This is a genomic window from Acinetobacter sp. Swhac1 (genome assembly GCF_013390985.1).
GTDB classification, from domain to species: Bacteria; Pseudomonadota; Gammaproteobacteria; order Pseudomonadales; family Moraxellaceae; genus Acinetobacter; species Acinetobacter towneri.
The window spans coordinates 1-57671 of record NZ_JACASN010000019.1; the positions used below are offsets into that span (position 1 = coordinate 1).

The window sequence follows — 57671 nt, forward strand, 5'->3', positions numbered from 1 at the left end:
GCCAGTTGGACAACACTAAGAACCATGCTCAAGTATAAATGCGAGAACGCAGGGGTATGTTATGAAGAAGTCAATGAAGCCTATACCACCCAAATTTGTTCGTGCTGTGGCTCACGCTCCAGTAGTCTGAAAGGTAGAGCAGGACTTGGAATAAGAGAATGGCAGTGTGTGGAGTGCGGTACGCTCCATGATCGGGATGTAAATTCCGCACTGAATATTCTTGCGCTCGGGCATGAGCGTCTAGCAGTAGGAATCTCCGTCCTTTAGGTCGGGGAGGATGTCAACACAAAGTTGCACTATAAGACATGCTAAATTTGTGATTTTATAATCAAAAGAACAGAGGTAAATAATAAAGCGTATGAATTATCAAGATTTTTTAGATTTTTGGTTTTCTCCTGCTGCAGAACCGAACTGGTTTGTCAAAAGCGCAGAATTTGATGCCCTGCTCGCAGAAAAATTTACCGATGTACTGCAACAAGCGGCACAAGGAGAATTATGGACATGGCGCGAAACACCTGCAGGTCGTTTGGCTGAAATCATTGTTTTAGATCAATTATCACGTAATTTATACCGTAATGACCCGCGTGCCTTTGCCCAAGATGGAATGGCCTTGGTGTTGGCACAAGAAATGATTCACTTAAAATTGGATCAGGACTTAAACCCAACCGAACGTCGTTTTCTATATATGCCGTTTATGCACAGTGAATCCAAACGTATTCACGAAGTCGCATTAACGTTGTTTGAAAGTTTGAATGACCCCACCGTGTTGGGCTATGAACTGAAACATAAAGTCATTATTGACCGTTTTGGACGTTATCCACATCGGAATCAGGTGTTGGGACGTCCTTCGAGTGCAGAAGAACTTGAGTTTTTAACCCAACCCAATAGCAGTTTTTAACTGGCAAGTTTGTCTTGGCTGGTTGATGTGTACAGGAGCTTTCACATGAAATATTCCCTACTCGGTCTTGCCCTTGCCAGCAGTTTGCTGTTTACAGGCTGTGCCACGACACCCTCTAAACCACTCAGCTTTGAACAGTTGGGGCAATTCAGCACCACACCACTGAATGTGCAGACCTATCGAATTAGTTTTTTAGCGGGTCATAACATGAGTTTTGGCACTGCAGAAGAAATTACTTTGGTGAAAGCAGCACAAACCACACTGCAACACGGTTTTCGCTTGTTTAAAGTTTTAGATGATCCGAGTAACCGTAGCCAGAAACCACCTAGACAGGCCGTGGTCTATCCTGCACCAAGTTATTATCCTTATTATCCGTATGGCTATTATCATCGTCGTGCACCCTTCTGGCCTGACCCATTCTATGAAATGCCGCAAGTGGTCACCCTCGACCCAACTCAAGTGTCTTACACCATTCAGTGTTTTAAAGATCAAAAATATGCACCTGAAGATGCCTTTGATGCGAGCCTGATTTTACAATCACTGGGGGCAAAATATGGTTTAAGTCCAACAGGACAACCATTACCCCCACCAACCTCTGCCCCTACCGCGCCCTAATGAGATAAGGATGCCTGCATGAATACAGCGTCTGACCACACTTTAGCGAGCAGCTCGCAGCGTACTTCTCCGAGTCTGCAACGCAGTAAACGCTTTGCCACCATTGCTTTAGTGATTGCCGTGGTGGCATGGCTGGCATTAATGCTGACTGCAAAATTACTGCCTGAATACACGTGGTTAATTCACATACTCATGCTGTCTGCCGAAGCAGGTGTGGTCGGTGGTTTGGCAGACTGGTATGCGATTACGGTACTGTTTCGCAATCCTTTTGGCAAAATGCCAATTCCTAAATTCTTACGTGATCACACCGAAATTATTCCACGCAACAAAGACCGTATTGCCGAGTCGATGGGGCGTTTTGTGCAGGAAAACTTTTTATCGCCACAAGTGGTACAAAAAAGCCTGCACAGCACTGACTTATCTTTAGCCGTGGGCAAATGGCTGGCGAATCAGCAAAATAATGCGCAAGTGACCCAAGTCATTCAGCAGACTGTACCGAAAATTTTTGAATTTGTCGGGCAAGAACAAATTGGGCGCTTTATTCAAAGCAACAGTGTGCAATGGGTTCGCAACACGCAGGTCAACTACTTGGCCAGTGAAATGCTGCGTGCGGTTTTGGAAAATGACTTTCATCAGGATGTGCTGCAACGCGGTTTAGACCTTGCCCATGACTGGATGCTGAAACATCCTGAAAAAAGCCGTGAATTGACCCGTCAATTGTTTAAAGAGCTTGGCGTGTGGAAACTGGCCAAAGGTGCGAGCTGGATTGGAATTGATGTGCAGCAACGCACCATAGATTCTTTACTGCAACGGGTCGAATCTATGTTGGCAGACCCTGAACACCCTTGGCGACAAAAAATTGAAGAGGCTGGGCAACAACTGATGTTACAACTGGCAGATAACAACAGCAGTGCCAGTCTACGTCTAAATGACACTAAAAATGCCCTATTAGACAGTCCACAAGTCTTGAATTTTATCAGTGGTGCAGTGGTGATTCTCTGCAATGCGATTAAGGAAGATTTACAAAAACCTGATTCGGGAATTGCACAAAACCTGCGTGTTGCTATTCAGCAAGTCGGTGAAAATATCATTGCCAATACCGCAGTACGTCAATTACTGAATGAAAAAATGAGTACGATTGCGGTGAACTTGTCAGATCAATATAGTGAAAAAGTGATTCGCTTTATTAGTGAGCGCATTCATGAATGGGACTCGCGCGAAATGATTGGCAAAATTGAAAACGAAGTCGGTGGTGATTTACACATGATTCGGGTCAATGGTGTAGTGGTAGGTGCATTTATTGGTCTGGGATTGGGGATTATTCGGGCATTGGTGGAGTTGATTTGAGATGAAATTTTTTTGATAAGTCGATCTTGAGGTGTTCAATCAAAAATAACGCCTCGAACGATCTATTCAAGCCACATCATCACCCTTTACCCCATTTGCATTCCCCCCTGAAAACGCTACGATGTAAAACAAGCTGCTGCCACAACCAGAACCCCACTATGCTCGATATTCACGCGAAACTGCCTGCTCAAGGTCTGAGTATTTTTAGTACCATGTCTAACTTGGCACAACAACTGAATGCCTTAAATTTATCGCAGGGTTTTCCCGACTTTCCCCCACCTGCAGCATTACTGGATGCTTTAAGCCAAGCCACACACGCAGGCTTCAATCAATATCCTTCGGGCGATGGTTACTTGCCACTACGCGAACAACTGGCACAGCAATTTTTACAGCGTGATCAGCTAATGCTTGACCCGATCAGTGAAATTACCATCACCCCAGGGGCAACACTGGCTATTTTTAGCATCATGCAAACCGTGCTGCAGGCAGGCGATGAAGTCATTATTTTTGATCCAAGTTATGACAGTTATGCACCCTGTGTAAAATTGTTGGGTGCAAAAGCCGTTCATATTCCGCTGCAGGCTCCACATTTTCAGGTGGACTGGAATAGGGTCAAAGATGCGATTCATGCCAAAACCCGCATGATCATCATCAACACACCACATAACCCCACAGGCACAGTATGGTCAGCGCAAGATTGGCAGTATTTAATTGATGTTATTCAGGAACATAATATTGTGGTGCTGTCCGATGAAGTCTATGAACATTTGGTGTTTGATACGCATCAACATCGCTCTGTGTTGTCTTTTCCTGAACTGAGGGAACGCAGTTTTGTCGTAGGTTCTTTTGGTAAAACTTTTCATGTCACAGGCTGGAAAACTGGTTACTGTGCAGCGGCACCTGCCTTAATGCAGCTCTTTCGCCAAGCCTATCAATTTATTAATTTCTGCGGGGTTAGCCCTGTGCAAGTGGCACTGGCAAATTATATGCAGCAACACCCTGAACATATTGCAGAATTGGCAAAGTTTTATCAGAACAAACGTGATTTGTTTAATCAAGGCATTGCCAATTCACGCTTTCAATTCAGCCCTGCACAAGGCACTTATTTTCAAAATTTAGATTACAGCAATATCCGTCCCGGCTTAAATGCTGTCGATATGTGCCATTTTCTAGCCGAGCAGCACGGCATTGTCGGTATTCCTGTGTCTGCATTTTATCAAACCCCACCCGATGATTTACGTTTAATCCGTTTCTGCTTTGCTAAAAAAACCGAAACCCTGTTGCGTGCAGGTGAAATTTTATCGGCAATTTAAGCGATGAAGCTCCACTGAAATGTCACTGAGTTACTGAAAAGCTAAGGCTTTTTATGACCAAATCATGCTAGGGTGAAATTTCAAACAACCGCATATTGAAGCGCAGGATTTGGCATGGCAAGACCTCAGGCACTGGTCGATCACCCTCAGCTTTGGAAAACCTTTTTGGTGTTTCTATTGCCACTGATTGCCACCAATATTTTGCAAAATCTTTCGGGCACCATTAACACGATTTTTGTCGGGCAAATGCTCGGTGTGGAAGCCATTGCTGCGGTGTCGGTATTTTTTCCCATTATTTTTTGCCTGATGGCCTTTGTGATTGGGCTTTCGGCAGGATCGACCGTGTTGGTCGGGCAAGCGTGGGGCGCACAAAATGTCGAAAAAGTGCGTTGTATTGTCGGTTCGACTTTATTTATGACCCTAATTGGCGGCAGTTTCATTGCCTGTTTGGGGGTGATTTTTGCCGAACAAATTTTAATATTATTAGGCACAGACCCTAAAGTGATGCATCTATCCCTGCCGTATGTGCAATGGATGTTGGCAGGCAGCCTACTGCTGTTTGTTTATATTATTTATACCTCTATTTTACGTGGAGTGGGCGATAGCCTTACGCCACTCATTGCCCTGAGTTTGACTAGTTTAATGGGATTGGTGATTACCCCCATCCTGATTGCAGGTTATTTTGGCTTTCCTCGCTTGGGCATTATTGCCCCTGCAATTGCCACCATTCTGGGCTATCTGGCTGTTTTAATTTTTTTGGTGATTTACCTGAATAAAAAGAATCATCCCTTAAAAATGGATGTGCATCTACTACGTCAAATTCGGCATCAACCCAATTTAAGCAAGGTGATTTTACGCTTAGGGATTCCCACAGGCTTACAAATGGTCACTACCTCTATGGCAGGTTTGGTGATTGTCGGTTTGGTCAATCGGCATGGTGCTGAGGCCACTGCCGCCTATGGCGCAGTTAATCAGGTGTTGAACTATATTCAATTTCCTGCGCTATCTATTGCAATTGCCGCTTCAATTTTTGCTGCACAAGCCATTGGTGCAGGCAAAGCCGAATTACTGGCTAAAGTGACCCGTACAGCCTTAGGCATGAATTTGCTGATTACAGGTATTTTAGTCACCTTGGGTTATTTATTTTCTAAATATCTGATGGCGTTGTTTATTACCGATCCTGCGGTGGTGGTACTGGGTCAGCAGCTCTTATTTATTGTGTTATGGGCCATTTTATTTTTTGGTGCCAGTGCAATTTTTGCCTCCATTATGCGCGCCAGTGGCACGGTCAATGTTCCAATGATCATCAATATTTTAGCGATTGTTTTAATTGAAGTACCGTGTGCTTATTTCTTCAGTCAGTGGTGGGGTTTGCAAGGAATTTGGTATGCCTATGCCTTGGCATTTGTGAGTCTGTGCATCGGTCAGGGTGCGTATTATCAATTTGTCTGGAAGAAAAAAACCATTCAGGTTTTGGTCTGAATGGTCTGTTATATTTGTAAGTTAGATTAACCGCGTTTCTTGCCCAACTTAGTCGCCCATGCGGTAACTTTCTGATAACCCGTTGGAACAATACGCTGGATTAAATCCAAAGTTTTGGCATCATTACCAATCAATAAACGGCGCTTGTCTTTTTGTACCGCTTCTAAAATTTGGCGCGCCGCTTCTTCAGGCGGGCAACGCAATAATTTATTAAAAGCACGTGCCGATTTTTCAGGATTCATGCCCAAAGTGCGCATGCTGTCGTTCATTTTAGCATTGTTGGCAATATTGGTACGAATCCCGCCTGGATGCACGCTCAACGCACTCACACCACAATTTTCCAAATCCAATTCCTGACGCAAAGACTCGGTAAAACCGCGCACCGCAAATTTGGTTGCGTTATAAGCCGACTGAGTTGGCTGTGCAGTTAAACCAAATAAACTGGAAATGTTAATGATATGACCATCTCCCGTTTGTTTGATTAAAGGCAAAAATTCTTTGGTGCCATAGACCACACCCCAGAAATTAATACCAACAATCCACTCCAACTCTTCGTAAATTGCACCTTCTACGGTAGAACCCAACGCCACGCCTGCATTATTAAAAATCATATTGACCGAGCCGTGATCTTGCACAGTTTCAGCTGCCCATTCGCGCATTTGTTCTAATTGAGAAACATCCACTTTTTTAATGGTCACGCGCACATTACTGTCTTTGAGTAAATCTACTGTTTGCGCCAAACCTTGTTCATTCACATCACTGAGCGATAAATGACAGCCTTGCTTCGCCAATAAAACAGCCAATTGCTGCCCAATACCCGAGCCTGCGCCTGTAATTGCGGCAACTTTATTTTTAAAATTTTTCATGTGATTTCCTTGAGTATATGGCGTGCACAGTTCAGCCCTGCTTATTGTTTTGTAGGGCTGTATAATGCGCTGTGGTTTAAATATAATTTTGACAATAAGTATTGTCAATATAAGCCAATACGAATATCACAAATGAATTTGAAAACATAGGTTTAACAGATAATTATTGCTAATATAAAGCCTGATTACGGTTCTTATTTGGCCTAACTGAACATGACAGAACAACTGCCCATGACTGCAGAAACAGAAAAAACTACCCAGAAACCACAAAAAGAACGTCAGTTTAAAGGCTTGTCTTTAACTGAGCGCAAACAGGCACGTCGTGAAAAACTGATTGAGGCCGGTATTCAAGCCTATGGCACGCATGGCTTTTTTGCCGTGACCGTAAAAGATATTTGTACCGAAGCTAAACTGACCGAGCGCTATTTCTACGAATCTTTTAAAAAAAGCGAAGAACTGTTTCAGACCATTTTTTTAAAACTGATTGATGAGTTACAGCAAAATGTCATGCAAGCCATTATGCAAGCTTCGGCTGATCCCAAAAAAATGATTGATGCAGGACTAACGGCTTTACTGACCACGCTAAAAAACAACCCACAAATGGCGCGTATTATTTATATTGATGCCATGCTGGTGCAAGAACTACATAACCAAGCCACTATTCACGAAACTATGTCACGTTTTGACCGCATGATTCAGGCCTTTGTCATGCTGATGATGCCGCATTTAGACCGCCCCAACCGTGAGATTTCATTGGTGGCAACTGGTTTAAATGGTTATGTCACCCAAATTGCGATTCGCTGGGTGATGAGCGATTTCAAACAATCCATGGAAGATGTGCTGTCTTCTTGCCGTATTGTATTTTTGTCATTATTACAGACCTTTTCGGAAAAAGAGCAAGCTTTTATGAAAGATTCTTCGACCTTGTCATAAAACTGATAAATAGTCATAATATTTTTCAAATTCATTATTTTACTTTTACTGAATCTATTCAGATTTTTCATCAAATCGACACTAATTTGTCACAAATTATTGCAAAAATAGCTCATTTAACCCTTCCTGCAATGATACTGTCATAATTAATCTTTGTAATAAGCCTGTCATAAATAAAACGGCCCACCGTTAACATCTATAGGATATTGCGTTGTGAAAGATGACTACATTTTAATCGTCGATGACGAACTTCCAATTCGGGAGATGATCCATACCTCTTTAGATATGGCAGGCTTTCAGTGCTTACAAGCAGAAGATGCAAAACAAGCTCATCAGATGATTGTCGATCAACGTCCAGCGCTTATCTTGCTTGATTGGATGATGCCAGGCGGTGTCAGCGGTGTAGACTTGTGCCGTCGCCTAAAACGCGATGACAACCTTGCCGAAATTCCTGTGATTATGCTCACTGCACGTGGCGAAGAAGATCACAAAGTTCAAGGTTTAGATGCAGGCGCGGACGACTACATGACCAAGCCATTCTCAACTCGTGAACTGGTGTCGCGAATTAAAGCCGTCTTGCGTCGTGCCAATGCTCTAAGCGGTGAAAAAACCATTGATGCCAACGGTTTAATTTTGGACCCAGTTAGCCAGCGTGTCAGTTTTGGCGACAATATTTTAGAAATGGGGCCAACCGAATATCGTTTATTGGCGTTCTTTATGACGCACCCAGAGCGCGCTTACACCCGAGCGCAATTGCTTGACCAAGTCTGGGGCGGCAATGTATATATTGAAGACCGAACTATTGATGTGCATATTCGTCGTTTACGTAAAGTTTTAGAACCGTATGGCGTAGACCGTTTTGTACAAACGGTACGTGGTACAGGCTATCGCTTCTCGACACGTGCGGATGTTGCTTTAGGCTAAAATTATTTTATGTACGAACCTTACCCAGTCCCTGAACTCGCCCGTGACCTCAAACAAGTTCGTTACAGCAGTTTATGGACTTTTGCCAAACAAGATTTTCGTTTATTGGCCTTTTTCCTAATTATTGCAAGCTTGATTGGTTTTGGGATTGGGTATTTTTGGATTTGTATTAGCCTCGCCTTTTTGCTGTTTTTTCTTCAGCAAATGCGCTCCCTCTATTTAGTTAATGATTGGATTTCCAATCGTCCTTATGATGTGCCGCCAAATCTGCATGGTATTTGGGGTGCATTACTGTTCAATGTTTATCGCTCACAACGTCAGGAACGTATCGTTCAGGCCGAAATGGTCGGGTTGATTGATCGCGCCCAGTCTTCATTGGTGGCGTTGGATGAAGCCGTGATGCTGATTGATGAAAATCATCAAATTGAATGGTGGAACCCTGCTGCAGAAAAACTATTAGGTATTCAGCCTTTAGACCATGGACGCAACATCCTGACTATTTTGCGCCAACCTAGTTTTATTGAATATTTTAATCATATTGACCAAGCACCCGACGGTTTAAAAATGAAATCGAGTGTGCATGAAGGGCAATATGTACACGTCAAAATGACTCAGTTTGGTGGCGATAGCCGTTTGTTATTTGCTTACGACATGACGCGTATGCATAACCTAGAACAAATGCGTAAAGACTTTGTCGATAACATTTCACACGAATTACGCACCCCGCTAACCGTGCTGAGTGGTTATATCGAAACATTTACAGATCAGGAAGATATTAACCCGCGTTGGAAACGTGCTTTTGAGCAAATGCAGTCACAAACCCGACGCATGAATGCTTTGGTGAATGACCTGCTGCTGTTGTCACGTCTGGAAAATGAAAAAACCATCGCCAAAAATCAAATCATTGAAATGCCAAGTTTAATGAATCAATTATTTGACGATGCACATGCCTATAACGTCGATTATGGGCATACACTCAATCTAAATATTGACAGTCATTATGATCTGATTGGTTCAGATGTAGAACTGGCTAGCGCCTTTAGCAACCTAATCACCAATGCAATTAAATACACCCCAAAAGGCGGGACAGTTACCATTGGCTGGCATGATGATGGCAACCAAGGCTATTTTACTGTGGAAGATACAGGCATCGGGATTGATCCGAAACACTTACCACGCTTAACCGAACGCTTTTATCGTGTAGACAGCGCGCGTAGCCGACAAACAGGCGGCACAGGTTTAGGTTTAGCAATTGTGAAGCACGTTTTGATGCAGCACAATGCACACTTAGAAGTCGAATCTAAAGAAAATCAAGGCTCTATATTTAAAGTCGTGTTCCCGAAAGAGCGTTTGTATTACGAGATTTAATAGGAAAACTCTCCCCTCTTATAATAGAAGGGAGAGTCTATTTAAGTTAAATATCACGTTGTTGTAATTGCAGTGTTGGTTGTGTATAAAGCGTAGTCCATTCTTCAAAGCTCATCCACTGTTCTGTCCCGACTTCTGATAAACGGACTTGTTCAACCCAATTTGGATCTTCAGCCAACATAATAATTTCTTCTATTTTTACAGGACCTTTTGGTGTCGAATCAGATAATAAATAGAAGAATTTAGTTGTACTTGGCTTCCCCATATAAACATTTGCTTTATCTACAATTCCTTGTACTTGTTCACTAGACGCAATTTTTTTGCTTGTATCTGCTGCTTTATCCAATACAACTTTAGAGGTTGAGGCTAAGGCTTTAGAACCATCTACAATATTATCTTTTGCTGATTTAAATAAAGCATTCAAACGCTCTCCATCATCCATTTTAAAATCTTTTAAAATAGTTTGTTCTGCATTTTCTATTGTTAAATCAAGATATGGTGCTTCAGAAAAACCCATCCCGTTAGCAACAAAAATCGTAGGGATAGATGAACGATGTGAGTTATAAGCTTTCACGCGAGCATTATATTCATTGCGCCATTGAGAAATTTCATGCTCACATTGCTCAATATTTGTAATTAAGCGATGGTATTGTTGGTCTGCCTTTAAATCAGGGTATCTCTCAGCCATACCCTGTAAGTTCGTTAACATCATATTACTATCTTGATAACTAGAATAGATAGCATTCATTCCTGTTTCTTTAACTACTGTTAAATGTGTCAATTGCTCACTTTCTTGATAACCTCGAACAACATCCATAAGCTGATTAATTAAATTAACTTTTTTACTAATTGAGACAGAAATATTGGATAAAGACTCTTTAATATCATGCGCCTTACGCTGCAGCGAATTATAAGAAGTAAGAACCAAATAAATAATCGCTGCAATTAAGGCAAGTAAAATCCATAACCACATAAATAAAACCCTCACTTTATAATGCATCTGCCTACAAAATAGGCAGATATTTAATATTGAGGGATAATTGTAACGTTATAAATTGAAAATTAAAGTAAAAAGCCTAACTTTTTCCCCATTTCCACCACAGAGTTGGCTTTGAATTCGGCATCCCACTGCATTTTATTTTCTTCAAACAAAACAATCGCGGTTGAACCCAAATAAAAACGTCCTAATTCTGCACCTTTTTCAAGGAATAATTGGTGCTGATTCAGCTCCAAACGCCCCGATGGTTTGACCTTGCCTGTCGCCACGGTTTCAATGCCCGCTACAATCATGGCACCCACTAAAACAACTGCCATACGCCCCAGTTCGGTATCAAACAAACACACCATGCGCTCATTGCGGGCAAATAAACCCGGAATATTTTCGGCTGTGGTTTGATTGACAGAAAACAACTCACCTGGCACATATAAAGTTTCGGTGAGTGTGCCTGCAAAAGGCATGTGTACACGGTGATAATCGCGCGGAGATAAATACACGGTTGCAAATTGACCATTTTTAAATGGTTCAGCCAATTGCGGGTCGGCAATTAAGTTTTCAACAGTAAATTGCTGACCTTTGGCCTGAAAAATTGCCCCATCTTCAATTTTACCCAACTGTGAAATCGCCCCATCTGCAGGCGATACAATGCTGTTCGGATTGCTGTCAATTTCCCGCACACCCTGCTTTAAAGAACGGGTAAAAAATTCATTAAAAGATTTATATTTCAAGGCATTGCTTTGTTCTGCCAAAGACATATCAATGCCGTATTGCGCCTTGAATGCAGTGATCACCGCATTTTTGAGCACAGGATGCTCACTGGCTGCAAGTTTACCCACAACACGTGATAATTGATGTTGTGGCACAACGCGTTGTGCCTGAATGAAAATTTGTTTTTTTAAACGTGATGTGAGGCTCAAGACGGCAACTCTCCAGTAATAACAGGACTGTCAGGGCGGTTGCCCCATTCACTCCACGCACCATCATAGGCCTGAATTTTCCAACCCAATAAACGCCCTAAAATGTAGGCCAAACCTGAACGGTGATGTGACTGACAATACACCACTACAGGTTCGTTTAAATTGAATCCGAGTTGTTCCAGACGCTGTCGTGTGCGTTCTAAGGGATGCAATTTTAAATGATTTTCACGATTAAGGGCAGTACTCCATTCAAAATGCAATGCCCCAGGAATGTGACCGCCGCGTCGTGCAGCCAAACGCAGCCCTGTATATTCATCTATGGTGCGGCAATCCCAAAGTTGCACCGACTGGTTTTGGCACTTTTCTAATAGCTCATCATATTGAATTCGATACTGATTTTGCTCGGCAACAGGAACAAGCATGCTGACGGGTGTTAGCGGTTCAACCTCAGAAGTAGTTGGAAAACCTGCTGCCAACCATGCGTGAATGCCGCCATTCAGCAAACTGGTATTTTCAAAGCCTAAACAGTGTAAATTCCAAATCAGACGCCCTGCCCATGCGCCACCTTCATCGTCATAGGCGACCACATGATGCTCAGGGGAAATACTCAAATACTGAATCAAGTCTTGTAAAGCCTCGGGTTCAGGCAATAAACCCGATGTATCTTCATCCTGATGTAGCAACATGCTCGGTTTGACCTGTAAAGCATGCGGAAGATGCAATTGCTCGTACACCGAATTGCGGCTCAAATCGACAATGCGCAATTTTTCATGCCCTAAAAAGGGAACTAAATCTTCTGCTTCAATCAGCAGTCCAAAATTGAATGGAGAAGTGCTCATTTTTATGCGGTTCAGTCTGTTTGGCAATCAACTTTAACTTAGTATAGGTCATTTTTGATAGCATGCTGTTTTTTTCATAACTTTCGCAGAATTTTAACAATCACATGCTTTAATCTAGAAAAAAACCGAAGATTTTCTTCGGTTTTTTCAATGTGCTCAGGTTTTAAACAGGCGTTTGTATTTCAAAAACTTGGCGTAAATATGCCAAGAAGGTGTCATTATCGGTCATGGTTTTACCCGGACTATCGGACAATTTCGCCACCGACTGACCATTACATTCCACCAATTTCAACACAATATTTAGCGCAGTTTGCCCCATATCATTGGTTAAGTTGGTACCAATCCCAAAACTAACCTGAAAACGGTCTTTAAAATACTGATGCAAGGCCCATGCTTTTTCGACATTTAAGCCATCACTGAAGGTCAGCATTTTAGTTTTACTGTCAATTTTTAGCTTTTTATAATGTGCATAAGCTTTATCGCCCCACACATACGGGTCGCCACTGTCATGTCGCAAGCCATCAAATAACTTGGCAAAATACAAATCAAAGTCACGCAGGAAAGCATCCATCCCGACCACATCAGTCAAGGCAATGCCTAAATCACCCCGATATTCTTGCACCCAAGTTTCTAGTGCGGCTTTTTGGAAGTCACGTAAACGTACATCTAGCGCCTGAAATGCCTGTAAAAACTCATGTGCCATTGTCCCAATTGGGGTAATGCCTAATTCTTTAGCCAACAGTACATTACTAGTACCACGAAACACTTCAGGTACAGCTTGATGAAAAGCCGCAATCACGTGCTTTTGCCATGCAAAACTATAACGGCGGCGCGTACCAAAATCTGAAACCAAAAATGGTGGATCTTCAGGCAGTTGCTGCTGTTGGTAACTTTGAATCAGGGCAATTTTTTGCTGTAAACGGCGCTCACCTTCTGCCCAAACCTCATCATTACGGATGCGCTGAAAATACAGTTCATTGACAATTGCCAGGACAAAAATCTCGAACATCATGGCCTGTACCATCGGGCCTTCTACCCGAATATCCAAACGACCTTGCGCATCAATACTGGCGTGAATAAAACGACGCTTGAGCTGAAATAATTCTAAATAATCGACAAAGTCACTTTTAATAAAGCGTAAATTACGCAAATACTGCAATTCATCTTCTTTAAATTTCAACTGACACAAATGATCAAGCTGCGCATTCAACTCAGCTAAAATATCGCTCAGTGGATACGCGGTATCTTCAAGATTACGGCAGCGGAATTGATACACACTGTGCGTTTGCGGAAATTTATGCAGCACCACCTGTAACATGGTGAATTTATATAAATCAGTATCGAGCAGAGATTGAATAATGGGGGTCATAAGGATCATCATTTCGCGGTACTTCTTGCATTAAAGCATACTTTATTCAGCAAAAAAGGGCTTTTATCGACAATCTTGTTACAACTTTGCTGAAGTGTAGCCTTCCCAAGATATTTTACCTCTCTGCGGGCAGCTACCGTTCTGATGCTTTCGTGATTGATGTTAATGCACGCCAAAGTGCCTATGTTTGCTACAATCTGCAGCCATCCCCCACACTGAGAAAATTAGTCCCCCATGCGCGCATTATTACAACGAGTTCTTGAAGCCAAAGTCGTGGTCGATGGTGAAATCACTGGCGAGATTCAACAGGGTATTTTGGTATTTTTGGGCTTAGGCAAAGACGATAATTTTGAGAAAGGCAAAAAGCTGATTGATAAAATTTTAAAATATCGTTTTTTTGATGATGAACAAGGCAAAATGGGTTGGAATGTCAGTCAGGCCAATGGCAGTGTGTTATTGGTTTCACAATTTACCCTCATGGCACAGACTCAAAAAGGTTTACGTCCTGATTTTGGCCCTGCGATGCCCCCAAACGATGCCAAAGCGCTGTATGAACAATTGGTGGACTATGCCAAAAGTCAGTTTGACAGGGTGGAAACAGGTATTTTCTCTGCCGATATGAAAGTGCATTTGGTAAATGACGGGCCTGTGACTTTTTGTTTGGAAGTCGAGTAAATCACATATAAAAAAACCTCTGTCAAAAATTGATCAGAGGTTTTTGTTTGGGTCTGAGCAGCTTATTTACCCGTTTTTTGTTTAATAAACTGGCGTGCCATTTTAATTTTTTCTTTTACAGGTTTTGGTAGTTTAGGTGGAATCAATTTCGCTGCTTGGTTAAACCACACCAATAAGCCAAAATCACCTTCCATTTTAATGCTGCCATTTTGCATGCCTGTCATAAATGCAGTTGGATCACCTTTCATTAAGGTTTTTACGCCTTGCTCGCTGTCTGCAAACTGCAAAATAAAATCGGCTTTTTCTGCATCGCCTGCCACAGTGTCAATATGTCCATTGTTGACAATAATTTGACGCGCCATACCCAAGTCTGTGCCAATTTGAATACGGAACTGGCGTTCATGCACCAACTCAATAAATTTTGGACTGGTACGTGCCAGTTGTTTCATACGCAATGCCAAACCTGCCACGAGAAGGTCAAGTGGATCGGTGCTGACATCAACCAAAGGAAGTTTGACCACAGGAATTGCAGAAAGTTTCATGACAGTGAAGCCTATTGTAATTGTTGGATAATGAACAGACTCATCCTATCACAACTCCCGCTTTTTGCTGCAAGGCTTTGTATAACAATCTTTAGGAGGGTGTTAAAATTTTGTCGCTGTTTGGATGGCGCAAACTGCCGTACAGATAAAGCAAAAAAGATGCAAACCAGTTGCATCTTTTTAAAGTTTTTGAATTTAGTCTGTACGATTTAGCGGCTTGAGCACTGCTGCTGATCGTCTTCATAGACTGGGGTATGTTCGATATAGCGACGTTTTGCCAAAGCACGCTCTGCCCGACGGTCTTCTCGTAATAATAATAAAGTCACCAAAGTCATCGCCAAGAAAATTGCCGACAAGTAACTGTAGGTAATTGGCAGTTCAAATACGCTTTGCACACTGTAGCGCACCACTTCCAATAAACCCCAAAACACCATACCTGCCAACATAAAGTTTAACCAGCGACGATAAGGCGAAAAGAAAACAGCAATCAACGCAGCTGCGACGAGGCTTAAGCCTACAATGGTCGCTAAATTCGCTGTTAGCATAAAAACCTCCGTCTAAAGATGCAGCCTCTTTTTGAATTGGTCTGCGACTTCAAATACCGTTTAAATAAATAATGGATGTCGATTTAAATTCTATGTCTGCATTATGCTGCGTTTTCTAGATAAAAAAAGACTTGTATTTTTATAAAGCGACACACCTTGTCGCAATATTATATTGTCATTACATTTTTTAAATTTTGTAGTTTTCGGGAAGCTAAGCTAGCTCTTTATTCGCGTGTCATTACAAAAAAACACCTTATTTTTTTGCCTTAAAAAATATTTTTTTCATTCAATGCTGTTGCGGTTTTTATCGACAGTTTTTGTTTACCGTTCATCGTTATCTGCTGATTATACAAACAAAAAACGCAGCATGACTGCTGCGTTTTTTTCATTGAATTGTCATATTAGGCACGGTTCAAGTCTTTGTCATGCACGCCCAATAAGTACAGCACACCATCTAAGCCCACGCTTGAAATGGCTTGATTGGCGTTTTGACGTACCAACGGTTTAGCACGGAACGCCACACCTAAACCTGCAATAGAAAGCATTGGTAAGTCGTTCGCACCATCACCCACCGCAATGGCTTGTTCCAAAGAAATCCCCATTTTGTCTGCCAGTTCACGTAGCAATAATGCCTTACGCGCACCATCCACAATGTGACCTTTTACTTCGCCTGTAACCATGCCATTTTCCACATCTAGAATGTTGGCATGCACTTCATCAATCCCCAATTTTTCCTGCAGATATTCTGCGAAATATTGGAAACCGCCCGACAAAATAGCGGTGCGATAACCCAAAGATTTCAGGGTTGAAATCAGGCGTTCAGCACCTTCGGTCACGGTCAGACGTTCGGCAATTTTAGGCAACACAGCAGCATCTAAACCTTTGAGCAATGCTACGCGCGCGCGGAAACTTTGCTGAAAATCCAGTTCACCCTGCATGGCACGTTCGGTAATGTCCGCCACCTGATCGCCCACACCTGCCTCAATCGCCAACTCATCAATCACTTCTTGTTCAATGAGCGTTGAGTCCATGTCAAAACACACCAAACGGCGGTTACGACGGTAGGCATTGTCTTCTTGTACCGCGACATCCACACTCAGTTCATTCGACAGGCTTAAACACGCAGCACGCATGGCAACTGCATCTAGCATTTGTCCACTTAATCCAAACTGAATGCAAGCACGTTTAGGTTCATCTTCGGCTACATTAAGCTGTGGGCGACCCGACAAACGGGTTACAGTTTCAATGTTAAAACCTTGGCTAGATACAATATGCGTGACCGCCTGTAAATGTGAGGCATTCAGCTCTGGTGCCAGTGCAGTCACGATATAACGGGTACGACCGCCTTCTTTGACCCATTGCTCATATTCAGTTGCAGAGATTGGTTTAAAACGCACAGTTAAGCCAATATCATGTGCTAAAATCAGAATCTCCTTCATGGCTAAAGCAGTTGCAGTCTGGTCTTCTGATGCAACAACAATACCTAAAGTCAGTTGATTATGAATAACAGCTTGGCCAACATCTAAGATTTGTAAGGAATGAGCGGACAATACCTGCATTAATCGAGTAAACTGATTAGGTTGGTCAGGTCCTAAAAATGATATAAGAATGATTTCTCGCATGAATTGACTCGGGTCTGAGCTACAACTATTGTGAGAATCATAATCTAAATTGAATATAAATGCCTTGGAAGTTTTACCTTGAATGCGCCTAGACAAGGGCTATTTGCTAGCCTATTGATTGTAAGTTTTGCTTTTCACACCTTTTTATTGGTGCTTGCAACAACACACCAATTAAATGAAAACCGCGCCAATCAGGGGCAGTTAATGACCAGCCAACTGGTCACAGACAGCCTTTCTGAGCTGGAACCTGCCAATACAGTATCACTGGCATTATTGGTGAATCGTTATGCCACCAATCCAAGCATTGCTTCTATTCGTATTTTAGATGCGCAAAATCAGGTCTTGGCGACAGGTGGACAGTCACGTACCCGTGAAGGTGAAGTCTTTGTCCGCGATGCAATCATTAATGAAAAGAAAGTCGGCAGCATTGAAATCACCTTAATTCAGCCAAGTATTGGTGAAATTCTGCGTACCCAATGGTTAGCGACACTTTTATCATTATTGGTTCATGGCTTGTTATGGTTGGCTTATCGCGCGATTGCCCGTCCAAGTCGTAGTGAATATTTAGCACGCATTAATAATGAATCTCGCCTTAAACACGAATTACAATTATTGACGCAAGCCCTTGAACAAGAAAAACATCAAACGGCTTTGGCACTTGCGCAGGCACAGCAACAGCCTAAACCTGTGATGTCGCCTAAAGCAAACAAAGCCATTGAGCAAAGCCAAGAGCAAAACAACATTGCGCTGAATATTCAGTTTTATGACCCGAAACAATTATTAGACACGGTCACGCAAAGTGTGTCTGTGCCTTATTTTAGCTTATGTCAGATTTTCCTGAACAAAAGCATTGAACTGTGCGTACAACACTACAAGTTAAACCGTTCCGACATTCAAACAGTACAACCATTCCATGAAGATGGCGCAACACTCAGTATTGCAGCCAATACACCAAATGCAGCAGCCTGTATGGCCATGATTGGCACGGTGTTCCAGTTATTGTCTGAAGTGCTGTATAAGCGTTATCGTGAAGAAAAGCGTTTTGTGTTGCAAACTCGCAGTGGTTTATCAACCGCAGTCGAAGCCATGCAGTTATCTGCAGTGCAGGCAGCAGAGCGTTTGGTGCATCAATTATCTGCTCGTGAAAATGCAGTGCATTTACCGAATGAATTACTAGATGAACTGTCTACGCATTATGAATTGGTGAGTATGCCAAATCCGACCAATGTGCTGATGCGCCATGCCTTTATGGTTAATGGCATGGACAGCCAATCGGCTGAGTTGGCGCAAAGCCTGCGAACTGAAATTCTAAAAGGCAAACATTCAAGAGCTTCTTAAAATAATCCATGAGATGCCTTAAAAGCATAAAAACCTGAGTATGCACACATACTCAGGTTTTTTATACTCACAGATGCTAGATCACATCCATTTACTGCAGCCCAATTTACACATTCAACTGCTTCTGCTCGACCAAATACATTTGCGCATTGTGTACAGCAGCCTGCCCCACCACAGCAGCTTTCTGCCATTCGCCATTGGCTTGTAGCTCCCACGCATTTTGATTGTCATGCAAATAACTCAGCAAGCCATCTTCTACAATACGCTGTTTAATTTTCTCATCCAAAATAGGGAAGCAAGTTTCCACCCGTGAAAATAAGTTGCGCCCCATCCAGTCTGCGCTGGCGCAGTACAATTTTTTTGCACCACCATGCTCAAAATAATACACGCGGGTATGTTCCAAAAAGCGTCCCACAATCGAACGGACATGAATACGCTCAGACATACCTTTCACTTTTGGAATCAAACAACAAATCGAGCGGATAATTAAATCGACCTGTACCCCTGCCTGCGAAGCACGGTACAAAGCCGTAATTAACTCAGGCTCAGTCAATGCATTGACTTTAATGATAATTCGGGCAGCTTTGCCTGCTTGTGCAAACCCGATTTCTTGTTCAATCAGTTTGAGCAATTCACTGTGCAAGGTAAATGGTGCATGCAGCAAGTTTTTTAATTTTGCCGATCTGCCCATGCCTGTGAGTTCCTGAAACACCCGATGCACATCTTCACAAATATCAGGATGTGTGGTCATCAAACCATAGTCGGTGTACATACGTGCATTGCCCGCATGATAGTTGCCTGTACCCAAATGCACATAGCGCACCAACTGATCTTGCTCACGACGCACAATCAAAATCATTTTGGCATGGGTTTTATAGCCGACAATGCCATACACCACCACTGCGCCTGCCTCTTGCAAGACGTTGGCGACCATAATGTTGGATTCTTCATCAAAACGTGCGCGTAGCTCGATCACGGCAGTGACTTCTTTGCCATTACGTGCGGCTTCTGCAAGTACCTGCACAATTTCAGAATCTGGGCCACTACGATACAGCGTTTGCTTAATCGCCAACACATTTGGGTCTTTCGCCGCTTCTTTGAGTAAATTAATCACTGGCTGAAAAGAGTCAAATGGGTGATGTAGCAACACATCCTGCTTTTTCAGAATCTCAAACATCGGTTTTTGCTTCCGAAATATTTTTGGAATCACAGGTGCAAAAGGTGGATATTTCAATTCAGGTCGGTCAAAACTACTGGTCAGACGCGACAGGTTAATCGGCCCGCTAATCCGATATAATTGCTGCTCATCTAAATCAAACTCTCTGAGCAAATAATCAATAATATCTTGCGGGCAATCATCTTCAATTTCTAAACGTACCGCACGCCCAAAACGACGTGACGATAATTCATCTTTTAAGGCAACTGCCAAATCATCGACATCTTCGGCCAAAATCAGGTCGGCATTGCGGGTCACTCGAAACGCATAGCAACCTGTGGCTTTCATGCCTGGGAACAGATCATTGATATGCTGCTGAATAATCGCAGTCAAGAAAATATGTTCAGTCACACTACCTGCCACTTCTTTTGGCAAATTGATTAAACGTGGCAAAGAGCGTGGCGCAGGCACAATCGCCATTTCAATTTCACGTCCAAAAGCATCTTTGCCTTGTAAACTGACAATAAAGTTCAGACTTTTATTGACCAAACGCGGAAATGGATGCGATGGGTCTAGGCTAATTGGCGTTAAAACAGGCTGTACCTGACGGGCAAAATAATCGGCAATCCACGCTTTATGTTTATCCACAATGTCATGGTATTGAATAAAGTGAATCCCTAAACTTTGCAGCTGCGGCAAAATGGCATAATTTAAAGTGTCGTATTGCTGCTTCACCGCCTGATGCACTTTATCAGACAGTTCTACCAAGACCTGTTCAGTCGGAATGGCATCTGGGGTACGGGTAATGGCATTCAAATCGAGTTGCTTCATTAAACCTGCAACGCGAATTTCAAAAAACTCATCTAAATTACGTGAAAAAATAATTAAAAAATTGAGTCGCTCTAAAATAGGTAACTCTGGGTCTAAAGCTTGCGCCAAGACCCGACGGTTAAACTCAATTAAAGAGAGTTCACGATTAAAATAAGTATCAGATGAATGCTGAAAGTGTTCCATATCTTCTCTATGCTGTTTTTAAGACAGTCTGCTTATTTCGCCTCTGTGCAAGGCATGGTAGGTAGAGATTATGACAATCATGTTACACCCCCAATCAATCGCAGAACATTTCGTCAAAATTGGGTATATGTAAAAAATTGATTTTTATTTATTTTACATTTAATCTATTTTTATAGCAAAAAGGAAGATTTCGCCCTTCCCTTTCGCGGCCAGTTCGTTATCTAGTTTTAGCCAAGTAAGTGCTGACTTTGTACTCGCTGTACTCCTTGTGCCAACATCTGTTGCCATGCTTGTTCTAAAGAGCCATTTAAATCAATCGCTTTGGTGGCATCTTCAATCACATAGGTGCTAAAACCCAACTCACAGGCATCTATTGCCGTCCACGCCACACAAAAGTCGGTGGCAATGCCCACAATATAAACCGTATCAATTTCACGGGCTTTTAAATAGGCCGCCAAGCCTGTGGTGGTTTTGCGGTCTGCTTCCATAAAGGCAGAATAACTGTCTATTTGCTCGTGAAAACCTTTGCGTATAATCAATTGTGCTGTAGGCAAATCTAAATCTGGGTGTAATTCAGCATCAGCTGTGCCTTGCACACAATGCACAGGCCACAACACTTGCTCGCCATAACTGAGCTGAATCTGCTCATAGTCCTGTTTGCCTGCATGGTTGGCGGCAAAGGACACATGCGTTGCAGGATGCCAGTCTTGGGTGATCACAATGTTCTGAAACACACGTCCCAACGCATTAATGCAGGGAATAATTTGATCGGCATTTGCAACCGCCAAATTACCTCCTGGACAAAAACCATTTTGCACATCAACCACAATCAAGGCATTATTCAGCTGCTGCATGCTGTTTCCTTTCCCATCTTAAACGCTACCCTCAGCATAGCTGAAATTTAAGTCTGAGTTGTATCGCTTTGATAAAAATAAAAAGAATCGTTTTCGGCACAATGTTGATAGTTCGGTAGCTGTAACAATAATTGCCGTACAAAACGTGGATAGATTTTGGCTTTGCGTGCAGTCGCGGCATGAAAATAAAAATAAGGCAGTGGATGCCGAGTTAAATAATTGACCAAATGCTGTCGGGTTAAACGCATCACCTGAAAGGCATCAATACCTGCGTTGACATCTTCATAAGTAGCTTGATCGGCAAATGCCAGCCACGCGTTTTGTTTTGGAGAAGTCCGTGTTGCTCGAAAATGGCGTTTCAGTTCTAAAATAAATTCATATTCAATCAGATACAGCGAAAACTGCTGTTGATCCAACTGAAATTCTGCAATCAATTTTTTCTGCTTCAAATGATACTCTTATATTTACTGTTTTTTAGGACTTATTATACCCTGCTTGCGTCATTGCCACCCAGTAGAACAGGCAGCTTTGCGACAGTACTTGTCACACTTCATTCGAGCATTTTCTCTCAAAAATCAGCGATCAACATACAAAAAAATAGCCTGCAGGTGCAGGCTATTTGGTCTTTCAACTGTTCTCATCCTTTTAAACAGTTTGAATACGACGTACCAATAACAACATGAGAATGGCTGAAATAATAATACATGGAATGGCTGCTGAAATAACCCCAGCCGCACCAAAGCCTGCTGCCAACAACTGACCTGCAATAGCAGGGCCAAGCATTGCGCCTACACGACCAACAGCAGAGGCAACACCGACCCCAGTACCACGTACTTCGGTTGGGTAGACAATACTACCAAAAGCATATAACACGCCCTGACAGCCAATCACAAAAGCACCGACCAAAGCTGAAGCCATATACATTTGCATGAGTGAACCCGCTGCATTTAGAGCAAATAAACCTGCCAAAATACCACCATACATCAATAAAATCACGTAGGCTTTTTTCCAACGGTCGGTCAGCATACCCAAAATTACAGTACCGACTGTCGCACTCACCATGAAATAGAACTGTGCAGTACTGCCTTCTTTACGCGAGAAACCTAATTCCATAAATAAAGATGGTAACCAGCTCAACATGATGTAAACCACCATCAAGGTAAAGAAGTAACTCACCCAAATAAATAAGGTACGCAATAAGTTTTGTGAATTAAACAAATCTTTAAAAGATGCTTTTGGCGCAGCATTTTGTGCTGTGACATCTTTACCTGCCGCTTGTGCTTTTAAGAATTCACGTGATTCTGGCAATAACCACATCATCAATGGAATGACAATAAATGGCAGCAAACCACCCAAATAGAAAATGTTTTTCCAGTTTGAGCCAAAATCTGTACTGGCAATTAAAGATAAAATGGCTGCACCCACAGGCATACCACAATACATCAAGCCCACAGCACGACCACGGTTTTGTGGCGAAACAGCTTCAGATGCCAAAGTAATTAAAATTGGCATGGCTGCCCCTAAACCCGCACCTGCCAAGAAGCGCACCGCCAATAGGCTTTCAAAGCTATTCACCCACACCGTACATAAGGTAAATAAAGCAAAGACTGCTGTAGACCAGATTAATACTTTTTTACGACCAATACGGTCTGCAAAACGTCCGCCAACCAAAGCACCTGGCAATAAACCTAAAATACCCGCACTAAAAAATACCCCAAGCTGCGAGCTGTCTAAACCAAAATGCTCACGGATACCTGCCGCAGCAATACCTGCTGCCTGAATATCCAGACCTTCAATCACTGCAATTAAAAAGCAGATCGCGACGGTAATAACCGCATGCCGCTGATCGCTATGTTGTGTTGATCTATCCATTGGGTCCCTCTACTAGAATTAGATAGCCATGTGAAAGCCTGCATCTTGCGCAGTTTTAAACTGCAGCAATAGCTATCAATAAGTGTTAGACCAAAGTGAATTTTTTCAGATCAGCGCAAACGTGTTGCGCAGCATGTAGAAAAAAACATAGCGAAAAAAACAATAAATCTGGCAAATTACACGCTATTTTCCCGCTTAAAGCAGTAAATTCAGCGCAAGATTTCTCACCATTTAAGAAGTCAGCGACAACATAGGTAGACTTAAAAGCTATTATTCTTAAGAATCAAAAATCAAAATATCCCGATTAAAACAGTCAGATATAAGAGCTATAAGGTCTGAATTGAGCGTTTTTTTATATAAATATCTAGGGTCTGTTGACAATTCATCTATGTTTGCGACGTGAGAGATATATCTCGCAAGATTTTTTAGCTGATATAAGGCATGAGACAGGAAATTTAGTCATTCTAAATGACTGGCACATAATGCAATAGCAGCAAAAAATATGCTCGCCCCCTTGCGCAGCAAACAAAGCAACGCTTTGTTCTTGCTCATGTGGCTAAAACTTTCTCAGATTGCGTTATGAAACTTGGCAATAGTCTCGCTATTCCCTGCGTTTCATGCCTGATCTGCTCAGTTTTAGCCTACAGCGCAAGCCATTTATGAAATGTCAACAGACCCTATATTCAGCGTTGTATTTCAAACTTGAGGCTAAAAAAGTGCTGATGAGGGTTGCGCCATACCAATGAAAATTTGGGTACAAAGGAGATGGTTATTATTTTTTTATTTTGAACAACAAGCTGCTGATCCTAAAATACTAAATTAAACAAAGTTTATGATTGCTTTGACGAAAGCATATTGTTCTGACACACTGAATCAGTCATAATTTGGCTAAGCATTATTTAATCAATTTGATTGAATTTTGACCCAAATCAAAATACTGCAACCATCCACATCTACCTTTTCTACACCTCTGTGGATGGAAAAATAGGATCTTTTTAAAAAATGACTCAGCAAGCACAGACCATTCAAGGCTCAATTGTCGCAATTGTCACCCCAATGTTAGAAGATGGCAGCGTAGATTGGAAAGGTCTCGAGAAGCTCGTTGAGTGGCACATAGAACAAGGTACCAACAGTATTGTTGCTGTAGGTACAACTGGTGAAGCATCGACCTTAAGTATGGAAGAGCACACCAAAGTGATCGCAGAAATTATTCGCGTCGCAAATAAGCGTATTCCTGTCATTGCTGGTACTGGTGCAAACTCAACGCATGAAGCCATCGAACTGACCAAAGAAGCACAACAATTGGGCGCAGATGCGGCCTTATTGGTAACGCCTTATTATAATAAGCCAACTCAGGAAGGTTTATACCAGCACTATAAAGCAATTGCAGAAGCGGTAGATTTACCAATCATTCTATATAACGTACCAGGTCGTACGGGCGTAGACATGTCTAACGAAACCGTCATTCGCTTGGCCGACATCCCTAATATTGTGGGCGTAAAAGACGCAACAGGCGATGTGCCACGTGGTCAGGAATTATTGGCTGGCTTAAACGGCAAAAACATGGTGGTTTACTCGGGTGATGATGCGACGGCATATCAACTGATGCTACACGGCGCACAAGGCAATATTTCTGTAACTGCCAATGTTGCACCGAAAGCCATGAGCCAAGTTTGCGCGGCTGCAATCGCAGGTGATGCTGCAGGTGCAGAGCAACAGAACAGTACGATTGCAAATTTACACAATATTCTATTTTGTGAATCGAACCCAATTCCTGTGAAATGGGCACTTCATGAAATGGGATTAATTGGTACAGGGATTCGCCTGCCATTAACTCCGCTTGCAGAACAATATCGTGCACCGTTACGCGAAGCCCTTCAGGCTGCGGGTGTCATTCAATAAAAGAGCTTAGTATGATGCAATTACGTTTTGGTTTTATCGCCGCACTTTCAGTATTGAGTTTGGCTGGTTGTAGTTCTCTGGCCATTAACAATGGTTCATTGGACTATAAAGACACCACCACTTTAGCACCACTTCAATATCCTGAAGGTTCTGTGGTTCGACCTGCAACGCCATTGTATCCTGCACCAAGCGTTGACCCGCTCGCAACGGCCAATGCGCCTAAGCTTGAAAATTCACGTGGCAACCGTTTTGCAATGCCACGTCCTGAAGCTGTGCAAGCGAATACGACTGTTGAAGACAGTACTCAAATTGGCCGTCCTCAGCCTGTAGTTGATGGAAACCAAAATCCGTTACTCAAAATTGATGGAAATTCTGCTACAATTTGGCAATACACTCTTGCCACTCTCAGCAGTCTGAATTACAGCATTGTTGGTCAAAGTAAGAACCGTTACGAGGCAACCATTAAGGTCGATCAACAGATTTATGTCTTAAGATTGACCTCTGTCGGTTCGAGCAACAACTTAGCCGTGTTCAATGCCGATAACAGCTTTGCAGACCAAGAAAAAGCTGCAGATCTGTTGGCCCAGATTTACCAAAATTGGCCAGCCTAGCCGTACTAGGCATTTTTTTTTGAAAAAGGTTCCCTCATGTTAAAACAAACCTTGCTCTATACTGGTAAAGCGAAATCTGTTTATACCACAGACAGTGCAGACCACCTGATTTTAGTCTTTCGTGATGATGCCTCTGCGTTCAATGGCGAAAAAATCGAACAACTAGATCGTAAAGGTAAGGTGAACAACCGTTTTAACGCCTTTATCATGGAAAAATTGGCTGAAGCGGGTATCGAAACTCACTTTGAAAAGCTACTTACACCAAACGAAGTATTGGTGAAAAAATTAGACATGATTCCTGTAGAATGTGTAATTCGTAACTACGCTGCAGGTTCACTTTGCCGTCGTTTAGGTGTAGAAGAAGGCAAAGAATTAACCCCACCAACATTTGAATTGTTCTTTAAAGACGATGCGCTTGGCGATCCGATGGTCAATGAATCTCAAGCGATTGCTTTAGGTTGGGCTAATGCAGAACAATTGGCAAAAATGAAAGAATTAACTTACCAAGTCAACGATGTATTAAAAGCATTGTTTGATGCAGGTAACATGATTTTGGTCGACTTCAAACTTGAGTTTGGTGTATTCCACGACCGTATTGTGTTGGGTGATGAGTTCTCTCCAGACGGTTGCCGTTTATGGGACAAAGACACCAAGAAGAAACTCGACAAAGACCGTTTCCGTCAAGGTTTAGGCGGTGTGGTTGAAGCTTATGAAGAAGTTGCTGCACGTTTAGGCATCGACTTAGACAATATCTAATTCAAGCTTTTCAATTTTAAAAGCTGAATTCCCAAAACCGAGCAACATTGCTCGGTTTTTTGTATTTTGCTGTAGACCAAACAGGGTTTACAAACCAAATCTTTGAAAAAATCGCCCCATCCACAATGCCCAGTCTGTCTGCCTATTTTTAAATTTATCTGAATTTAAATTGTGTATTCTGCAATTCCGTGTATGCTTGTTGTCATACTAGAAAAATATGAAGTTCGTTTTAATCGTCTAAGTCCGTAGTTTTATTTTGTAATCCTTCGTTTGTTCAGATTTTAAGTCGCATCTTTTTCCCAGTTATTCCAAATCTTTTTTAGATTGCAACATATTAAAATTCAGCAGGATATTTCCCTATGTCAAATCCGACAATGAAAGGCACGGTAAAGTGGTTTAACGAAACTAAAGGTTTTGGTTTTATTCAACCAGAATCTGGTCCAGATGTGTTTGCGCATTTCAGCGAAATCGCACACTCAGGCTTCAAGACTTTACACGAAGGTCAGCAAGTTGAATTCAGCATTGCGCAAGGTCAAAAAGGCCCGAATGCTGTAAACATCAAACCGCTTTAAACCTTTGAATGCAGCACTCAAGGCTGCAAACAAATCTAAAAAAGCTCAAGTTGATTCTTGAGCTTTTTTATGCCAATACTTTTACAAATATCTTTTCAGCTATACCAAATCGCTTAGGATTGAGTCTGCTGCCAACGACGTTGTTGTAAACGCTCACCTTCCACTTCACGTTTATTACGTGCCGACTCATACAACTTTGTGCCTTTCAGTTCAGGCGGCAAATAGTCCTGTAGCACAAAATGCTCTGGGTAATTGTGCGGATACAAATAATCTACGCCATAGCCTTGTTCTTTCATCAGTTTGGTCGGTGCATTACGCAAATGCAGTGGCACAGGTAAGTTGGCGGTTTTTTCAGCCAAATCCATGGCTTTATTAATTGCCAAATAAGTACTGTTACTTTTGGCACTGGTTGCCAAATATACTGCACATTGTCCTAAAATAATCCGCGCTTCGGGCATACCCAGCACTTGTACAGAGCGGAAACACTCGCCTGCCAATAACAAGGCATTCGGATTTGAATTGCCAATATCTTCCGAAGCAGCAATCAACATGCGACGCGCAATAAAGCTCGGGTCTTCACCGCCTTTGAGCATGCGCGCCATCCAATACAATGCAGCATCGGGGTCACTGCCACGAATTGACTTAATAAAAGCCGATACCAAATCATAATGTTGCTCGCCTGACTTGTCATAACGGGCAATGTTTTGTTGCGCAACCTTGACCACAATCGCGTTGGTGATGATATTTTCCACCTCGGGTTCAAAGGTGCTTGCCACCAAGTCCAGTAGGTTTAAAGCCTTGCGTGCATCACCTGCAGCAAACTGAATCAGAGCATCAAATTCTTCAATCTGAATATAACGGTCTTTTAAGAATTGATCTTGCTGAATGGCTTGAGTAAGCAAAGTCTGAATCGAATCGGCATCTAAAGCCTTTAAGGTATAGACCTGACAACGTGAAAGCAGCGCACTATTGACTTCAAAAGATGGATTTTCCGTGGTCGCACCAATTAAGGTGATTTTGCCCTTTTCCACCGCATTTAATAAGGCATCTTGCTGCGACTTATTAAAGCGATGAATTTCATCAATAAACACCACTGGTGTGAGCAAATCGCCGCCTTCGGCAATAATTTCACGCAGCTCTTTGACCCCAGTATTCAAGGCAGAAAGGCTGATAAAAGGACGATCTACCGCCTGCGCCAACAGCAAAGCGATGGTGGTTTTCCCCACCCCTGGTGGCCCCCAGAAAATAATTGAAGGCAAATGCCCCTGATCAATCATTTGGCGTAACGGCGCTTGCTCACCTAAAAGATGATCTTGACCAATAATTTGCGATAAATCGCGTGGACGCAAACGCTCAGGCAGTGGAATATGACTCTCTGACATCTTGTTATTTCTATACTTGACTTCAACCTAGTCTACTATGATCTCAAGCTTTGGAGTATTTCTAATCGTACCGATTTATCGCTAAAACACGATTCAAGGTTTATTCTGCAGTATGAATTAACGCACCCAACGCACCACATAATCTTCTATATCTTCTTCTGCAACATCCAGTTCTGAAATACAACGCCCTGCCGCAGATTTTTTGGCTTTAATCACACTTTGGCGTGAGCCCGTATTTAAGTAATGCCAAGATGGCAAATTTTTGCCCTGTTTTAAACGACGATAGGCACAACTTGGCGGCAACCAGTGAATTTTTTCTAGTTTTTCGGGGGTAAGTTGAATGCAATCGGGCACAAAGTCAAAGCGATTGGCATAATCTGAACAACGTGCTGTGTTACAGTCCAGTAACTTGCACGCCACTTTGGTATAGGCCACTTCTTGCGTGTCTTCATCTTCTAGTTTGACCAAACAGCATAAACCGCAACCATCGCACAAGGCTTCCCATTCCGCAGTATTTAAGGCATTCAGCGGATAGTTTTTCCAAAATTCAGGTCGTAATTGATCAGACATAGCGCACAGAAAATAACAAAACTGCGTCATTATAACAGCCTTGTTTCAACTTGTTGCTTTTGTTTAGTCTTTAAATGAATCAAACACTTAACTCAAACAACTGAACATTTAATACACAAAAACAAAACAGTGTGCTGCGTTCAGCTCCCTATACTAAATTCAGAAGCTATAAAAACACATGGAGAACAATTATGTTTCGTTGGGCTATAATCTTCGCAGTGATTGCGTTAATCGCGAGTTTACTTGGTTTTGGTGGTGTCGCAGGTTTATCCAAAGACTTTGCCATTATTTTATTGGTGATTGCTGTGATTTTGGCAATTGTTGGTTTCCTCTCTCGCGGAAAAATCTAGTGACCTCGTCTATAAATTCCTAAAAATCAGATAAAAAAGAAGGATTTTTCCTTCTTTTTTTATGTCCGCTTTTTACGCAACAAATGCCAATTTGGCTATTTTAAAAATATTTTCTCACATTTATAGGCAGTATTTACCCTGTTTTTAAAAATGCGTGCCATATTATTATGCTTTAATCATGGCATTGAAAACGATAAGGAATAAGGCATGGCTTTAGCAATCAAAACTCGCGAAATTGAATATACGGCTGCAGATGGCAGCAAACTGATCGGTTATTTTGCTGCACCAGAAACAGCACAAGCTGTCGCGGGGGTGATTGTCGCACCTGAATGGTGGGGACGTAACGAATACACCGAACAACGCGCGCGTGAATTGGCTGAACATGGTTTTGCAGCCTTAGCGATTGATATGTATGGCGATAAAAAAGTCACCACCACCGCAGCCCAAGCCAATGAATGGATGATGCAAACTTTTGCAGATGCTGACACAATTGTGACTCGTGCGTCTGCAGCTTTGGACACTTTAGCTGCCCAACCTGAAGTAAATCGCGATAAACTCGCTGCAATTGGTTTCTGTTATGGCGGCAAAGTCGTTCTGGATTTGGCTCGTTCTGGCGCAGCATTAAAAGCAGTGGTGACCTTCCACGCCAACCTCAGCCCGAAAGCCCCTGCACAACAAGGTCAGGTACAAGCCGAGATTTTGGTGTTGCATGGTGAACTGGACAGCATGGTGACTTTAGACGACGTCGCAAGTTTCCGTGAAGAAATGCACGCGGCTCAAGTAGAGCATGAAGTGATTATTTTTGAAGATGCCAAACACGGCTTTAGTAACCCTCAAGCCGATGAACGTGCCAAAGCCAATGGGGTCGATTTAGGCTATAACGCATCGGCAGAGCAACAAGGTTTAGCTACCATGTATGAAGTGTTGGATCGTCGTTTAGCAGATTAATCTGCTGTTCACATTACGCAGCATATACTCAACGCAAGCCAAGAAAATTTTAAAGAAGAGGATATAACAATGACTGAGCAATGCCCTTATTGCAATTTTGATGATTATGATGTTTTGGCAAAAAATGAATTTGGGGTAATTTTGCCTGAACCCAATGCCCTGTCTAAAGGACATTGCGTGATCATTCCGCTACGTCACGTCGGCTCTTTTTTTGACATTACAGACAAAGAACGTAAAAGTTTATTGTCTTTATTAGAATTGGCGCGCAATGAGTTGCAATTGCGTCATCAACCTGCAGGTTTCCATGTGGGTTTTAATGATGGCGATGTGTTTGATGCTAAATCTGAGCATTTACACATCCACATTATTCCACGCTATGAAGGTCAGACCTTAAAATTGGATAACCGTTGGGGTATGAGCGGTCAAATTTAAACCACGACTCGTTTTATCCCAAACCAAGTGAAACCAAACCTAAAGAAGAAGATGCACGCTCATCTTCTTTTTTTATGCACGTAATTCCCACGCCAGTTTGGCTATACTAAGCCGCTACTTTACAAACTGGGTTCGCATGACTGCTTTTTCATTTTCCGATGCTCTCCTCACGTGGTTCGATCAACACGGACGCCATGACCTGCCGTGGCAAGTCGCCGATGATCCCTATGCGGTGTGGGTGTCTGAAATCATGCTGCAACAAACTCAGGTCAAAACCGTATTGCAATATTTTGAGCGTTTTTTGCAGCGCTTTCCGACAGTGCAAGATTTAGGACGTGCAACTTGGGATGAAGTTGCACCGTATTGGGCAGGTTTAGGCTATTACGCCCGCGCCCGCAACTTGCATAAAGCCGCAGCCATTGTGGCACAGCAAGGACATTTTCCAAGTACGCTCGAACAGTGGATGGCTTTGCCGGGCATTGGTCGCTCTACGGGTGGTGCCATGATGTCGCTGGGTTTACGCCAATACGGCGTCATTATGGATGGCAACGTCAAACGGGTTTTAGCACGTTTTTTTGCTATTGAAGATGATTTATCCAAACCTGTACATGAACGTGCCATGTGGCAACTGGCAGAACAGCTCTGCCCCGAAGTGCGTAATCACGACTATACGCAGGCTATTATGGATTTGGGCGCCACCATTTGTACCCCCAAAAAACCACTGTGCTTATATTGCCCAATGCAACAACACTGCAAAGCACATCAACAAGGTTTAGAACAGGAATTGCCCTTTAAAAAACCGAAAAAAACTGTGCCTATTAAAGCTGCACAAGTCTTGGTGTTGCAATGTGCAGATCAATGGTTGTGGCAACAACGTTCTCATACAGGGCTTTGGGGTGGACTATGGTGTTTGCCTGTTATTGAAGATGCACAGGCTTTTGAACAACTGTGTCAAAGCTTGAGCCTTAAACACGTACAGCAGCGCGCACAGATTTCGCATAGCTTTACCCATTTCACTTGGCAGCTTGAAGCTCTGTGTTTTCAGGTCGATGCTGATCTACAAGAACACTTGGCAATTGAACTGAATGCAGAATGGTATAGTCCAGAACAAGCCGGCGATTTGGGCATTCCAACCGCCATGAAAAAATTGATCTCGGCAATCAATCTGTGACATAGTCAAGCATCGTGATGAATGAAATTTTTGCTTTCACTGCCATTACAAGGATGTCTTATGTTTCGATGGATTGCTGTCTTAAGCCTGTCACTCTTCACCTTATTGATTGCGGCCTGTAGTTCTGCACCGAAACGTCCTAGTACCCCACTCCCGCCTGCCTTGGTGCAAAAACTCAATCAAATGAGTTTAAAAACTCGCTTGCCCATTCCTGTGCAGGGCATTAAAGCGCATCAGTTGAATGACACTTGGGGTGCATCTCGCAGTAGCGGACGTTTACATGAAGGCATCGACATCATTGCTCCGAAAGGCAGCAAAGTGTATAGCGCCACAGAAGGTTTAATTGCAGACTTACGCGATAATCGCTTAGGTGGTAAAGTAATTTGGATATTAGGGCCTGCAGGCACTTGGCATTATTATGCACACTTAGATGGACACAAACGCGGTTTAAACGTGGGCGATTATGTCAAGGCAGGAACGCATATTGGCTATGTCGGCAATACAGGCAACGCCCAACACACTGCTGCACATTTGCATTACGGACTTTATTTAAATGGTAAAGGACGCGGCGCAGTCAACCCTTATCCTTATTTACGTTAATTTTGTTAGGAACATTTCATGTCTGATGCCTTGATAAATCGATTGGTGGAATTTGCAGAATCTGGCAATCAACAAAAAATTGTGTTGGCAGGACAAGTCCATCAAGGCTGGGTCATGGAAATTACTGAAGATGCCCTGCTCATCAGCACAGGTTATTCAGATAAAGTCGGTAAAGACAACTGGATTTCCTTTCACGATCTGCAACAGGCAGAACTATATTATTGGGATAACCAACATGACCAATGGGCAGCATTTCAGCTTTAAGTCCGTCCCATTTATATCTATTCAGCTATCTATTCAACAAGGAGAATGACCCATGACGATACAACGCTGTGGTTGGTGTTCCGATGATCCGCTCTATATTACCTATCATGATTTAGAGTGGGGACAAGCTGTATTTACCGAAGCGCATTTATTTGAAATGCTGTGTTTGGAAGGACAGCAAGCAGGTTTGTCTTGGATTACTGTATTAAAAAAACGTGAGGCGTATCGTCAACATTTTTTCCAATACAGCATTGCTGAAATTGCCGCATTTAGTGATGATGATCTTACGCTCAAATTACAAGATGCTGGATTAATTCGCCATCGAGGCAAATTACAAGCAATTCGTGACAACGCACGTGCATGGCAAAAACTAAAAGATGCCGATATAGACGTCGTGACATGGCTTTGGGATTTTGTCGCACAGCGACCTATTAGGAATGATGTACCTGACTATCGTCTTGCACCTGCACAAACCAACGCCAGTGTTACCATGTCGAAAGCCCTAAAGAAAAATGGTTTTAAATTTGTAGGCCCGACCACCTGCTATGCTTTTATGCAAGCTGTAGGCATGGTCGATGATCATGAAAATCACTGTCACTTTAAAACAACATCTTAAAGCAACATCCAAGCTTTAGTATTCAAAACTGCTCAACCCATAATAGCAAGATCACCAATCAATACAGTCAGCCTTATGACAAGGACGGTGCAATATGAGTAATACCATTCGAGCCTATGCCGCAATGCAGGCAGGTGAAGCCCTGCAAGCCTATCAATTTGATGCGGGTGAACTGCAGGCGCATCAGGTAGAAGTCAAAGTCGAATATTGTGGCTTATGCCATTCCGATCTTTCAGTCATTCAAAATGACTGGCATTCCTCAGTATATCCTGTGGTGGCAGGACATGAAATTATTGGCACGATTACTCAATTGGGCAGTGAAGCCAAAGGTTTAACCGTGGGGCAACGTGTAGGCATTGGCTGGACTGCAGACAGTTGCCAACACTGCGATGCCTGTATTGCAGGCGAACAAGTGCTGTGCAGCAATGGCACCACCGCAACCATTGTGGGACATGCAGGTGGTTTTGCCGATAAAGTCCGTGCAGGTTGGCAGTGGGTCATTCCATTACCCGATGAGGTCGATCCTGTCAGTGCAGGGCCTTTGCTCTGTGGTGGAATTACCGTATTTGATCCGATCTTGAAACATCAAATTCAGGCAGTACATCATGTTGCGGTGATTGGTATTGGTGGCTTGGGGCATATCGCCATCAAATTATTAAAAGCATGGGGCTGTGAAATTACGGCGTTCAGTTCCAATCCAGACAAAACCGCAGAATTACTGGCTATGGGTGCAGACCATGTAGTGAACAGCCGTGATGCTGCTGCCCTTAAAACCCAGCGTGGCAAGTTTGACCTGATTTTAAGTACGGTAAACGTAAGCTTGGACTGGAATGCTTATTTAAGTACGCTTGCACCACATGGCACTATTCACATGCTAGGTGTAGCGCTAGAACCCATGCAAATTAAGGCGGGCAGCTTAATTGGCGGTGCAAAATCGGTTACTGGTTCATCGACAGGTTCGCCTGCAGCGCTGCGTCAATTACTACAATTTGCAGCACGCAAACAGATTGCCCCGCAAGTCGAAGTTTTTCCAATGTCACAGATCAATCAGGCCATTGAACATTTGCATCAAGGCAAGGTTCGCTATCGGGTGGTGTTAAAGGCCGACTTTGACTGATTTTTAAGTTAAATCAGGATAGTCAAATATATTTATGTCTCTCTTTATTTAGGTAAAACCGCTCATCTAAAAACCTAGATAACATGAAGATACTCGGAAATGTCATCCACAACCTGCGTAGCATTAGACCATTATTGTTTTTGCGAAATAATGAAAGGGATACAAGCATTAAACAGGTTTTGTGGATGACAATGGTTTTGCCCACTTTTGCCGAAACAAAAGTGGGTCGAACCGAAGGTTAATCCAATTATTGGACGACAAGCCCACAGAACGCTGTCTTAATCATTTTACGATTACAATAAAAATTTTCCTGCAGCTCAAACTAAATCAGAGTTTTCTTAATTTGCTCACAGCGAATCCTGAATTGATAAGATTTATGTATAAAAAATGTTTTAGATATTCAGTCTGTTATAGAATAAACTGCGTAAGCAGCATATATTAAAACGTTGAATCGATACCTGCTTCAACGCAGGTATCAAAATAGAAAAGTCTGTAAAAAAGTCTGCTAAGATGAATGCTGCTTTTTTAACTATAAAATGAATTTGAGAAAACCTATGAGTAAAGCCTTACCCATCGCTGTTGCTGTAATTTTAGGCGGTGCTGCACTTGTTCCTGTTTATTATGCCTCTCAAAACCCTGCGGTTGCGACTTCTAAGGCGTCTGCAAATGCCTCAGCCGTTGAAAAAATCAGCTACGCTTTGGGTTATGAAGTGGCACATCAAACCCCACCAGAGCTGGACATCAACAGCTTTGTAACAGGTGTGCGTGAAGGTCATGCGCGTAAACAACCTGCTTATACTGAAGAAGAACTACAAAAAGCCTATGAACAGTTCCAGCAAGAGTTGCAACAAAAACAAGCGACTCAAGCACAAGCTGCCCAAACTGCCAGTGATTCATTCTTAACTGAAAATGGTAAAAAAGCAGGCGTACAAACCACAGCATCTGGCTTACAGTACCAAGTCGTTAAAGAAGGTACAGGCAAACAGCCAACAGCAAGCTCTGTGGTGAAAGTGCACTACACCGGTAAACTGGTCGATGGCAAAGTATTTGATAGCTCAGTACAACGTGGCGAACCAATTGAATTCCCACTGAACCAAGTGATTCCAGGTTGGACTGAAGGCTTACAACTTATGAAAGAAGGCGGCAAAGCCACGCTGTATATCCCATCACAATTGGGCTACGGTGAACAAGGCGTACCGGGTATGATTCCTGCCAACAGCACCTTAATTTTTGATGTTGAACTGATTGAAGTGAAATAACAACATCGCCCTTTCAGGAGAGCTTGGCTCTCCTGTATTGTCTTAGGACGGAAATAATGAAAAAACACCTCGCCCTTGTGTGTATTGCGCTACTCAGTAGCAGTGGTTTTGCAAAAACAGTGACCAATAAAAGCCCTGTTGCAGATCAGGTGGGTTATAGCTTTGGCTATTTAATGGGGCGCAGCAATGCTGAAACGCTAAAAGACATTGATTTAGAAGCCTTTATGACAGGCTTAAAAATGGCTACCCAAGACCAGCCTGCCAGTCTGAGCGATGAAGAAATGGCGCGGGTTTTAACCCAATTTAGAAAACAAGCCGAAGCCAAACAACTGATTGAACTAAAAAAAGTAGCCGATGCCAATGCAAAAATTGGGCAAGCCTTTTTAAGTAACAATGCAAAAAAGGCAGGGGTAAAAGTCACTAAGTCTGGCTTGCAATATCAAGTCTTACAAGCGGGTGCAGGTAAATCACCAAAAGCCACCTCGACTGTCAAAGTGCATTATGAAGGTCGCCTAATTGATGGTACGGTATTTGACAGCTCCATTGCTCGTGATCAGGCTGCTGAATTTCAGGTGAGTCAAGTCATTCAGGGCTGGACTGAAGGTTTACAGCTAATGAAAGTCGGTGCCAAATACCGCTTCTTCATTCCTGCTGCATTGGCCTACGGTCAAATTGGCTCAGGTGATGCCATTGAGCCAAACAGCACGCTTATTTTTGATGTGGAACTCTTAGAGATTTTAAAATAATCACCACTCACACTTTTGATCAAGCGCTGAGAGAAAAATACCGCAATTTAAATTGCGGTATTTTTTTACTTTGATGTTTGGGATGCATTCAACAGCGATTTCTGTATTTATGGTTTTAAATGACGTGGTCTAAAGCCTGTTGCCAATAAACCAATCGCATATGCCAGCACACCCACTACACATAGTGCAGTCACTTCAGCCACACGCATCCACTGTGATACATCACCGTTATACCAAGTTAAGGCGTACCACAACGCAGCAATCATCACCGCATTGGCAACGGAAAATTGCAGAATAAGTTTTTTCCAGTGAGCACCAAAACGGAAAATCTTGCGCTGATGCAAATAAAAATACAGCATGCCAGCATTGACCAAAGCCGAACCTGAAGATGCCAATGCCAATGCCATGTGCTCAGCTTCCCAATCAATCAGTTTAAAGAAGCCAATGAACACCACGTTTAAAATGGCATTGGCTGCTACGGCCATTAAACCAACACGTACTGGGGTTTTGGTGTCTTGCTGCGCATAAAAGCCTGGTGCAAAGACCTTAATCAGCATGAATGAAATTACCCCTGCACTCATACATTGCAAGGCCAAAGCCGTCATTTGTGTGTCTTGAAAGGTAAACTGACCACGCTCAAACAAGGCCTGAATAATCGGGGTGGACAACATAAACAGTGCAATACTGGCAGGTACACCCACCAAAATAATCACTCGTGCCGCCCAGTCCATCATGCCACGGAATTTGTCCATATTCTGTTCTGCATGACGTGCAGACAGTGACGGTAAAATAACCGTACCAATCGCCACACCAATTAAACCCAGTGGCAACTCTGTCATACGTTCTGCACTATACAACCAAGATACCGAACCATCCTGCATAAAAGAGGCCCAAATGGTATTGAGTAACAGGTTAATTTGCGTGACCGAAACCCCAAACAAAGCAGGCAGCATCAGCTTCATAATCCGATCCACACCTTCATGTTTAAAATCAACCTTGGGGGGAATCAGCAGTTTTTTACGCCACAATTCAGGAATTTGAATTGCAAGTTGTAAAGCCCCCGCAATAATCACTGCCCAGCCCAGCGCCATAATTGGCTCTGCCATGTACGGCGTGAGCCATAGTGCCCCTGCAATCATTGCTAGATTCAGCAATACAGGTGCAAAGGCAGGCGTAGTAAATGAGCCGTAGCTGTTTAAAATACTGCTGGCAAATGCCGTTAACGACATAAACAACAAATAAGGAATGGTCAGGCGGAACATATCTGTCGCCAAAGCAAACTTAGCAGGGTCGCTATGGAAGCCCGGTGCGTAGATATACATCACTGCAGGTGCAGCCACCATGGCAACAAAGGTTAGCCCTGTCATTACTGTCATTAGACAGCCAAAGACCCGACTAATCAGAATTTGTACTTCGGCATGGGTACGACTGGTTTTGTATTCGGTCAGTACCGGAATAAAGGCCTGCGAAAATGCCCCTTCGGCAAACAAGCGCCTGAAAAAGTTGGGAATACGAAACGCCACCACAAAGGTATCGAAATCTTTACCTGCACCAAATACATTCAGCAACACCACGTCACGGACTAATCCAAGTACCCGTGACAGCATGGTCATTGCACTGACAATAAAGGTCGATCGCCAAAGCGCCATCGTTACCACCCAATTAAAAATTTAGTCGCTATTGTAATCAAAGCATCAACAAAGTTTTGTTATTGATTGATCAATTTTTTCTGTAATGTCTAAGCTTTAGCTTGAGATAACTGTTCACGAAAACGCTGCCAGTCAAAAAATGGCCCAGGGTCAGTTTTACGACCAGGGGCAATATCGGAATGCCCTGCAATATGCTGCTGAATACGTGGATACGCCTGTTGCAAGGCCTGCACCACTTGTACCAAACGTGCATACTGTACCTCTTCAAAAGGTAAATCGTCACTGCCTTCCAGCTCAATACCTATCGAATAATCATTACATTCAGACTGTGCCATATAACTCGAACGCCCTGCATGCCAAGCCCGATCTGCAAAATTGACAAATTGTAGCACTTCGCCTGTTCTTAAAATCAGCAAATGTGCCGACACTTGCATGCCCTGAATAGTCTGAAAATAAGGATGCTGCGACCAATCCAGCTGATTTTGAAAAAACTGCTCAATATAGCCCCCACCAAATTGTGACGGCGGCAAACTAATATTGTGGATAACCAGCAATTGAATCTCTTGGTCTGTCGGACGGGCGTTGAAATTCGGAGATGGGACTTGTCTTGCCCCCTGTAATTGTCCTTCAACCACCTGAAACGACGGCTCATGCTGCATAAGGCAACCCTCAAGCAATTAGAAAAGAAAAATAGAAGTCTATTTCAGTTTAATGCCAAGCCATGGCAATGAACATCTTAAATTACACCCGAACGTGGCTAAAAAATACATCCAGACGCAGAACAATGCTAATATAACGCGCAATTTTCATGGGCAAAACCGACACGGAAAATCTTATGAGCATCTCTCCATCTTTGCTTGAACACTCTATCCAAATCAATATTCAGCAAGCGCTGCAAGAAGATATTGGCGATGGTGATATTACCGCATTACTGACCCCTGAAGATGAGCAGGCCACTGCGACCATTATCAGCCGCGAAGATATGATTCTGGCAGGCCAGCCGTGGGTAAATGCACTGATTCAAGCTTACGATGCCAATGTTCAAGTGACTTGGTTGAAAAATGATGGAGATCGAGTTGCTGCTAACGAAGCCTTTTTAAAATTGGCAGGTTCAGCTCGCAGTCTATTAACCGTAGAGCGTCCTGCATTGAATTTTGTGCAAACCTTGTCTGCGGTTGCCACCAAAACTGCGGCTTATGTACAACAGCTTGAAGGCTTAAACACCAAATTATTAGATACCCGTAAAACCTTACCAGGTTTACGTATTGCACAAAAATATGCCGTGACTGTCGGTGGCGGTCAAAACCATCGTTTAGGCTTGTTTGATGCCTTTTTAATTAAAGAAAACCACATTATGGCAGCGGGTGGCATTACTCAGGCAATTGCCAAAGCACATGCCATTGCTCCAGGTAAGCCTGTAGAAGTTGAAGTGGAAACTTGGGATGAACTCAATCAAGCTCTCGATGCCAAAGCCGATATTGTGATGCTAGACAACTTTAGCCAGCAACAGATGATTGATGCTGTTCAGCATGTGGCGGGTCGTTGCAAACTTGAGGCATCTGGCAATATCACCATTGAAAATTTACGTGAAGTGGCCAGCACAGGCGTTGATTATATTTCGATGGGTGTCTTGACCAAAGATGTGAAAGCTATTGATTTATCGATGCGTTTCAATGCTTAAACTTAGATAAGTTGAAATTCAGGAGGCAAACTTGCCTCCTTTTTTATGCCTGAATTTCTACTCAATCATCATCTTCGTTGTCGTTGTCGTTGTCGTTGTCGTTGTCGTTGTCGTTGTCGTTGTCGTTGTCGTTGTCGTTGTCGTTGTCGTTGTCGTTGTCGTTGTCGTTGTCAGAAGCTTGACCGAGTACGCTACGATTGTCTTCATTTTCACGTTCTGAACGTGAATCACATGCGGTCAGTAGCAACATCATTGCAGACATCAAAATAATCAGTAATTTCATGGGCATCTTCCTGTTTTAAACATTTTTGATCATCTTAAAAGAATCCACGCATCGGTATTGTATAATTTTGATTCAGCCCTCCTGACATGATTCAAGCGCATCCATAAAAAAACGCATCCGAAGATGCGTTTAAAACAGTGGTACAATCTTAGAAAACTTGGTTTACCAACCTAAAGCCTGTTGCTGTTTTTTCACCAATTCCTGAATACCTTTTTCTGCCATTTCCAACATGGCATTGCACTGCACGCGAGTAAACGGCTTGTCTTCTGCAGTACCCTGAATTTCAATAAATTCACCTGCTTGGGTCATGACTACGTTTAAATCAGTCTGGCAGTTTGAATCTTCTTCATAGCACAAATCCAGTAATACCTCATCTTGGTACATGCCTACAGAAATTGCAGCCACCAAACCTTTTAATGGGTCATGCTTAATTTTTTTCTTTTCTAGCAATACATTCATGGCATCAATTAATGCCACTGCCGCACCTGTAATGGCTGCAGTACGGGTACCGCCATCGGCCTGAATCACATCACAGTCAATAGTAATGGTGTTTTCACCCAGTTTTTTTAAATCGACCATGGCACGTAAACTGCGACCAATCAAACGCTGAATTTCCTGCGTACGCCCGCTTTGTTTGCCACGTGCTGCTTCACGGTCACTGCGGGTATGCGTTGAACGTGGCAACATGCCATATTCTGCTGTCACCCAGCCCTGCCCCTGACCTTTTAAAAAGCGAGGTACAGAGTTATCAATACTTGCGGTACACAAAACTTTGGTATGACCGAACTCAACCAAAACTGAACCTTCAGCATAGCGAGTATAGTTACGGGTAATTTTTACCTCACGTAATTGGTCTAAGGCTCGTTGGTCAATACGCATAATGGGTCCTTATTTTTGGCTCAAATAAATTGCCCGCAAGTATAACAGATGCCACAGCGCAGGTCGCTTTTCCAAAGCTTGACGTGTGCTGTTTCGGTAAATTTTGCCTGTATTTTTACAAAGTGGCTTCATTCATCTTTTAGTATTATCGTGAAACACAGGTTTTTGTTAGACTGCGCGGCACTGGCAGAATCAGGAAATACAATGTCGATTCGGGAAGAACGAAAACAACAAAGTCGTCAGGCAATTATGGATGCAGTGCTGCAACTCAGCAGCGCAGGACGTGCATTTAGCAGCATTAGCTTAAGAGAAATTTCACGACAGATTGGACTGGTGCCCACCGCATTTTATCGGCATTTTCAAGATATGGATGAGTTGGGGCTAGATTTGGTCGATCAAGTTGCCTTGCACATTAAAGGTATTTTGTATCAGTTGGGACAAGCTTATTTATACCAACCCGATGCACAGACCGAAAAGGCATTGACCCTATTTTTTAAATCTGTCGATCAACATCCACAACAATGGATTTTTTTAATTGCCGAACGCTGGGGCGGTTCGACCATTTTACGGCAAGCCATCGCCCGTGAAATTGATTTTTTAATTGAAGATTTAGCTAATGATTTACAACGGGTCGAAAGCGTACAACATTTTCAGCATGCTGAAGATTTTCACATTCTGGCCAATATTTTAATTAATTTATCGTTAAATTGGGCAATGAGCTGGATTGGTTTAGAACGCCAATTTGAAGCCGAAAAATTACCTGAACAACAGCAGCGTTTTATTCAACAAACCATTACTCAAGTACATTTATTATTTCGTGGCATTTGCCACTGGCAACGTCCGCAGCCTGTCGCAGATTAAACATACAACACACTTTTAACCTGCATTAAAAAAACCGCAATGACGTTGCAATCATTGCGGTTTTTAGCGATGCGCTGCTGATTCAGCCTTGCATCATCTTGTTATTGCATCTGCTTATTTCTTAGCTTTACGCTCTTGATCAACCAAGTAGTTCACTACTTGAATCACTTTGCCGTTATCGCCTTGAACGATATATTTACCATTCACCACCACCGCAGGTACACCTGTCAATTGGTACTGACGCGCCAATTGTTTAGCTTGTGAAATTTTAGAGGTGATCGCAAACGAGTTAAACATGCTGTTAAATTTCGCTTCAGGTACACCATATTTCACAAAGAATTTAGCTTGTGATTGCTGGTCAAAAATTTGCTGACCTTTGTCATGAATGGCATGGAAAAGTGGCAAGTGAGTTTTCTTGCGCACACCCAAAGCTTCAGACACATAATAACCACGTGCATTCATTTCCCAAACAGGATTCATGGCTGCAGGAGTACGCACAAAATTCACATCTTTAGGTAACTGGCGTAACCATGTTTGCATATATGGTTCTAAAGTAAAGCAGTGACCACAGCCATACCAAAAGAACTCACGCACTTCAATTTTACCCGGTACATCAACCTTACCCGGGTTGGCGACAACGCTATAATCTTTACCTGCTACAAAATTTGCCGCCATAGTGCTACCAGAAATAGCAAAGATGGCAGTTGCCAAACTACCTAAAAGGAATTTTTTCATTGCGTTTATAATCCTCTAAATCATTCTGTTTAGTGTATGGCAACACTATAAATCAATTATGCTGATTTCGTTTTCCTTCTGTGAACTTTTTTACAGCTTTTATCGCTTTTTTTAGAATTAACGCTACACTAGGGTTTATATCTATTTTTCCAATTATCACGACCCAATTGAGGTGGCACCCATGTCGCATTTGAATGTTGATCCACAAGAAATTGCCAAATTTGAAGCATTTGCAGCCATATGGTGGGATCAGCATTCCGAGTTCCGTCCCCTGCACATGATTAATCCACTGCGCTTAAACTGGATTGATGAGCACGCAGGCGGCTTGGCAGGCAAAAAAGTGCTAGATGTCGGCTGCGGTGGTGGTATTTTGGCTGAAAGCATGGCGCGTCGCGGTGCCAATGTGCTTGGAATCGATATGGGCGAAGCACCTTTAAATGTGGCACGCCTGCATGCAGAACAAGAAGGTGTACAAAATATTGAATATCGCCAAATTCCTGTTGAGCAACTGGCTAATGAGCATGCTGGTCAATACGACGTGGTGACCTGTATGGAAATGTTAGAGCACGTACCCGACCCTGCCTCAATTATTCAAGCCTGCCAAAAGCTGGTCAAGCCAGGTGGTCATGTATTCTTCTCCACCATTAACCGCAACCCTAAATCATACCTATTTGCCATTATTGGGGCAGAATACGTGCTGCGCATGCTGGCCAAAGGCACACACGATTATCATAAATTTATTAAACCCTCTGAATTGGCACATGACATTCGCCAAGCGGGTTTAAAACTCAAAGATATGACGGGTTTACACTACAACCCACTGACTAAACGCTATTGGTTGGCACCAAATGTTGATGTGAACTACATGGTCTACACGGTCAATGAGGCAACAGAATGAAAGCCGTTTTATTCGACCTCGATGGCACCTTAATTGATACCGCTGCTGATTTTATTCGCATCATTCAAGACATGTGCCGTGACAAAGGCTGTGAGATTGTGGCAGCAGATGCCATTCGTACACAGGTGTCTGAAGGTGCACGGGCAATGGTAAAACTGGTCTATCCAGAACTTGAGGTAGATGACCTTGTATTTCTTGCGCACCGACAACGCTTTTTAGACCTGTACGGCGCAGATATTGCGGTAGAAACCGATCTGTTCGAGGGCATGTATCCACTGCTCGAAGCTTTGGAACAGCGTAAAATTCCGTGGGGAATTGTCACCAATAAACCACGCTGGCTCAGTGAAGCCTTACTCAAGGCACTGAATTTAACTGACCGCTGTGCGGTTTTGGTCTGCCCTGAAGATGTCAGCCACACTAAACCAGACCCAGAACCCATGTATTTGGCAGCCAAACAGATTGAAATTGCCCCTGAAGATTGTATTTATGTGGGCGACCATCCACGTGATATTGATGCAGGCCGCAATGCCAATATGTACACCATTTTGGCCGCTTACGGTTATTTACCGTTACAACACAAAGATGACTTAACAGCGTGGCAAGCAGATTGTATAGTGGATTCAGTCGCTGAATTACATACGGTTTTAGATAAATTGGTGCTGCAAGCCGCAACATCAGTAAACAGCCTGAATGCCAATGCCTGAGTTGGTTCTATTACACCTGTCAAAGTACGAATATCACCTTTAAAACATGACCAATAAAAAATCAATATAGGAGGGATGACCATGAAATACTCAGAATATCAACCTCGCCCCGATCTGTTAAAAGATCGCATTATCCTCATTACCGGTGCGGGAGATGGTATTGGACGTGCCGCTGCCCTCAGTTATGCCCTGCATGGGGCCACTGTGGTATTGCATGGTCGTACCCTCAATAAACTTGAAGTCATTTATGATGAAATTGAAAGTTTAGGTGCACCACAACCTGCTATTTTACCGCTGCAACTGTCTAGCGCTTCGCCACGTGACTATGAGTTGCTGGTCGATACTCTAGAGAAACAATTCGGACGTTTAGACGGTATTTTGCACAATGCGGGCATTTTAGGTGAACGCACCGAGCTGGCCAATTACCCTGCAGATGTCTGGGATGATGTCATGGCGGTAAATTTACGTGCGCCTTTTGTCTTGACTCAGGAATTATTGCCGCTCTTGGCAAAATCAGAACATGCCTCGGTGGTATTTGCCAGTTCAGGGGTTGGCCGTGAAGCACGTGAACGCTGGGGGGCTTATTCAGTTTCTAAAATTGCGATTGAAGCAGTCAGCCAATTATTTGCCAAAGAGCAAGTTCACCCGAATATTCGCTACAACTGCATTAATCCAGGTGCGACCCGCACAGCCATGCGTGCCAAAGCCTATCCAGATGAAGATCCAAAAACCTTACCAACACCCGATGCAATCATGCCTGCCTATTTATATTTAATGGGCGATGACAGCTTACACATGAACGGTCAAAGTATTGATGCACAGGATTAGTTCTGTCGTTTGATCCGAAGAAAGGAAGCGCTTGCTTCCTTTTTTATGGACTTAACCTAGCATATTGCCAATTTTTGCACATTGATTTGCGGTAAAATGGCATCGCACAAGCATTTTCAGGTTTCTATCCTGCCTATTTTTGGCAATGCAAAGCCTGATTACCATGCTTCCACATCTCAATTCAACCTCAACGATGCAGAGAGCAACATGACTGAATTAAACAACATCACCGTGACACCACTTGAAGATGGTATGGTGTCTTTACTGATTGATGGTCAGCCTATTTCTGAAAAATATGGCATGAAGTTTGAAGCCAGCATCGTAGATGACATTCAGGCACTCGACAACGGTCAGAAAATCAAACTGTTTGATCAGTTTGTATTTTCACATACCGACCTTAATTTTGAACATGCTTACCACTATGTCACAGGCATTGAAAAACTGGACGATGCCTACAAAGTGGTTAAAAACTTTGTTTATCGTATTAAAATTGAAGGGCAACCTGAAATTGAACACGTGATTACCAAACAAGGTACACCAATGAGTACTGAAGATGTGCGCGAATTTATCAATGCACATATTCAAAAATCACTGACCGACTACACCGATTTAAACTACGCCTATTAAGCAAAAATCACGGCAACGGCGGAATAAATCGTTTTATTGGATTGATTTTATAAAATTAAACGGTTTCACAAATTAACATATATCACCTATGCTTGATATATCTCCACAACAAGCATTAGGTAAATTGTGATGACTGATATTCAACGTAAAACTGCCGTGATTCAAAGTATTGAAAGCTTACAATTAGGTCAGCATTTAATTGCGGCTTTAGATGATCGTGAAACAGCCGAAAGTATTGCCATCGCTGTGCAATCATTACAAGGCTTAACTGAACATTGGAACTAGAGCAGACCATAGCAGTACGCTGCTATGGTGATGTCTCATCCTTTCCTTAGCACAAGAAAAATCATCCCACCCCTATTTTCTGAGCGATAGCTACTAAATTTCGTATTTTGTCGCATAATAGAATCAATACCATGCCGCATCCTGCAGATGCGTATTTAAAAAATTCATGTGCTTTCTTCACAGTTTCTCTGCATTTAATGGCTAAAGTATGAACTGTGAAATAGAGATAAAAGATGAGGGGTTTACATGAAAAAGATTTTGACAGTTCTGGCAATGTCTTTCAGTGCTTTACTAAGCAGCAATTTTGCAACTGCCGCTCCTCAATTTGATCGAGACTCAGCTGACCATCCTCGTAACCAAGCACACAATAAACATGAATTTCGTGCCGATGCAGAAGAGCGCATGCAAGACAAACGCCGCATGCGTGAAGAACGTGGTGTAAAACGCTTACAACAACATAAATGGCAAACGGGTTATGTCATGCCGCAGCATTATCGTGGCAATGGTTATAAAGTCGATTATCAGGAACATAACTTGCCCCGCCCTGAACGCAAACAACAATGGTATAAAATCAACCAAGACTACATTTTGGTCGATGTCGAAAACCACCATATTTTGCGTATCGCAGGTTTATAGATCTACTGTTACGCGTACACAAGCTCTAAATCCATAGCCCAAAGTCCACTTTGGGCTTTTTTTATAGAGTGATGTCCCACACTCATCACATTGCTGTGAAATATCCCGCTCGGGCTCTCCTTGTTTTCTCCATAAAACTCACAATTCACCTCAATTTCCACCATCGTTTATCTTGAGTATTTGATTAATTTGGACACATCAACCCATATTTAAAACTGAAGGTAAATCCCATGAAAAAATTACTCAGCACCTTAGCACTGTCTTTAAGCGCAATTATCGCAACATCGGCCATGGCAGCACCCGACCATCGTTATGATGATCGTCGTCATCAAGCGAGTGCAGCATATAAACATCACGACAAGCGTTGGGACAATCCACGTCATCATGCACAGTGGGAACAAAAGCGTTATGATCAAAAACGCGTGAATCCAAGTCGTGACTGGCGTGTAGGTCAAAACCTCCCACGCGGATATGATGCGAACCGCTACAAAGTCAGTGATCGTGAAGCACGTCGTTTACCCAACACAGGTCGTTATCAGCAGTGGTATAAAGTCAACGGTGACTATGTGCTGATTAATGAGCGCACCCAGCGTATTATTCGTATTATTGGCTAAAACCGTTCAGCCTGAGCTGAAAAATAGCATTTCTCCACAACACCTGAAGCACCATTCAGGTGTTTTTTTATATTTAGTCTTCCGCTGCAGAATTTTTTGATTAGAATCAAAGACAGCACCATCGATCATTACAGCAGGCCAACGAATGACTCCAACTGAAAACCCGCACAGCACAACCTTACAATATGTGCATTGGTTTAGACATTCTGCGCCTTATATCAATGCCCACCGCAATAAAACCTTTGTGATTATGTTCGATGGTGAAGCGGTTTTGCATGAAAACTTTCAGCACATTATTCATGATATTGCCCTGCTACACTCACTTGGTATTCGCCTGATTTTGGTACATGGTGCGCGCCCACAAATTAATCAAAACTTAAAATTCAGCCAAATTGATACGCCATTTCATTTGCAACGTCGTGTCACCACCCGCGAATCTTTATCGTGTGTCATGAATGCTGTTGGTTCAATTCGCCTGCAAATTGAAGCCTTATTATCGATGGGGCTAGCGAACTCCCCTATGTACGGCGCACGGATTGATGTGGTGTCGGGCAACTTTATTACCGCCAAACCGTATGGCATTCGTGATGGGGTCGATTATCAACTGACTGGCGAAGTCCGCACGGTAGATGTCGATGCCATTCAACGCCATTTAGAAAATCATAATATTGTGTTGCTCGGCCCGACAGGTTATTCCACCACGGGTGAAGTGTTTAACTTGTTGGCCGAAGAAGTGGCAACCAAAACGGCCATTCAATTAAAAGCCGACAAACTAATTTTCTTAGGCGCACAACACGGTTTGCAAAATGCTGAAGGTCAATTGCAACGTGAAGTTCATCCGCAACATTTAAATCCATATATTGAAGATGCTCAGCAACATCATCCCGAACTAGCTTTACATTTAAATGCAGCCCAAGATGCCTCATTAAACGGCGTACATCGGGTACATCTCATTTCCTATGCCTACGATGGTGCTTTACTCGAAGAACTGTTTACCCGTGATGGTTCAGGGACGATGGTGAGTGATGCACATTATGAAGAAGTGCGTACGGCCAATATTCAGGATGTAGGCGGCTTGATTCGTTTATTACGTCCTTTAGAAGAAGAAGGCGTGTTGGTCTATCGTTCACGTGAGCGTCTAGAAAATGAAATTGGACAATTTGCAGTGATTGAACGTGACGGCATGATTCTCGCCTGTGCCGCCCTATATCCAATTCCAACCACAGGTCATGAACTCAAGTCTGCCGAAATTGCCTGTGTCGCGGTTCATCCTGCTTATCGTAAATCCAACCGTGGCCGCCAAATTTTGGATTATTTAGAAGATAAAGCCAAAGCCATGGGCATTCAGCAATTATTTATTTTAACTACCCGCACCGCACACTGGTTTCTAGAACAGGGCTTTGCTCCTGCCAGTGTCGATGATTTACCCGATGCACGTCAGGCTTTATATAACTATCAACGCAACTCAATTGTGTGTAAAAAACGGCTCTAAGTGAGGTTTTTTGACAGGTTGAATGATACTGCACAACCAAAATCCAAACATGTTTCACGTGGAACATGCTGCCGATTAAATCAGGTCATCACACCTATATCTGTCAGCACGACATTGTACGGATGATCAAAATTGGCAGCATCCACACCACTGTTTAGTTTTTTTAAATAAAATTGATGCAAGGCAGGAAGAAACTTTACTTTTATCATTTATATAAAAAATTCAAAAAACTTATTCATTCAGTCAGGAAATACAAAAGCAAGATACTCCCCCTCTGTAACTATGCTTTTAACGGATTTAATAGCTAAGCTACAGAATAAACTAAAAATATTTTAAAAATACATCTTTAAAGGATGCACAAGCCTGATGATTTGCCGTACAATTAATAATTCCCTTTTTTCATTGTTTTAAAATTACGAATGGAACAAAAAAAGAGTACACAAAAACGCCATCAGCTTCTCAATGCTGCACTCGACGTATTTTCTTTATACGGATTTAGCGGCGCGAGTTTGGACGAAATCGCACAAATTGCAGAGATGCATAAGTCGAATATTTTCTATTATTATGAAAATAAAGAGGCGCTCTATGTTGAAGTACTGACCACAGTACTACAAAAATGGCTTGCGCCTTTACAAATGCTTGAAGCCGAACTTGAGCCAGAAGAAGCGATTACCAATTATCTGTTACAGAAAATTGAGGTTTCCCGTACTCAACCGAAAGCATCACGTCTATTTGCTTTAGAAGTGATTCAAGGTGCGCCACATGTTCAGGAAATTTTAAAAGGTCCTCTGAAAAAACTGGTAAAACGCAAAGCCAAAGTCATTACCATGTGGCAAGAACAAGGCAAACTGTCGAAACAGATTGACCCTGAACTGCTCATTTTGAATATTTGGGCCATTACCCAAAACTATGCTGACTTTGCCACACAAATGGAAATGGTCACAGGTAAAACCTTGCGTAACCGCAGTATGCTGCAACGCGTTTTACAACACACGGTTCACATGATGTTGTACGGTATTGTGCCTCGTCAGGACGAAATCAATGCTACAGAAGCAACTGTTGTCACGGCTGAACCAGCACAGGAAGCGCAAGAATAATCGCGCCAACCTGAACAAATATCCGAATTTAGCTCACGACCCTAGTTTTTACTCGGGTCGTGGCGTTTTGGGCAACTGTATTACTTAACACTTTGATATAACGATAATAATTTTTGTGCGCCTAGCAACAAGTTTTCTTCCCAGTCTAAATGTGCCGTATCATTGGCACCATCGGTAATGTATTTCACCGACAGCATTCGCACCCCTAATTTTTTACAGACTTTGGCAATCGCATAGCCTTCCATGTCAACCAACTGACACGGTACTTTGGGCGTACCCGTTTCAAAGCTATCCCCCGTACCACAAATGCCACTTGGCAAATGCTCAAAATAGCGTTCCAAATGAATTTCTGCAGGATGTTCCTGATCCATTGGCGTGACTCCCACCTGAAAACCCAACGGAGAAACATCCATATCGCGCTGCACAAACTGGCACACTTCCACCAAAGCATGCGCATCAAAATGTGAGCTACCAGCCGTGCCTAAATTCAATAAAGTTTTACAACCAGTCTTTTGAATCACTTCAAAGGCTTTAAACGCAGCATTGACCTTACCAATACCACTGTAATGCACCTGAATCCCAGCCTGCTCAAACAAGCCTTTAGACTCACTGGGCAATGCCATAATTAAAGCAAAATCAGAATTCATAGCCATCTACTCGTGCAGTTCATTAAAACCGCCCCATTAGAAAAGAAATTTGAATACGGTGCAAACCCGATTGCGATTTGCAGATTAAATTGTCGGATTTTGCCTGATTTTTCGATAATTTTTCAGGTTAAAAACACAACAACAAGACGAAAGCGCGAGAATATGGCAATATATAGCCCTTACAAATTTTCAACTTTCATCCGATCATGCAGCTGCTCCGCCTGAATGCTTTATCTTCAACCACTGACCTCGCCCAAACTGCCGTGACCATTGGCAATTTTGATGGTGTGCATGTCGGTCATCAGGCGATGATTCAACAGCTCAAAGAAGTTGCTGCGGCGCAGCAACTCAAAACCGTGGTGATGCTGTTTGAACCTCAACCATTGGAATTTTTTAAAGGCTACGATGCCCCACCACGCATCAGCTCGTTGCGGGAAAAAGTCGAATATCTGACTGAATTGGGCATCGACTACATTGCGGTGGCGAAATTTGATAATCATTTCCGCAGTTTAAGTGCCGAAGCCTTTGCAAAACTTTTAAAAGATACCCTGAATGCCTCGCATTTGGTCTTGGGCGATGATTTTCATTTTGGCAAAAACCGCCAAGGCAATAGCGAGTTTTTGCGCAACTATGGCTTTCAGGTCACCAATTTAAACACCATTGAACTAAATGGTGAGCGTGTTAGCTCAACCCGTATTCGTCAAACTTTACAAGCAGGCGATTTGGCACTGGCAGCCAAACTGCTTGGACGCCCATATAGCATTACAGGGCGCGTCCAATATGGCGATCAAATTGGTCGTACCCTAGATTTTCCAACCATTAATGTGCGCTTAAACCGCCATAAACCCTGCTTAAATGGCATTTATGGCGTTGAAGTGGTGTGTGAAACCACCGCTTTAAGTGAAAAAGTCAAACATGATCATCCCGATAAAACGGGTGTTGCAGGCTACAGCCCGAACAGTCTGTTTGGTGCAGGACATGTGGGTACGCGCCCAGCCATCCAACAAGTACAGCCCGAATGGCGATTAGAAGTACATTTCCCCAATGTTTCTGCTAATCTGTATGGCTTATTAATGCGGGTCACATTTTTAAACTATTTACATGGCGAAAAAAATTACCCTTCGCTTGAAGCACTCAAAGCGGGAATTGATGATGATGTTGAAAAACTTCTTGAATTTCGACAAGATCATCCAAATTTCCCTTTTTAATTTACCCTAAATATTTAATGTAAAACGCGTCAGTCCATGGGCTGATTCAACTGGAAGACAACTTGCATGAGCGATAAGCAAACTCCTGAAAATGCAGTGGATTATAAAGCCACGCTAAACCTCCCAGGTACTGAATTTGCAATGAAAGCAAATCTCGCAGTACGTGAAGCGAAATGGTTAGAAGAGTGGTATGCCGACAACATTTATCAGCAGATTCGTGCATCGCGTATTGGCAAGAAAAAATATGTGCTTCACGATGGCCCTCCGTATGCCAATGGTCAAATTCACTTGGGTCACGCGGTCAATAAAGTCCTGAAAGACATTATTATTAAAAGCCGTGTCATGGATGGTTTTGACGCACCCTACGTTCCGGGTTGGGACTGTCACGGTTTACCAATTGAACTTAAAGTAGAAGAAAAAGTGGGTAAGGTGGGTGTAAAAGTCGATGCTTCGACTTTCCGTAAAGCCTGTCGCGAATATGCTTACACCCAAGTCGAATTACAGAAAAAAGACTTCGTGCGTATGGGTGTATTTGGTGATTGGGACAATCCTTACCTCACCATGAACTTCAAGCAAGAAGCCGATATCGTGCGTTCATTGGGTGCAATTGCCAAAGCAGGTCATATTGAACCGGGTCTTAAACCTGTGAACTGGTGTTTGGACTGTGGTTCTGCATTGGCAGAAGCCGAAGTTGAATATGAAGATAAAAAATCCGATGCAATTGATGTCGGTTTTGCTGTGGTCGATTTAGCCGATTTATCTGCACGTTTGGATGTGCAAGTGAATGATGCCACTGACATCGTCATTTGGACGACTACACCGTGGACTTTACCTGCGAACCAAGCCGTTGCATTACATGCCGAAATTGAATACCAATTGGTGAAGGCACGTGCCGATGAAAAAGCACCACAAAACTTTATTTTGGCCAAAGAATTGGTACTGTCAGCAACTGAACGCTATGGCTTTAGCAGCTATGAAGTGTTGGCAGACTTTACTGGTGACAAACTTGAAAACCTGATCTTGCAACATCCACTGATTCAAGCACGCCAAGTACCTGTGATTTTAGGTGAACACGTGACCGCAACAAGCGGTACAGGTGCAGTACATACCGCGCCTGGACATGGTGTGGACGACTATAAAGTTGGCTTACAATACAACCTAAAAGTTGACAATCCTGTCGGTGGTAATGGCGTATATTTACCTACTGCACCAATCTTTGCAGGCGAACACATCTACAAAGCCAATCCACAAATTATTGCGACTTTGGCAGAAAACAATAAGCTGTGGGCACATCACCCAATCAAACACAGCTATCCGCACTGCTGGCGTCATAAAACTCCAATTATTTTCCGTGCGACACCACAATGGTTTATCAGCATGGATAACCAAGGTTTACGTCAAGGTGCATTGAATGCGATCGAAAATGAGATCAGCTTCGTGCCAGATTGGGGTAAAAACCGTATTCAAGCCATGATTGAAGGCCGTCCAGACTGGTGTATTTCACGTCAACGTACTTGGGGTGTGCCAATTCCATTCTTCGTACACAAAGACACCAACGAATTACACCCTCGTACACCTGAATTGATTGAAGACGTTGCAAAACTGATCGAGCAAGAAGGGATTGATGGCTGGTACAACCGTGAAGCCAAAGACTTCATTGGTGATGATGCCGAGCACTACAATGCAGTACGCGATACATTAGACGTATGGTTCGACTCAGGCACGACCCACTACGCCGTACTACGTGAGCGTGAAGAGTTGCAAGACCCAGCCGATTTATATCTTGAAGGTTCAGACCAACACCGTGGCTGGTTCCAGTCTTCATTGCTCACCTCAATTGCGATCAATGAACGCGCACCATACAAAGGCTTGTTAACCCACGGCTTTGTAGTGGATGAAAAAGGTCGCAAAATGTCGAAATCGTTGGGTAACATCATTACTCCACAAGACATTATTAAAGACATGGGTGCAGACGGCTTACGCTTCTGGATTGCATCGGCAGATTACCGCTATGAAATGACCGCAGGTAAGGAAATCTTTAGCCGTGCCTCTGACGGTTATCGTCGTATCCGTAACACCTTGCGTTTCTTGTTGGCTAACTTAAATGGTTTCAAACCCGCTACAGATGCTCTGCCTGTAGATCAGTTGATTGCACTGGATCAATACATCCTGCAACGTGCCGCAGAAGTACAGAAAACCATTCAGCAAGCCTATGAAGATATGAACTTCCATATAGTAACCAGTGCGCTGACCAACTTCTGTATTAATGACTTGGGTGGTTTCTACCTCGATATCATCAAAGACCGTCAGTACACCACCAAAGCAGACTCGCAAGCACGTCATTCTGCACAAACAGCTTTGTATCACTTGGTTCAGGCTTTCGTTCGTTGGATGGCACCAATCTTAAGCTTTACGGCACAAGAAGCATGGCCGCTAATTCCTGAGCAATCAGAAAAATACGTGTTCACTGCAGAATGGTATGACATCCCAGTGGCTTCTGAAGCCAACATACTGGCAGAAGCGGAATGGCAAACCCTGATCGCTGTTAAATCTGCCGTCAATAAATTCATTGAAGCTGCACGTACCGCCAAAACAGTCGGTTCCAACTTGTCTGCTAAAGTTGAACTTTGGGCGAATGACGAACTCAAAGCCGTATTGGATAAACTAGGCGATGAGCTACGTTTTGTCCTGATTACCTCACAAGTGGTTGTGAATGGCTTTGATGCTGCACAAGGTGAAGCCTCTGATTTAGATGGCTTGAACGTGAAAGTTTCTGCAGCAGATGGCGAAAAATGCGTACGTTGCTGGCATGTACTCCCTGATGTGAATACACATTCTGCACATCCAGGTTTGTGCTCACGTTGTATTATCAACCTTCCAACAGGTCAAGGCGAAGAGAGAAAATATGCCTAATCCACAACACAAAAAGGGCTTATTCCAGTTCTATCCACATAATTTATGGTGGGTGGGCTTGTCCATTGTCGCGATTATTCTCGACCAATGGACCAAATGGATTGCAGTATCGCATCTGAATTACGCAGATCCAGTGCCTGTATTGCCCTTTTTGAATTGGACTTTACTGCATAACTATGGCGCTGCCTTTAGTTTCTTGTCCGATGCAGGTGGATGGCAACGTTATTTCTTTACCTCACTGGCAGGTTTAGTGTCTGTAATTTTTGTATTTTGGCTAATGCGTATGCCAAAAAATGTCATCGTACTGCCTTTGGCGATTGCCTTGATTTTAGGCGGTGCGATTGGGAATTTAATTGATCGGGTCAGTCTTGGCTACGTGGTCGATTTTATTCACGTGTACTACAACAACAGCCACTTCCCTGCCTTTAATATTGCAGACAGTGCCATCACACTTGGCACCATTCTGCTGTTAATTGATACGTTTTTCCTAGAAAAGCACCGAATTGAACGAGCGCAGGCGCAACATGACTGAAATTATTAATCCAAATGATGAAACTCGTATTGAAGATGGCTCAAAAGTCGAATTGCACTTTTCTATCGCCATTGAAAATGGTGTAGAAATTGACAACACCCGTAGCCGCGCTGAACCTGTAAGTTTGGTCATGGGCGATGGCAGCCTATTACCTGGTTTTGAAAAGTCATTATTTGGTTTACGTGCAGGTGACCGTCGTACCGTGAGTCTTCCACCTGAAGAAGCATTTGGTCCATGGAATCCTGAAAACGTACAAACTTTTGATACGGTTAAATTTGAGCAACATCCAGTTGAAGGACACATGATTGAATTTGAAGATAAAGCCAAACAAAGCCTCTATGGCGTGGTGAAATCTGTCAACGATGATGTGACTGAAGTAGACTTTAACCACCCTTTAGCGGGTAAAAATATTACCTTTGAAGTTGAAATCTTTAGAGTGACCCCAGCAGGACAACAAGGTATTAAGTTGATGTAATCAATTTGCATACTTACTGCATCTTTCTGCTGTTCAAATCTCCCAAGTACAAGAAAATGAATTTGGGAGATTTTTTATTGAATAAGATAATTATTAAATATAATCAAATACTTAAAATTAAATAAATCCAGTTTATTGATCTATATTTTACCGATATATCGTTGTACGTTTTAGCTTACATGCACTGCAGAAAATTGACGCTAGGCAAAGATCAGCTTTCATTTTATATTTAACACATACAGAAACAGGATGTTTCTAAAAGCAAGAATAACAATAATAAATAATATAACGGCAGGACGCTGAAAGGTATAACAGGAGTAATACCTAAACATAAATCTGAAAAAGCCCCGACATGATGTTGGGGCTTTTTTCTATTTGTTTTTTGTCCTACTTTGAAATAAGTTTAGACCTGAAGAAATTTATTTTATGGAGCCACCAATTTAAGCAATCTGGCAGATTGACCATCTTCAATCACCCAAATATTGCCATCCTGTGCTTGAAGTACGCCACGAATCCGCTGACCCATCTCGATACGCTGTAACTCCCGAACAGGCTGTGCTTGCGTATCCACCACAATAATTGCTTTTGAAGATAAACCACCAAGAATCGCTTTATGCTTCCAATGTGGGAATACATCTCCCGTATAAAACATCAAACTTGAGGGAGAGATGACTGGCGTCCAATCCAGAACAGGGGCTGTAAATTCAGGACGAGTTGCATGGTCTGGAATGGGCAACCCATTATAATGATCACCATTCGACACCAGTGGATAGCCATAGTTTTCGCCCTTGACAATCAGATTCAACTCATCGCCACCTTTAGGTCCCATTTCTGCAACCCAAAGCTGCCCTGCGGGATCGAATGCCATGCCTAAAGGGTTGCGATGCCCCAAACTCCAGACTTGCTTGGCAATCTCTCCATGTGTTTGAAATGGATTGTCTAAAGGGGTTGTGCCATCTGCATTTAGACACAAAATTTTGCCTAAATTAGATTTTAAATCCTGAGCAGGTTCAAACTTTTGTCGCTCACCAGAACTTATCCACAATTTGCCATCTGCACCAAACTTTATACGATGCGCATAATGCCCCTGTCCCGATACTTTCGGCACTTGCTGCCAGATTCTTTGAATTTGGGTGAGTTTTGGCGTGGGTTTGGCATCTAATACAAGCTTGCCCCGAATCACGACTGCACCGTAACCACCCGCACCCGCTTCGGCATAACTTAAATAAATCTGCTGATTCTGTTTAAAGTCAGGATCTAAAATGACGTCACCCAAACCACCTTGTCCGCCATAGGCGACTTCAGGGATAGCTTGAACATCTAAGCATTGACCTGTTTTTGGATCAAAAAGTTTTAATTTCCCCGCTTTTTCTGTAATTAATAGGCGTCCATCGGGTAATTCTGCCAATGCCCACGGCTCATTAAAATCTGCAATTGGCTGTATTTGATAGCGTTGTAAATTTTGTGCAGAAGTTGATTTTGACTCTAAAGCAGCCGTGTTCTGTTTCGGCTCAACTTGCGCATTACACCCTGTAGTTAAACCCAATACAACTAGACATATAAATCCATAGTATTGCCGATTTATCTTGAGCATCCTAATTGCTCCTCTATTCATTCAATCTTTGCTTGTGCTAATCAAGACATCATAATCAATGAAATGTACCTCGTGCACAGTAGAAATGTAGCGATACACACTTTCTTACTTAAATCTTCTACAAAATGAATAGGCAAAAAATTAAGGAGCAATGCTCCTTAATTTCAAAGTCCCAAAACACTAACGATCAATTAAATATAAGATCGGCTGGCTTTTTTAACCACGCTTGGCTCACTCACCACCTGTGATGT

The 57671-nt window shown here is 42.8% G+C and carries 62 protein-coding genes (1 of these 62 running past the window's edge); 40 read left to right on the forward strand and 22 right to left on the reverse strand.

Translation table 11 applies throughout. From position 1 onward, the window contains the following. The 6 genes from HX743_RS10395 to HX743_RS10420 all read left to right on the forward strand — a co-directional run. On the forward strand, positions 1 to 267 hold a 267-nt coding region (locus HX743_RS10395; RefSeq protein ID WP_178319173.1), incomplete at its 5' end, for a zinc ribbon domain-containing protein. A 91-nt stretch (positions 268 to 358) separates the two neighbouring features. Further along, positions 359 to 898, forward strand: a complete 540-nt coding sequence (locus HX743_RS10400; RefSeq protein ID WP_167846415.1) for a DUF924 family protein — start codon at positions 359 to 361, stop codon at positions 896 to 898. Positions 899 to 943: 45 nt separating this feature from the next. After that, positions 944 to 1513 carry a hypothetical protein gene (locus tag HX743_RS10405; RefSeq protein ID WP_178319174.1) on the forward strand — a complete coding sequence of 190 codons (570 nt, stop codon included), beginning with the start codon at positions 944 to 946 and terminating at the stop codon, positions 1511 to 1513. Between the two features lie 18 nt (positions 1514 to 1531). Beyond that, positions 1532 to 2860, forward strand: a complete 1329-nt coding sequence (locus tag HX743_RS10410; RefSeq protein ID WP_178319175.1) for a DUF445 domain-containing protein — start codon at positions 1532 to 1534, stop codon at positions 2858 to 2860. Between the two features lie 158 nt (positions 2861 to 3018). Then, positions 3019 to 4173 (forward strand): methionine aminotransferase, encoded by a 1155-nt coding sequence (locus HX743_RS10415; RefSeq protein WP_178319176.1) that lies wholly within the window; start codon positions 3019 to 3021, stop codon positions 4171 to 4173. Positions 4174 to 4287: 114 nt separating this feature from the next. Next, a complete protein-coding gene (locus tag HX743_RS10420) occupies positions 4288 to 5655 on the forward strand; it encodes an MATE family efflux transporter (protein ID WP_178319177.1) in 1368 nt (455 codons plus the stop codon). Positions 5656 to 5681: 26 nt separating this feature from the next. Here the strand turns inward: HX743_RS10420 and HX743_RS10425 are convergent, their stop codons facing one another. Then, positions 5682 to 6521, reverse strand: coding sequence for an SDR family oxidoreductase (locus tag HX743_RS10425; protein ID WP_178319178.1), 840 nt, complete (start codon positions 6519 to 6521; stop codon positions 5682 to 5684). Positions 6522 to 6752: 231 nt separating this feature from the next. On the opposite strand from HX743_RS10425, the gene HX743_RS10430 reads away from it, so the two are divergent. The 3 genes from HX743_RS10430 to phoR all read left to right on the forward strand — a co-directional run bounded on the left by HX743_RS10430 (position 6753) and on the right by phoR (position 9746). After that, positions 6753 to 7454 carry a TetR/AcrR family transcriptional regulator gene (locus HX743_RS10430; RefSeq protein ID WP_178319203.1) on the forward strand — a complete coding sequence of 234 codons (702 nt, stop codon included), beginning with the start codon at positions 6753 to 6755 and terminating at the stop codon, positions 7452 to 7454. A 213-nt stretch (positions 7455 to 7667) separates the two neighbouring features. Next, positions 7668 to 8378: a phosphate regulon transcriptional regulator PhoB gene (gene phoB, locus HX743_RS10435; protein WP_004974162.1), complete on the forward strand. Its 711-nt coding sequence runs from the start codon at positions 7668 to 7670 to the stop codon at positions 8376 to 8378. Positions 8379 to 8387: 9 nt separating this feature from the next. Then, positions 8388 to 9746, forward strand: coding sequence for a phosphate regulon sensor histidine kinase PhoR (phoR, locus tag HX743_RS10440; protein ID WP_178319179.1), 1359 nt, complete (start codon positions 8388 to 8390; stop codon positions 9744 to 9746). A gap of 46 nt (positions 9747 to 9792) precedes the next feature. Here phoR and HX743_RS10445 read toward each other — a convergent pair whose 3' ends face one another. The 4 genes from HX743_RS10445 to pncB form a co-directional block, all read right to left on the reverse strand. Beyond that, complete coding sequence (locus HX743_RS10445) at positions 9793 to 10719, reverse strand: LemA family protein (protein WP_178319180.1); 927 nt, start codon at positions 10717 to 10719, stop codon at positions 9793 to 9795. An 89-nt stretch (positions 10720 to 10808) separates the two neighbouring features. After that, positions 10809 to 11660, reverse strand: a complete 852-nt coding sequence (gene asd / locus HX743_RS10450; protein ID WP_104852745.1) for an archaetidylserine decarboxylase — start codon at positions 11658 to 11660, stop codon at positions 10809 to 10811. Continuing rightward, positions 11657 to 12499, reverse strand: a complete 843-nt coding sequence (locus HX743_RS10455) for a sulfurtransferase (RefSeq protein ID WP_178319181.1) — start codon at positions 12497 to 12499, stop codon at positions 11657 to 11659. Before HX743_RS10455 ends, asd begins: the two co-directional genes overlap by 4 nt. Positions 12500 to 12662: 163 nt before the next feature. After that, positions 12663 to 13868, reverse strand: a complete 1206-nt coding sequence (gene pncB, locus HX743_RS10460) for a nicotinate phosphoribosyltransferase (RefSeq protein WP_131261228.1) — start codon at positions 13866 to 13868, stop codon at positions 12663 to 12665. A gap of 234 nt (positions 13869 to 14102) precedes the next feature. Between pncB and dtd the strand changes: the two genes are divergently transcribed. After that, on the forward strand, positions 14103 to 14543 hold the full coding sequence (gene dtd / locus HX743_RS10465; RefSeq protein WP_004974142.1) for a D-aminoacyl-tRNA deacylase: 441 nt from the start codon (positions 14103 to 14105) through the stop codon (positions 14541 to 14543). 62 nt (positions 14544 to 14605) lie between these two features. Here dtd and HX743_RS10470 read toward each other — a convergent pair whose 3' ends face one another. From HX743_RS10470 to serB, 3 genes are all read right to left on the reverse strand, one after another. Beyond that, the gene (locus tag HX743_RS10470) at positions 14606 to 15085 is read right to left on the reverse strand and encodes a hypothetical protein (RefSeq protein WP_004974140.1); all 480 of its coding nucleotides are present in this window, start codon (positions 15083 to 15085) and stop codon (positions 14606 to 14608) included. A 209-nt stretch (positions 15086 to 15294) separates the two neighbouring features. Next, positions 15295 to 15630 carry a ciprofloxacin tolerance protein AciT gene (gene aciT, locus HX743_RS10475; protein WP_004974137.1) on the reverse strand — a complete coding sequence of 112 codons (336 nt, stop codon included), beginning with the start codon at positions 15628 to 15630 and terminating at the stop codon, positions 15295 to 15297. Positions 15631 to 16031: 401 nt separating this feature from the next. Further along, entirely contained in the window at positions 16032 to 17252 is a 1221-nt protein-coding gene (serB, locus tag HX743_RS10480; protein WP_004974136.1) for a phosphoserine phosphatase SerB, read from the reverse strand. 78 nt (positions 17253 to 17330) lie between these two features. On the opposite strand from serB, the gene HX743_RS10485 reads away from it, so the two are divergent. Next, complete coding sequence (locus HX743_RS10485) at positions 17331 to 18590, forward strand: hypothetical protein (RefSeq protein ID WP_004974135.1); 1260 nt, start codon at positions 17331 to 17333, stop codon at positions 18588 to 18590. A gap of 106 nt (positions 18591 to 18696) precedes the next feature. Here the strand turns inward: HX743_RS10485 and ppk1 are convergent, their stop codons facing one another. The 4 genes from ppk1 to mhpT form a co-directional block, all read right to left on the reverse strand. Further along, entirely contained in the window at positions 18697 to 20760 is a 2064-nt protein-coding gene (gene ppk1, locus HX743_RS10490) for a polyphosphate kinase 1 (protein WP_096901494.1), read from the reverse strand. Positions 20761 to 20987: 227 nt separating this feature from the next. Continuing rightward, positions 20988 to 21614 (reverse strand): bifunctional nicotinamidase/pyrazinamidase, encoded by a 627-nt coding sequence (pncA, locus tag HX743_RS10495; protein WP_104852749.1) that lies wholly within the window; start codon positions 21612 to 21614, stop codon positions 20988 to 20990. A 47-nt stretch (positions 21615 to 21661) separates the two neighbouring features. Further along, a complete protein-coding gene (locus HX743_RS10500) occupies positions 21662 to 22063 on the reverse strand; it encodes a hypothetical protein (protein WP_131261230.1) in 402 nt (133 codons plus the stop codon). 196 nt (positions 22064 to 22259) lie between these two features. Next, positions 22260 to 23486, reverse strand: a complete 1227-nt coding sequence (gene mhpT / locus HX743_RS10505; protein WP_178319182.1) for a 3-(3-hydroxy-phenyl)propionate transporter MhpT — start codon at positions 23484 to 23486, stop codon at positions 22260 to 22262. A gap of 1002 nt (positions 23487 to 24488) precedes the next feature. Here mhpT and dapA point away from each other — a divergent pair. The 4 genes from dapA to HX743_RS10525 all read left to right on the forward strand — a co-directional run bounded on the left by dapA (position 24489) and on the right by HX743_RS10525 (position 27327). Beyond that, complete coding sequence (gene dapA / locus HX743_RS10510) at positions 24489 to 25388, forward strand: 4-hydroxy-tetrahydrodipicolinate synthase (protein WP_168460469.1); 900 nt, start codon at positions 24489 to 24491, stop codon at positions 25386 to 25388. A 14-nt stretch (positions 25389 to 25402) separates the two neighbouring features. Further along, entirely contained in the window at positions 25403 to 25999 is a 597-nt protein-coding gene (locus HX743_RS10515) for a lipoprotein-34 precursor (NlpB) (protein ID WP_168460542.1), read from the forward strand. Between the two features lie 36 nt (positions 26000 to 26035). Beyond that, positions 26036 to 26755, forward strand: coding sequence for a phosphoribosylaminoimidazolesuccinocarboxamide synthase (purC, locus tag HX743_RS10520; protein ID WP_004974116.1), 720 nt, complete (start codon positions 26036 to 26038; stop codon positions 26753 to 26755). A gap of 359 nt (positions 26756 to 27114) precedes the next feature. Further along, complete coding sequence (locus HX743_RS10525) at positions 27115 to 27327, forward strand: cold-shock protein (RefSeq protein ID WP_004974113.1); 213 nt, start codon at positions 27115 to 27117, stop codon at positions 27325 to 27327. Positions 27328 to 27440: 113 nt separating this feature from the next. Here the strand turns inward: HX743_RS10525 and HX743_RS10530 are convergent, their stop codons facing one another. Both HX743_RS10530 and HX743_RS10535 read right to left on the reverse strand, forming a co-directional pair. Continuing rightward, entirely contained in the window at positions 27441 to 28709 is a 1269-nt protein-coding gene (locus HX743_RS10530; protein WP_004974112.1) for a replication-associated recombination protein A, read from the reverse strand. Positions 28710 to 28826: 117 nt separating this feature from the next. Further along, the gene (locus HX743_RS10535; protein ID WP_136144131.1) at positions 28827 to 29279 is read right to left on the reverse strand and encodes a YcgN family cysteine cluster protein; all 453 of its coding nucleotides are present in this window, start codon (positions 29277 to 29279) and stop codon (positions 28827 to 28829) included. 191 nt (positions 29280 to 29470) lie between these two features. Between HX743_RS10535 and HX743_RS10540 the strand changes: the two genes are divergently transcribed. The 10 genes from HX743_RS10540 (at position 29471) to HX743_RS10585 (ending at position 36782) form a co-directional block, all read left to right on the forward strand. Next, positions 29471 to 29629 (forward strand): DUF1328 domain-containing protein, encoded by a 159-nt coding sequence (locus tag HX743_RS10540; protein ID WP_004974108.1) that lies wholly within the window; start codon positions 29471 to 29473, stop codon positions 29627 to 29629. Between the two features lie 207 nt (positions 29630 to 29836). Next, complete coding sequence (locus HX743_RS10545; protein ID WP_154320161.1) at positions 29837 to 30577, forward strand: dienelactone hydrolase family protein; 741 nt, start codon at positions 29837 to 29839, stop codon at positions 30575 to 30577. Between the two features lie 69 nt (positions 30578 to 30646). Beyond that, complete coding sequence (locus HX743_RS10550; protein ID WP_070155794.1) at positions 30647 to 31009, forward strand: HIT family protein; 363 nt, start codon at positions 30647 to 30649, stop codon at positions 31007 to 31009. Between the two features lie 136 nt (positions 31010 to 31145). Beyond that, positions 31146 to 32180, forward strand: coding sequence for an A/G-specific adenine glycosylase (mutY, locus tag HX743_RS10555; RefSeq protein WP_178319183.1), 1035 nt, complete (start codon positions 31146 to 31148; stop codon positions 32178 to 32180). A 60-nt stretch (positions 32181 to 32240) separates the two neighbouring features. Next, entirely contained in the window at positions 32241 to 32780 is a 540-nt protein-coding gene (locus tag HX743_RS10560; RefSeq protein WP_178319184.1) for a M23 family metallopeptidase, read from the forward strand. 18 nt (positions 32781 to 32798) lie between these two features. Then, complete coding sequence (locus tag HX743_RS10565) at positions 32799 to 33044, forward strand: hypothetical protein (RefSeq protein ID WP_178319185.1); 246 nt, start codon at positions 32799 to 32801, stop codon at positions 33042 to 33044. A gap of 52 nt (positions 33045 to 33096) precedes the next feature. Then, positions 33097 to 33660 (forward strand): DNA-3-methyladenine glycosylase I, encoded by a 564-nt coding sequence (locus HX743_RS10570; RefSeq protein WP_178319186.1) that lies wholly within the window; start codon positions 33097 to 33099, stop codon positions 33658 to 33660. A gap of 94 nt (positions 33661 to 33754) precedes the next feature. Then, a complete protein-coding gene (locus tag HX743_RS10575) occupies positions 33755 to 34777 on the forward strand; it encodes an NAD(P)-dependent alcohol dehydrogenase (protein ID WP_178319187.1) in 1023 nt (340 codons plus the stop codon). A 554-nt stretch (positions 34778 to 35331) separates the two neighbouring features. Beyond that, a complete protein-coding gene (locus HX743_RS10580) occupies positions 35332 to 36036 on the forward strand; it encodes an FKBP-type peptidyl-prolyl cis-trans isomerase (RefSeq protein WP_168460465.1) in 705 nt (234 codons plus the stop codon). A 56-nt stretch (positions 36037 to 36092) separates the two neighbouring features. Continuing rightward, on the forward strand, positions 36093 to 36782 hold the full coding sequence (locus tag HX743_RS10585) for an FKBP-type peptidyl-prolyl cis-trans isomerase (RefSeq protein WP_168417642.1): 690 nt from the start codon (positions 36093 to 36095) through the stop codon (positions 36780 to 36782). Positions 36783 to 36889: 107 nt separating this feature from the next. Here HX743_RS10585 and murJ read toward each other — a convergent pair whose 3' ends face one another. Together murJ and ampD are read right to left on the reverse strand one after the other, a co-directional pair. Then, positions 36890 to 38440 (reverse strand): murein biosynthesis integral membrane protein MurJ, encoded by a 1551-nt coding sequence (murJ, locus tag HX743_RS10590; RefSeq protein WP_171525557.1) that lies wholly within the window; start codon positions 38438 to 38440, stop codon positions 36890 to 36892. Between the two features lie 80 nt (positions 38441 to 38520). Next, positions 38521 to 39090 (reverse strand): 1,6-anhydro-N-acetylmuramyl-L-alanine amidase AmpD, encoded by a 570-nt coding sequence (gene ampD / locus HX743_RS10595; RefSeq protein WP_178319188.1) that lies wholly within the window; start codon positions 39088 to 39090, stop codon positions 38521 to 38523. 176 nt (positions 39091 to 39266) lie between these two features. On the opposite strand from ampD, the gene nadC reads away from it, so the two are divergent. Continuing rightward, the gene (nadC, locus tag HX743_RS10600) at positions 39267 to 40112 is read left to right on the forward strand and encodes a carboxylating nicotinate-nucleotide diphosphorylase (RefSeq protein WP_168417639.1); all 846 of its coding nucleotides are present in this window, start codon (positions 39267 to 39269) and stop codon (positions 40110 to 40112) included. Between the two features lie 61 nt (positions 40113 to 40173). On the opposite strand, the gene HX743_RS10605 is transcribed toward nadC, so the two are convergent. Together HX743_RS10605 and rph are read right to left on the reverse strand one after the other, a co-directional pair. Next, positions 40174 to 40395: a hypothetical protein gene (locus tag HX743_RS10605; protein ID WP_178319189.1), complete on the reverse strand. Its 222-nt coding sequence runs from the start codon at positions 40393 to 40395 to the stop codon at positions 40174 to 40176. A gap of 162 nt (positions 40396 to 40557) precedes the next feature. Beyond that, positions 40558 to 41274: a ribonuclease PH gene (gene rph, locus HX743_RS10610; protein ID WP_096902471.1), complete on the reverse strand. Its 717-nt coding sequence runs from the start codon at positions 41272 to 41274 to the stop codon at positions 40558 to 40560. A 204-nt stretch (positions 41275 to 41478) separates the two neighbouring features. Here rph and HX743_RS10615 point away from each other — a divergent pair, with 204 nt between their 5' ends. Continuing rightward, positions 41479 to 42135 carry a TetR family transcriptional regulator gene (locus HX743_RS10615; RefSeq protein ID WP_004974072.1) on the forward strand — a complete coding sequence of 219 codons (657 nt, stop codon included), beginning with the start codon at positions 41479 to 41481 and terminating at the stop codon, positions 42133 to 42135. A 114-nt stretch (positions 42136 to 42249) separates the two neighbouring features. Here the strand turns inward: HX743_RS10615 and HX743_RS10620 are convergent, their stop codons facing one another. After that, complete coding sequence (locus tag HX743_RS10620) at positions 42250 to 42870, reverse strand: thiol:disulfide interchange protein DsbA/DsbL (protein WP_004974070.1); 621 nt, start codon at positions 42868 to 42870, stop codon at positions 42250 to 42252. Positions 42871 to 43051: 181 nt separating this feature from the next. Here HX743_RS10620 and ubiG point away from each other — a divergent pair, with 181 nt between their 5' ends. The 9 genes from ubiG (at position 43052) to HX743_RS10665 (ending at position 50051) form a co-directional block, all read left to right on the forward strand. Beyond that, on the forward strand, positions 43052 to 43768 hold the full coding sequence (gene ubiG / locus HX743_RS10625; protein ID WP_178319190.1) for a bifunctional 2-polyprenyl-6-hydroxyphenol methylase/3-demethylubiquinol 3-O-methyltransferase UbiG: 717 nt from the start codon (positions 43052 to 43054) through the stop codon (positions 43766 to 43768). Next, positions 43765 to 44472 (forward strand): HAD family hydrolase, encoded by a 708-nt coding sequence (locus HX743_RS10630; protein WP_178319191.1) that lies wholly within the window; start codon positions 43765 to 43767, stop codon positions 44470 to 44472. Before ubiG ends, HX743_RS10630 begins: the two co-directional genes overlap by 4 nt. Positions 44473 to 44553: 81 nt before the next feature. Continuing rightward, entirely contained in the window at positions 44554 to 45300 is a 747-nt protein-coding gene (locus HX743_RS10635; RefSeq protein WP_131261239.1) for a YciK family oxidoreductase, read from the forward strand. Positions 45301 to 45507: 207 nt separating this feature from the next. Continuing rightward, positions 45508 to 45927 carry a hypothetical protein gene (locus HX743_RS10640; RefSeq protein ID WP_178319192.1) on the forward strand — a complete coding sequence of 140 codons (420 nt, stop codon included), beginning with the start codon at positions 45508 to 45510 and terminating at the stop codon, positions 45925 to 45927. 129 nt (positions 45928 to 46056) lie between these two features. Next, entirely contained in the window at positions 46057 to 46212 is a 156-nt protein-coding gene (locus HX743_RS10645) for a hypothetical protein (RefSeq protein WP_178319193.1), read from the forward strand. A gap of 246 nt (positions 46213 to 46458) precedes the next feature. Next, a complete protein-coding gene (locus tag HX743_RS10650; RefSeq protein WP_154320157.1) occupies positions 46459 to 46848 on the forward strand; it encodes an RcnB family protein in 390 nt (129 codons plus the stop codon). Positions 46849 to 47078: 230 nt separating this feature from the next. Then, the gene (locus HX743_RS10655; protein WP_178319194.1) at positions 47079 to 47462 is read left to right on the forward strand and encodes an RcnB family protein; all 384 of its coding nucleotides are present in this window, start codon (positions 47079 to 47081) and stop codon (positions 47460 to 47462) included. A 145-nt stretch (positions 47463 to 47607) separates the two neighbouring features. Beyond that, positions 47608 to 48954: an amino-acid N-acetyltransferase gene (gene argA / locus HX743_RS10660; protein WP_178319195.1), complete on the forward strand. Its 1347-nt coding sequence runs from the start codon at positions 47608 to 47610 to the stop codon at positions 48952 to 48954. Positions 48955 to 49373: 419 nt separating this feature from the next. After that, positions 49374 to 50051 (forward strand): TetR family transcriptional regulator C-terminal domain-containing protein, encoded by a 678-nt coding sequence (locus tag HX743_RS10665; protein WP_178319196.1) that lies wholly within the window; start codon positions 49374 to 49376, stop codon positions 50049 to 50051. An 80-nt stretch (positions 50052 to 50131) separates the two neighbouring features. Here HX743_RS10665 and HX743_RS10670 read toward each other — a convergent pair whose 3' ends face one another. Continuing rightward, complete coding sequence (locus tag HX743_RS10670; protein ID WP_178319197.1) at positions 50132 to 50698, reverse strand: 5'-nucleosidase; 567 nt, start codon at positions 50696 to 50698, stop codon at positions 50132 to 50134. A gap of 206 nt (positions 50699 to 50904) precedes the next feature. Here HX743_RS10670 and ribF point away from each other — a divergent pair, with 206 nt between their 5' ends. The 4 genes from ribF to HX743_RS10690 all read left to right on the forward strand — a co-directional run bounded on the left by ribF (position 50905) and on the right by HX743_RS10690 (position 55826). Next, positions 50905 to 51906: a bifunctional riboflavin kinase/FAD synthetase gene (gene ribF / locus HX743_RS10675; protein WP_178319198.1), complete on the forward strand. Its 1002-nt coding sequence runs from the start codon at positions 50905 to 50907 to the stop codon at positions 51904 to 51906. Positions 51907 to 51972: 66 nt separating this feature from the next. Further along, on the forward strand, positions 51973 to 54819 hold the full coding sequence (gene ileS, locus HX743_RS10680) for an isoleucine--tRNA ligase (protein ID WP_178319199.1): 2847 nt from the start codon (positions 51973 to 51975) through the stop codon (positions 54817 to 54819). Further along, positions 54812 to 55351 carry a signal peptidase II gene (lspA, locus tag HX743_RS10685; protein ID WP_004974039.1) on the forward strand — a complete coding sequence of 180 codons (540 nt, stop codon included), beginning with the start codon at positions 54812 to 54814 and terminating at the stop codon, positions 55349 to 55351. Before ileS ends, lspA begins: the two co-directional genes overlap by 8 nt. Next, positions 55344 to 55826: a peptidylprolyl isomerase gene (locus HX743_RS10690; protein ID WP_178319200.1), complete on the forward strand. Its 483-nt coding sequence runs from the start codon at positions 55344 to 55346 to the stop codon at positions 55824 to 55826. Before lspA ends, HX743_RS10690 begins: the two co-directional genes overlap by 8 nt. A gap of 424 nt (positions 55827 to 56250) precedes the next feature. Here HX743_RS10690 and HX743_RS10695 read toward each other — a convergent pair whose 3' ends face one another. Continuing rightward, positions 56251 to 57420 (reverse strand): PQQ-dependent sugar dehydrogenase, encoded by a 1170-nt coding sequence (locus HX743_RS10695; RefSeq protein ID WP_178319201.1) that lies wholly within the window; start codon positions 57418 to 57420, stop codon positions 56251 to 56253. A 191-nt stretch (positions 57421 to 57611) separates the two neighbouring features. Next, on the reverse strand, positions 57612 to 57671 hold the 3' portion of the coding sequence (locus HX743_RS10700) for an MFS transporter (protein ID WP_178319202.1). The gene runs 1299 nt beyond the window's last position; 60 of the gene's 1359 nt are visible here — the last part of the coding sequence; the start codon falls outside the window, past its right edge; its stop codon occupies positions 57612 to 57614.

Coding starts and splice junctions, on each gene's coding strand:
- HX743_RS10400 (WP_167846415.1), top strand. CDS start 359: ATGAATTATCAAGATTTTTTAGATTTTTGGTTTTCTCCTGCTGCAGAA.
- HX743_RS10405 (WP_178319174.1), top strand. CDS start 944: ATGAAATATTCCCTACTCGGTCTTGCCCTTGCCAGCAGTTTGCTGTTT.
- HX743_RS10410 (WP_178319175.1), top strand. CDS start 1,532: ATGAATACAGCGTCTGACCACACTTTAGCGAGCAGCTCGCAGCGTACT.
- HX743_RS10415 (WP_178319176.1), top strand. CDS start 3,019: ATGCTCGATATTCACGCGAAACTGCCTGCTCAAGGTCTGAGTATTTTT.
- HX743_RS10420 (WP_178319177.1), top strand. CDS start 4,288: ATGGCAAGACCTCAGGCACTGGTCGATCACCCTCAGCTTTGGAAAACC.
- HX743_RS10425 (WP_178319178.1), bottom strand. CDS start 6,521: ATGAAAAATTTTAAAAATAAAGTTGCCGCAATTACAGGCGCAGGCTCG.
- HX743_RS10430 (WP_178319203.1), top strand. CDS start 6,753: ATGACTGCAGAAACAGAAAAAACTACCCAGAAACCACAAAAAGAACGT.
- phoR (WP_178319179.1), top strand. CDS start 8,388: ATGTACGAACCTTACCCAGTCCCTGAACTCGCCCGTGACCTCAAACAA.
- HX743_RS10445 (WP_178319180.1), bottom strand. CDS start 10,719: ATGTGGTTATGGATTTTACTTGCCTTAATTGCAGCGATTATTTATTTG.
- HX743_RS10455 (WP_178319181.1), bottom strand. CDS start 12,499: ATGAGCACTTCTCCATTCAATTTTGGACTGCTGATTGAAGCAGAAGAT.
- pncB (WP_131261228.1), bottom strand. CDS start 13,868: ATGACCCCCATTATTCAATCTCTGCTCGATACTGATTTATATAAATTC.
- dtd (WP_004974142.1), top strand. CDS start 14,103: ATGCGCGCATTATTACAACGAGTTCTTGAAGCCAAAGTCGTGGTCGAT.
- HX743_RS10470 (WP_004974140.1), bottom strand. CDS start 15,085: ATGAAACTTTCTGCAATTCCTGTGGTCAAACTTCCTTTGGTTGATGTC.
- aciT (WP_004974137.1), bottom strand. CDS start 15,630: ATGCTAACAGCGAATTTAGCGACCATTGTAGGCTTAAGCCTCGTCGCA.
- serB (WP_004974136.1), bottom strand. CDS start 17,252: ATGCGAGAAATCATTCTTATATCATTTTTAGGACCTGACCAACCTAAT.
- ppk1 (WP_096901494.1), bottom strand. CDS start 20,760: ATGGAACACTTTCAGCATTCATCTGATACTTATTTTAATCGTGAACTC.
- pncA (WP_104852749.1), bottom strand. CDS start 21,614: ATGCAGCAGCTGAATAATGCCTTGATTGTGGTTGATGTGCAAAATGGT.
- mhpT (WP_178319182.1), bottom strand. CDS start 23,486: ATGGATAGATCAACACAACATAGCGATCAGCGGCATGCGGTTATTACC.
- dapA (WP_168460469.1), top strand. CDS start 24,489: ATGACTCAGCAAGCACAGACCATTCAAGGCTCAATTGTCGCAATTGTC.
- HX743_RS10515 (WP_168460542.1), top strand. CDS start 25,403: ATGCAATTACGTTTTGGTTTTATCGCCGCACTTTCAGTATTGAGTTTG.
- purC (WP_004974116.1), top strand. CDS start 26,036: ATGTTAAAACAAACCTTGCTCTATACTGGTAAAGCGAAATCTGTTTAT.
- HX743_RS10525 (WP_004974113.1), top strand. CDS start 27,115: ATGTCAAATCCGACAATGAAAGGCACGGTAAAGTGGTTTAACGAAACT.
- HX743_RS10530 (WP_004974112.1), bottom strand. CDS start 28,709: ATGTCAGAGAGTCATATTCCACTGCCTGAGCGTTTGCGTCCACGCGAT.
- HX743_RS10535 (WP_136144131.1), bottom strand. CDS start 29,279: ATGTCTGATCAATTACGACCTGAATTTTGGAAAAACTATCCGCTGAAT.
- HX743_RS10540 (WP_004974108.1), top strand. CDS start 29,471: ATGTTTCGTTGGGCTATAATCTTCGCAGTGATTGCGTTAATCGCGAGT.
- HX743_RS10545 (WP_154320161.1), top strand. CDS start 29,837: ATGGCTTTAGCAATCAAAACTCGCGAAATTGAATATACGGCTGCAGAT.
- HX743_RS10550 (WP_070155794.1), top strand. CDS start 30,647: ATGACTGAGCAATGCCCTTATTGCAATTTTGATGATTATGATGTTTTG.
- mutY (WP_178319183.1), top strand. CDS start 31,146: ATGACTGCTTTTTCATTTTCCGATGCTCTCCTCACGTGGTTCGATCAA.
- HX743_RS10560 (WP_178319184.1), top strand. CDS start 32,241: ATGTTTCGATGGATTGCTGTCTTAAGCCTGTCACTCTTCACCTTATTG.
- HX743_RS10565 (WP_178319185.1), top strand. CDS start 32,799: ATGTCTGATGCCTTGATAAATCGATTGGTGGAATTTGCAGAATCTGGC.
- HX743_RS10570 (WP_178319186.1), top strand. CDS start 33,097: ATGACGATACAACGCTGTGGTTGGTGTTCCGATGATCCGCTCTATATT.
- HX743_RS10575 (WP_178319187.1), top strand. CDS start 33,755: ATGAGTAATACCATTCGAGCCTATGCCGCAATGCAGGCAGGTGAAGCC.
- HX743_RS10580 (WP_168460465.1), top strand. CDS start 35,332: ATGAGTAAAGCCTTACCCATCGCTGTTGCTGTAATTTTAGGCGGTGCT.
- HX743_RS10585 (WP_168417642.1), top strand. CDS start 36,093: ATGAAAAAACACCTCGCCCTTGTGTGTATTGCGCTACTCAGTAGCAGT.
- ampD (WP_178319188.1), bottom strand. CDS start 39,090: ATGCAGCATGAGCCGTCGTTTCAGGTGGTTGAAGGACAATTACAGGGG.
- nadC (WP_168417639.1), top strand. CDS start 39,267: ATGAGCATCTCTCCATCTTTGCTTGAACACTCTATCCAAATCAATATT.
- HX743_RS10605 (WP_178319189.1), bottom strand. CDS start 40,395: ATGAAATTACTGATTATTTTGATGTCTGCAATGATGTTGCTACTGACC.
- rph (WP_096902471.1), bottom strand. CDS start 41,274: ATGCGTATTGACCAACGAGCCTTAGACCAATTACGTGAGGTAAAAATT.
- HX743_RS10615 (WP_004974072.1), top strand. CDS start 41,479: ATGTCGATTCGGGAAGAACGAAAACAACAAAGTCGTCAGGCAATTATG.
- HX743_RS10620 (WP_004974070.1), bottom strand. CDS start 42,870: ATGAAAAAATTCCTTTTAGGTAGTTTGGCAACTGCCATCTTTGCTATT.
- ubiG (WP_178319190.1), top strand. CDS start 43,052: ATGTCGCATTTGAATGTTGATCCACAAGAAATTGCCAAATTTGAAGCA.
- HX743_RS10630 (WP_178319191.1), top strand. CDS start 43,765: ATGAAAGCCGTTTTATTCGACCTCGATGGCACCTTAATTGATACCGCT.
- HX743_RS10635 (WP_131261239.1), top strand. CDS start 44,554: ATGAAATACTCAGAATATCAACCTCGCCCCGATCTGTTAAAAGATCGC.
- HX743_RS10640 (WP_178319192.1), top strand. CDS start 45,508: ATGACTGAATTAAACAACATCACCGTGACACCACTTGAAGATGGTATG.
- HX743_RS10645 (WP_178319193.1), top strand. CDS start 46,057: ATGACTGATATTCAACGTAAAACTGCCGTGATTCAAAGTATTGAAAGC.
- HX743_RS10650 (WP_154320157.1), top strand. CDS start 46,459: ATGAAAAAGATTTTGACAGTTCTGGCAATGTCTTTCAGTGCTTTACTA.
- HX743_RS10655 (WP_178319194.1), top strand. CDS start 47,079: ATGAAAAAATTACTCAGCACCTTAGCACTGTCTTTAAGCGCAATTATC.
- argA (WP_178319195.1), top strand. CDS start 47,608: ATGACTCCAACTGAAAACCCGCACAGCACAACCTTACAATATGTGCAT.
- HX743_RS10665 (WP_178319196.1), top strand. CDS start 49,374: ATGGAACAAAAAAAGAGTACACAAAAACGCCATCAGCTTCTCAATGCT.
- HX743_RS10670 (WP_178319197.1), bottom strand. CDS start 50,698: ATGAATTCTGATTTTGCTTTAATTATGGCATTGCCCAGTGAGTCTAAA.
- ribF (WP_178319198.1), top strand. CDS start 50,905: ATGCAGCTGCTCCGCCTGAATGCTTTATCTTCAACCACTGACCTCGCC.
- ileS (WP_178319199.1), top strand. CDS start 51,973: ATGAGCGATAAGCAAACTCCTGAAAATGCAGTGGATTATAAAGCCACG.
- lspA (WP_004974039.1), top strand. CDS start 54,812: ATGCCTAATCCACAACACAAAAAGGGCTTATTCCAGTTCTATCCACAT.
- HX743_RS10690 (WP_178319200.1), top strand. CDS start 55,344: ATGACTGAAATTATTAATCCAAATGATGAAACTCGTATTGAAGATGGC.
- HX743_RS10695 (WP_178319201.1), bottom strand. CDS start 57,420: ATGCTCAAGATAAATCGGCAATACTATGGATTTATATGTCTAGTTGTA.